The organism is Terrisporobacter glycolicus ATCC 14880 = DSM 1288 (assembly GCF_036812735.1).
Lineage (GTDB): Bacteria > Bacillota > Clostridia > Peptostreptococcales > Peptostreptococcaceae > Terrisporobacter > Terrisporobacter glycolicus.
In genome coordinates this window covers 2537542-2595212 of sequence record NZ_CP117523.1, presented here as the reverse complement: position 1 = coordinate 2595212, position 57671 = coordinate 2537542, and the positions used below count along the sequence as shown (strand labels likewise).

General features: G+C 28.3%; 61 protein-coding genes, 1 tRNA gene, 2 pseudogenes and 1 other annotated feature (2 of these 65 only partly in view). Of the genes and pseudogenes, 56 read left to right on the top strand and 8 right to left on the bottom strand.

The annotated features are described in order from the left end of the window. From TEGL_RS12905 to TEGL_RS12880, 7 genes and pseudogenes are all read left to right on the top strand, one after another. Positions 1 to 1161 carry the 3' portion of a homoserine dehydrogenase gene (locus TEGL_RS12905; protein ID WP_018592534.1) on the top strand. Its footprint begins 45 nt before the window's first position, so 1161 of the gene's 1206 nt are visible here — the last part of the coding sequence; the start codon falls outside the window, past its left edge; it ends in the stop codon at positions 1159 to 1161. Between the two features lie 184 nt (positions 1162 to 1345). Further along, positions 1346 to 1519: pseudogene (locus TEGL_RS19830) on the top strand (hypothetical protein); the annotation flags it as partial. 170 nt (positions 1520 to 1689) lie between these two features. Further along, positions 1690 to 1821, top strand: a complete 132-nt coding sequence (locus TEGL_RS12900) for a hypothetical protein (protein WP_018592535.1) — start codon at positions 1690 to 1692, stop codon at positions 1819 to 1821. 90 nt (positions 1822 to 1911) lie between these two features. Further along, a complete protein-coding gene (locus TEGL_RS12895) occupies positions 1912 to 3276 on the top strand; it encodes a cation:dicarboxylate symporter family transporter (protein WP_018592536.1) in 1365 nt (454 codons plus the stop codon). A 135-nt stretch (positions 3277 to 3411) separates the two neighbouring features. Then, entirely contained in the window at positions 3412 to 4320 is a 909-nt protein-coding gene (locus tag TEGL_RS12890) for a C40 family peptidase (protein ID WP_018592537.1), read from the top strand. A 37-nt stretch (positions 4321 to 4357) separates the two neighbouring features. Further along, positions 4358 to 5233: an NAD(P)/FAD-dependent oxidoreductase gene (locus tag TEGL_RS12885; RefSeq protein WP_018592538.1), complete on the top strand. Its 876-nt coding sequence runs from the start codon at positions 4358 to 4360 to the stop codon at positions 5231 to 5233. A 37-nt stretch (positions 5234 to 5270) separates the two neighbouring features. Further along, entirely contained in the window at positions 5271 to 6452 is a 1182-nt protein-coding gene (locus tag TEGL_RS12880; protein WP_018592539.1) for a cytochrome c biogenesis protein/redoxin, read from the top strand. A gap of 132 nt (positions 6453 to 6584) precedes the next feature. Here TEGL_RS12880 and TEGL_RS12875 read toward each other — a convergent pair whose 3' ends face one another. Continuing rightward, complete coding sequence (locus tag TEGL_RS12875) at positions 6585 to 6947, bottom strand: hypothetical protein (RefSeq protein ID WP_018592540.1); 363 nt, start codon at positions 6945 to 6947, stop codon at positions 6585 to 6587. A 215-nt stretch (positions 6948 to 7162) separates the two neighbouring features. Next, positions 7163 to 7382 (top strand) — a binding site (T-box leader). Between the two features lie 147 nt (positions 7383 to 7529). Between TEGL_RS12875 and leuA the strand changes: the two genes are divergently transcribed. The 5 genes from leuA to hisD all read left to right on the top strand — a co-directional run bounded on the left by leuA (position 7530) and on the right by hisD (position 13585). Continuing rightward, positions 7530 to 9239: a 2-isopropylmalate synthase gene (leuA, locus tag TEGL_RS12870; protein ID WP_018592541.1), complete on the top strand. Its 1710-nt coding sequence runs from the start codon at positions 7530 to 7532 to the stop codon at positions 9237 to 9239. A gap of 12 nt (positions 9240 to 9251) precedes the next feature. Next, positions 9252 to 10553, top strand: a complete 1302-nt coding sequence (gene leuC / locus TEGL_RS12865; protein ID WP_018592542.1) for a 3-isopropylmalate dehydratase large subunit — start codon at positions 9252 to 9254, stop codon at positions 10551 to 10553. Further along, positions 10547 to 11032, top strand: a complete 486-nt coding sequence (gene leuD / locus TEGL_RS12860; RefSeq protein WP_018592543.1) for a 3-isopropylmalate dehydratase small subunit — start codon at positions 10547 to 10549, stop codon at positions 11030 to 11032. Before leuC ends, leuD begins: the two co-directional genes overlap by 7 nt. Positions 11033 to 11043: 11 nt before the next feature. Further along, positions 11044 to 12114 (top strand): 3-isopropylmalate dehydrogenase, encoded by a 1071-nt coding sequence (gene leuB, locus TEGL_RS12855; RefSeq protein WP_018592544.1) that lies wholly within the window; start codon positions 11044 to 11046, stop codon positions 12112 to 12114. A gap of 208 nt (positions 12115 to 12322) precedes the next feature. After that, positions 12323 to 13585 (top strand): histidinol dehydrogenase, encoded by a 1263-nt coding sequence (hisD, locus tag TEGL_RS12850; RefSeq protein WP_018592545.1) that lies wholly within the window; start codon positions 12323 to 12325, stop codon positions 13583 to 13585. 182 nt (positions 13586 to 13767) lie between these two features. Here the strand turns inward: hisD and TEGL_RS12845 are convergent, their stop codons facing one another. Then, entirely contained in the window at positions 13768 to 14376 is a 609-nt protein-coding gene (locus tag TEGL_RS12845) for a DUF6143 family protein (protein WP_018592547.1), read from the bottom strand. Between the two features lie 335 nt (positions 14377 to 14711). On the opposite strand from TEGL_RS12845, the gene gap reads away from it, so the two are divergent. The 3 genes from gap (at position 14712) to TEGL_RS12830 (ending at position 16942) form a co-directional block, all read left to right on the top strand. After that, on the top strand, positions 14712 to 15746 hold the full coding sequence (gene gap / locus TEGL_RS12840) for a type I glyceraldehyde-3-phosphate dehydrogenase (protein WP_018592548.1): 1035 nt from the start codon (positions 14712 to 14714) through the stop codon (positions 15744 to 15746). A gap of 405 nt (positions 15747 to 16151) precedes the next feature. Next, a tRNA-Met gene (locus tag TEGL_RS12835) sits at positions 16152 to 16227 on the top strand. 58 nt (positions 16228 to 16285) lie between these two features. Beyond that, on the top strand, positions 16286 to 16942 hold the full coding sequence (locus TEGL_RS12830; protein ID WP_018592549.1) for a pentapeptide repeat-containing protein: 657 nt from the start codon (positions 16286 to 16288) through the stop codon (positions 16940 to 16942). 142 nt (positions 16943 to 17084) lie between these two features. On the opposite strand, the gene TEGL_RS12825 is transcribed toward TEGL_RS12830, so the two are convergent. Continuing rightward, positions 17085 to 17903 (bottom strand): MerR family transcriptional regulator, encoded by an 819-nt coding sequence (locus tag TEGL_RS12825; RefSeq protein ID WP_018592551.1) that lies wholly within the window; start codon positions 17901 to 17903, stop codon positions 17085 to 17087. A gap of 92 nt (positions 17904 to 17995) precedes the next feature. Here TEGL_RS12825 and TEGL_RS12820 point away from each other — a divergent pair, with 92 nt between their 5' ends. The 7 genes and pseudogenes from TEGL_RS12820 (at position 17996) to TEGL_RS12790 (ending at position 27939) form a co-directional block, all read left to right on the top strand. Further along, the gene (locus TEGL_RS12820; RefSeq protein WP_018592552.1) at positions 17996 to 19363 is read left to right on the top strand and encodes an MATE family efflux transporter; all 1368 of its coding nucleotides are present in this window, start codon (positions 17996 to 17998) and stop codon (positions 19361 to 19363) included. Positions 19364 to 19778: 415 nt separating this feature from the next. Continuing rightward, positions 19779 to 24113, top strand: a complete 4335-nt coding sequence (locus tag TEGL_RS12815) for a 2-hydroxyacyl-CoA dehydratase (RefSeq protein ID WP_018592553.1) — start codon at positions 19779 to 19781, stop codon at positions 24111 to 24113. A 121-nt stretch (positions 24114 to 24234) separates the two neighbouring features. Further along, entirely contained in the window at positions 24235 to 25554 is a 1320-nt protein-coding gene (locus tag TEGL_RS12810) for a hypothetical protein (protein ID WP_018592554.1), read from the top strand. A 43-nt stretch (positions 25555 to 25597) separates the two neighbouring features. Next, positions 25598 to 25909 (top strand): annotated as a pseudogene (locus TEGL_RS12805) (Spx/MgsR family RNA polymerase-binding regulatory protein); the annotation flags it as partial. A gap of 155 nt (positions 25910 to 26064) precedes the next feature. Continuing rightward, on the top strand, positions 26065 to 26439 hold the full coding sequence (locus TEGL_RS12800; protein ID WP_018592556.1) for a GntR family transcriptional regulator: 375 nt from the start codon (positions 26065 to 26067) through the stop codon (positions 26437 to 26439). A gap of 1 nt (position 26440) precedes the next feature. After that, the gene (locus tag TEGL_RS12795; RefSeq protein WP_018592557.1) at positions 26441 to 27298 is read left to right on the top strand and encodes an ABC transporter ATP-binding protein; all 858 of its coding nucleotides are present in this window, start codon (positions 26441 to 26443) and stop codon (positions 27296 to 27298) included. Beyond that, a complete protein-coding gene (locus TEGL_RS12790) occupies positions 27298 to 27939 on the top strand; it encodes an ABC-2 transporter permease (RefSeq protein ID WP_018592558.1) in 642 nt (213 codons plus the stop codon). Before TEGL_RS12795 ends, TEGL_RS12790 begins: the two co-directional genes overlap by 1 nt. Positions 27940 to 27991: 52 nt before the next feature. Here the strand turns inward: TEGL_RS12790 and TEGL_RS12785 are convergent, their stop codons facing one another. Together TEGL_RS12785 and TEGL_RS12780 are read right to left on the bottom strand one after the other, a co-directional pair. After that, the gene (locus TEGL_RS12785; protein WP_018592559.1) at positions 27992 to 29332 is read right to left on the bottom strand and encodes an amino acid permease; all 1341 of its coding nucleotides are present in this window, start codon (positions 29330 to 29332) and stop codon (positions 27992 to 27994) included. 226 nt (positions 29333 to 29558) lie between these two features. Continuing rightward, positions 29559 to 30920 (bottom strand): APC family permease, encoded by a 1362-nt coding sequence (locus TEGL_RS12780; RefSeq protein ID WP_018592560.1) that lies wholly within the window; start codon positions 30918 to 30920, stop codon positions 29559 to 29561. A 364-nt stretch (positions 30921 to 31284) separates the two neighbouring features. Between TEGL_RS12780 and alr the strand changes: the two genes are divergently transcribed. From alr to TEGL_RS12725, 11 genes are all read left to right on the top strand, one after another. Further along, positions 31285 to 32436, top strand: a complete 1152-nt coding sequence (gene alr / locus TEGL_RS12775; protein ID WP_018592561.1) for an alanine racemase — start codon at positions 31285 to 31287, stop codon at positions 32434 to 32436. A 95-nt stretch (positions 32437 to 32531) separates the two neighbouring features. Beyond that, complete coding sequence (gene larE, locus TEGL_RS12770; RefSeq protein WP_018592562.1) at positions 32532 to 33332, top strand: ATP-dependent sacrificial sulfur transferase LarE; 801 nt, start codon at positions 32532 to 32534, stop codon at positions 33330 to 33332. 15 nt (positions 33333 to 33347) lie between these two features. Beyond that, positions 33348 to 34499, top strand: a complete 1152-nt coding sequence (locus TEGL_RS12765) for a THUMP domain-containing class I SAM-dependent RNA methyltransferase (protein ID WP_018592563.1) — start codon at positions 33348 to 33350, stop codon at positions 34497 to 34499. A 72-nt stretch (positions 34500 to 34571) separates the two neighbouring features. Then, entirely contained in the window at positions 34572 to 35333 is a 762-nt protein-coding gene (locus TEGL_RS12760; RefSeq protein WP_018592564.1) for a hypothetical protein, read from the top strand. Between the two features lie 209 nt (positions 35334 to 35542). Next, positions 35543 to 36196, top strand: a complete 654-nt coding sequence (locus TEGL_RS12755) for an HD domain-containing protein (RefSeq protein ID WP_018592565.1) — start codon at positions 35543 to 35545, stop codon at positions 36194 to 36196. A gap of 10 nt (positions 36197 to 36206) precedes the next feature. Beyond that, a complete protein-coding gene (locus TEGL_RS12750; RefSeq protein WP_018592566.1) occupies positions 36207 to 37562 on the top strand; it encodes a hypothetical protein in 1356 nt (451 codons plus the stop codon). Positions 37563 to 37593: 31 nt separating this feature from the next. Then, the gene (gene walR, locus TEGL_RS12745; RefSeq protein ID WP_018592567.1) at positions 37594 to 38292 is read left to right on the top strand and encodes a cell wall metabolism DNA-binding response regulator WalR; all 699 of its coding nucleotides are present in this window, start codon (positions 37594 to 37596) and stop codon (positions 38290 to 38292) included. Between the two features lie 3 nt (positions 38293 to 38295). Beyond that, positions 38296 to 39726, top strand: coding sequence for an ATP-binding protein (locus TEGL_RS12740; RefSeq protein WP_018592568.1), 1431 nt, complete (start codon positions 38296 to 38298; stop codon positions 39724 to 39726). A gap of 143 nt (positions 39727 to 39869) precedes the next feature. Continuing rightward, the gene (locus TEGL_RS12735; protein WP_018592569.1) at positions 39870 to 40727 is read left to right on the top strand and encodes a hypothetical protein; all 858 of its coding nucleotides are present in this window, start codon (positions 39870 to 39872) and stop codon (positions 40725 to 40727) included. A gap of 15 nt (positions 40728 to 40742) precedes the next feature. Continuing rightward, the gene (locus TEGL_RS12730; RefSeq protein ID WP_018592570.1) at positions 40743 to 41960 is read left to right on the top strand and encodes a glycosyltransferase family 4 protein; all 1218 of its coding nucleotides are present in this window, start codon (positions 40743 to 40745) and stop codon (positions 41958 to 41960) included. 164 nt (positions 41961 to 42124) lie between these two features. After that, complete coding sequence (locus TEGL_RS12725; RefSeq protein ID WP_018592571.1) at positions 42125 to 42547, top strand: cytidine deaminase; 423 nt, start codon at positions 42125 to 42127, stop codon at positions 42545 to 42547. A 255-nt stretch (positions 42548 to 42802) separates the two neighbouring features. On the opposite strand, the gene TEGL_RS12720 is transcribed toward TEGL_RS12725, so the two are convergent. The 3 genes from TEGL_RS12720 to TEGL_RS12710 all read right to left on the bottom strand — a co-directional run bounded on the left by TEGL_RS12720 (position 42803) and on the right by TEGL_RS12710 (position 44906). After that, complete coding sequence (locus TEGL_RS12720) at positions 42803 to 43915, bottom strand: tyrosine-type recombinase/integrase (protein ID WP_018592572.1); 1113 nt, start codon at positions 43913 to 43915, stop codon at positions 42803 to 42805. Between the two features lie 17 nt (positions 43916 to 43932). After that, a complete protein-coding gene (locus TEGL_RS12715; protein WP_018592573.1) occupies positions 43933 to 44439 on the bottom strand; it encodes an ImmA/IrrE family metallo-endopeptidase in 507 nt (168 codons plus the stop codon). 116 nt (positions 44440 to 44555) lie between these two features. Beyond that, positions 44556 to 44906 (bottom strand): helix-turn-helix domain-containing protein, encoded by a 351-nt coding sequence (locus TEGL_RS12710; RefSeq protein ID WP_018592574.1) that lies wholly within the window; start codon positions 44904 to 44906, stop codon positions 44556 to 44558. Between the two features lie 154 nt (positions 44907 to 45060). On the opposite strand from TEGL_RS12710, the gene TEGL_RS12705 reads away from it, so the two are divergent. The 23 genes from TEGL_RS12705 to TEGL_RS12595 form a co-directional block, all read left to right on the top strand. Further along, entirely contained in the window at positions 45061 to 45255 is a 195-nt protein-coding gene (locus TEGL_RS12705) for a helix-turn-helix transcriptional regulator (RefSeq protein WP_018592575.1), read from the top strand. Between the two features lie 87 nt (positions 45256 to 45342). Further along, a complete protein-coding gene (locus TEGL_RS12700; RefSeq protein WP_018592576.1) occupies positions 45343 to 45654 on the top strand; it encodes a hypothetical protein in 312 nt (103 codons plus the stop codon). Between the two features lie 139 nt (positions 45655 to 45793). Then, positions 45794 to 45982, top strand: a complete 189-nt coding sequence (locus tag TEGL_RS12695) for a hypothetical protein (RefSeq protein ID WP_018592578.1) — start codon at positions 45794 to 45796, stop codon at positions 45980 to 45982. A 9-nt stretch (positions 45983 to 45991) separates the two neighbouring features. Further along, a complete protein-coding gene (locus TEGL_RS12690) occupies positions 45992 to 47101 on the top strand; it encodes a Rha family transcriptional regulator (RefSeq protein WP_018592579.1) in 1110 nt (369 codons plus the stop codon). Between the two features lie 160 nt (positions 47102 to 47261). Beyond that, positions 47262 to 47867, top strand: a complete 606-nt coding sequence (locus tag TEGL_RS12685) for a hypothetical protein (RefSeq protein ID WP_018592580.1) — start codon at positions 47262 to 47264, stop codon at positions 47865 to 47867. Beyond that, entirely contained in the window at positions 47860 to 48048 is a 189-nt protein-coding gene (locus TEGL_RS12680) for a hypothetical protein (RefSeq protein ID WP_018592581.1), read from the top strand. Before TEGL_RS12685 ends, TEGL_RS12680 begins: the two co-directional genes overlap by 8 nt. Beyond that, positions 48049 to 48282 (top strand): hypothetical protein, encoded by a 234-nt coding sequence (locus TEGL_RS12675; protein WP_018592582.1) that lies wholly within the window; start codon positions 48049 to 48051, stop codon positions 48280 to 48282. A gap of 1 nt (position 48283) precedes the next feature. After that, positions 48284 to 48586: a hypothetical protein gene (locus TEGL_RS12670; protein WP_018592583.1), complete on the top strand. Its 303-nt coding sequence runs from the start codon at positions 48284 to 48286 to the stop codon at positions 48584 to 48586. Positions 48587 to 48647: 61 nt separating this feature from the next. Beyond that, on the top strand, positions 48648 to 50618 hold the full coding sequence (locus tag TEGL_RS12665; RefSeq protein WP_018592584.1) for an AAA family ATPase: 1971 nt from the start codon (positions 48648 to 48650) through the stop codon (positions 50616 to 50618). A 2-nt stretch (positions 50619 to 50620) separates the two neighbouring features. Next, positions 50621 to 51574: a recombinase RecT gene (locus tag TEGL_RS12660; protein ID WP_018592585.1), complete on the top strand. Its 954-nt coding sequence runs from the start codon at positions 50621 to 50623 to the stop codon at positions 51572 to 51574. After that, complete coding sequence (locus TEGL_RS12655) at positions 51574 to 52299, top strand: MBL fold metallo-hydrolase (RefSeq protein ID WP_018592586.1); 726 nt, start codon at positions 51574 to 51576, stop codon at positions 52297 to 52299. Before TEGL_RS12660 ends, TEGL_RS12655 begins: the two co-directional genes overlap by 1 nt. Positions 52300 to 52327: 28 nt before the next feature. Then, positions 52328 to 53137: a DnaD domain protein gene (locus TEGL_RS12650; RefSeq protein WP_018592587.1), complete on the top strand. Its 810-nt coding sequence runs from the start codon at positions 52328 to 52330 to the stop codon at positions 53135 to 53137. A gap of 155 nt (positions 53138 to 53292) precedes the next feature. Continuing rightward, on the top strand, positions 53293 to 53724 hold the full coding sequence (locus TEGL_RS12645) for a YopX family protein (protein ID WP_018592588.1): 432 nt from the start codon (positions 53293 to 53295) through the stop codon (positions 53722 to 53724). 47 nt (positions 53725 to 53771) lie between these two features. Next, a complete protein-coding gene (locus tag TEGL_RS12640; protein ID WP_018592589.1) occupies positions 53772 to 54290 on the top strand; it encodes a hypothetical protein in 519 nt (172 codons plus the stop codon). 11 nt (positions 54291 to 54301) lie between these two features. Next, complete coding sequence (locus TEGL_RS12635; RefSeq protein ID WP_018592590.1) at positions 54302 to 54475, top strand: hypothetical protein; 174 nt, start codon at positions 54302 to 54304, stop codon at positions 54473 to 54475. Then, the gene (locus TEGL_RS12630) at positions 54475 to 54807 is read left to right on the top strand and encodes a hypothetical protein (protein ID WP_018592591.1); all 333 of its coding nucleotides are present in this window, start codon (positions 54475 to 54477) and stop codon (positions 54805 to 54807) included. Before TEGL_RS12635 ends, TEGL_RS12630 begins: the two co-directional genes overlap by 1 nt. Before the next feature lie 9 nt (positions 54808 to 54816). Next, positions 54817 to 55086: a hypothetical protein gene (locus TEGL_RS12625; protein ID WP_018592592.1), complete on the top strand. Its 270-nt coding sequence runs from the start codon at positions 54817 to 54819 to the stop codon at positions 55084 to 55086. Between the two features lie 11 nt (positions 55087 to 55097). Next, the gene (locus tag TEGL_RS12620) at positions 55098 to 55229 is read left to right on the top strand and encodes a hypothetical protein (RefSeq protein ID WP_018592593.1); all 132 of its coding nucleotides are present in this window, start codon (positions 55098 to 55100) and stop codon (positions 55227 to 55229) included. Continuing rightward, positions 55219 to 55617, top strand: coding sequence for a RusA family crossover junction endodeoxyribonuclease (locus TEGL_RS12615; protein WP_018592594.1), 399 nt, complete (start codon positions 55219 to 55221; stop codon positions 55615 to 55617). The genes TEGL_RS12620 and TEGL_RS12615 overlap by 11 nt, the downstream gene beginning before the upstream one ends. Positions 55618 to 55715: 98 nt before the next feature. Next, positions 55716 to 56489 (top strand): phosphoadenosine phosphosulfate reductase family protein, encoded by a 774-nt coding sequence (locus tag TEGL_RS12610; protein WP_018592595.1) that lies wholly within the window; start codon positions 55716 to 55718, stop codon positions 56487 to 56489. A gap of 86 nt (positions 56490 to 56575) precedes the next feature. After that, positions 56576 to 56692, top strand: coding sequence for a Spo0E family sporulation regulatory protein-aspartic acid phosphatase (locus TEGL_RS12605; protein ID WP_018592596.1), 117 nt, complete (start codon positions 56576 to 56578; stop codon positions 56690 to 56692). A 10-nt stretch (positions 56693 to 56702) separates the two neighbouring features. Continuing rightward, on the top strand, positions 56703 to 56879 hold the full coding sequence (locus TEGL_RS12600; protein ID WP_018592597.1) for a hypothetical protein: 177 nt from the start codon (positions 56703 to 56705) through the stop codon (positions 56877 to 56879). A gap of 16 nt (positions 56880 to 56895) precedes the next feature. Then, a protein-coding gene (locus tag TEGL_RS12595; RefSeq protein WP_018592598.1) for a nucleoid-associated protein crosses the window boundary here: on the top strand, positions 56896 to 57671 show its 5' portion. The gene runs 217 nt beyond the window's last position; the window shows 776 of its 993 coding nt (coding positions 1–776); its start codon is at positions 56896 to 56898; the stop codon falls past the right edge of the window.

The following is a 57671-nucleotide window of genomic DNA, read 5'->3' as shown; positions in this document are numbered from 1 at the left end:
GTACAAATGATTGAGGGAAATAAGAATAAAAGGAATATAGAAATAACAAGCATATTAGTAAGAGATAAAAATAAATATAAATCCTCTAAATATGCAAATATAATAACTGAAAATATTGAGGATGTATTTAAAGCAGATATTGATATTTTAGTTGAATTAATGGGAGGTTTACATCCTTCATATGAATATATAAAAAGAGCATTGGAAAGCAAAATTAATGTAGTTACAGCTAATAAGGATATGCTAGCAGAGTATGGGGATAAACTTGTTAAGCTAGCAAAAGAAAATAATGTAAGCCTTAAATTTGAAGCATCTGTCGGAGGTGGAATACCAGTTCTTAAACCTTTAACAGAGTCTTTAGAAGGTAATTCTATTGATAGTATGTATGCCATATTAAATGGAACAACAAACTTTATTTTAAGCAAAATGTACAATGAAGGTTTGTCTTATGATGAAGTATTAAAAGAAGCTCAAGAATTAGGTTTTGCAGAAGCTAATCCAGAAGCGGATGTGGAAGGATATGATGCAGCAAGAAAATTATCTATCTTATCAACTTTGGCTTACAATCGTAGAGTGTATTGGAAAGACTTTTATTTAGAAGGAATATCAAAAATTGATATGAAGGATATTAATTATGCGAAAAAAATGGGGTGCAAAATTAAGCTAGTTGGCCAAAGTAAGAAGAAGAATGAAAAGGTTAGTGGTTTTGTAAGACCTGTTCTTGTTGACAATGATAACTTATTATCTCAAATAGATAACGAATATAATATAGTTGTATTTAATGGAGATTCTGTTGGAGAATTATCTTTTGTGGGCAAAGGAGCAGGAAAAGAACCTACAGGTAGTGCCGTTTATGCAGATGTTATAGATATTTTTGACAATAGAATTGCTAATATAGATCAATTTACAAAAGATAAAATTGAAGTGGAAAAAACAATTAACAATAAGTGTCAAGTTTTATTAAGATTTAAATCTCCTAGAAAAGAAGAAATAATATCTCTAATTAATGCTTGTATAGATGAATATGACATAATTGACGATAATGATGAATTGGCAGTTATGGTTTATGCAGAATCTGAATATGAAATTAATAATATCTTATGTTTAATAAAAGACAAAGGATACTGTAAAGAAAGCAGAAAATTATTGAAAATTAGATAAATATAAATATTAAAAATGATCTAATGAAATTAAATATTCTTTATGGGGGATTTTTAACTTATTAATATTGAAAAATGTAATCGATGAGAAAAATGATTTGTATATTTAGGGAATAAGATATTTAAAAACATTATTTTTAAATATGTAATAATTATAAGCATAAAAAAGGGAAGATAAAGCAGATTTATATAAAGTTGATATTAATGAAAGTATAGAGTTAACAGAAAAATTTGTTGCATCAACCGCTCCAACAGTAATAGTATTTAAAGATGGTAAAGAAATGTATATACTAGAAGGGTTTATACATAAAGATAATTTAATTGATAAACAGAATCATATTTATAAGATAATTATTTAATGTAAAAAGAGTTATTTCACTAATTATTGGTGTTATAGCTCTTTTTTTAAAATCTATTATATGGATTTTGTTTAGAACTTTTATATTAATAATAAAATTGGTATAAAAATATTAAAAGAAAGTAATATTGGAACTTTAGGGTAATAAAATAAGATTTGGAGAATTATTGATTGTTATATAAAAAAGTAAGTAATAACACAATAGAATCTACTTATTATTTAAGTGAATCAGGATTAAATTTACCTCCTATTGTAGAAAATATGATTTCATGGAGTAATAATAATTTGTCTTGTGGAAAATAATATAGTTACAAAAAAGTGCCTAGTTGATACAAAAATCCTTTCTTAGTATAGTGTATACATAATAAAAATAAAAAGAAAGGAAGTATAAATATGAGTTCTACATTTTTTTCACAATTTTTGATGATAACTAATGTACTAACTTTAATTTCAATAGTAGCATTAATAATAATATTTTCTGTGCTTAAAAAATTAAGTAAAAAATTAGATTTTACTAAGTTAATGATATCATCAACAATAATAGGGGTATTCTTAGGTGTAGCAATACAATATATGGCTAAATTCCCTAGTGATCCTAGTAAAGTAATTTGGTTAACCGAGGTAGGCAAGTGGTATGGTCTATTTGGATATGGATTTATGGACTTGTTAAAAATGTTAGTAGTACCTATAGTGTTTTTATCCATAGTAAGAGTAATTATGAATTTAAAAAGTAGTGAAAATATAGGAAAGTTAACGTTTAGATCTGTTGGAATGTTACTTGGAACTACTGCCATAGCAGCAACAGTTGGAATAATAGTTGGTAATTTATTTAAACTAGGGGTATCAGATACAGTAATATCATCATCTGTAAATCAAATGAAAGAAATAACACCTGTTGTAGATACTTTAAGAAATTTACTACCATCAAATCCAGTACAAGCAATGGCAGAAGCTAATATAGTAGCTATAGTAGTGTTTGCGACTTTTATAGGTTTAGCAATAAAAAGATTAAACAACAAGCATGCTCAAGCTATTAAACCTTTTGTAGATTTTGTAGAAGCTTTTTATAAAATAATTATAAGTGTATCAATAACTGTAATTAAATTTATGCCATATGCAGTTGTAGCGATGATGGCTAATGCAATAGTAGGACGTGGTGTTTCTGCCATATTTGATGTAATAGACTTTATTATTGCTTTATATGTAAGTATATTAATAATGTTTATAATACACTTAATGATAATTACCTTAAGTGGAGTTAATCCTATTACTTACTTAAAAGGTGTATCTAAAGCTTTGGTGTTAGCACTTACATCCAGATCAAGTGTAGGTACATTACCTGTAACAGTTGAATCTTTAACAGAAAACTTAAAAATTGATGAAGGAATAGCAAGCTTTGTTACGAGTTTAGGTTCGAATATGGGTATGAATGGATGTGCAGGTATTTACCCAGCTTTAATGGCTGTAACTATTGCACATATGTCGGGTACACAGATGGATTTTAGCTTCTATGTAATGCTAATAATAGTAATTACCATAAGTTCTTTGGGAATAGCTGGAATACCAGGAACGGCAGCTATGGCTGTCTCTGTAGTAATTTCAGGTGTTGGTATGGGAGCTTTTTTCCCATATGCAGGCGGAATATTAGCAATAGATCCAATATTAGATATGGGACGTACAATGCTTAATGTAAATGGAAGTATGACATCTACAGTAGTAGTTGCAAAATCATTGAATAAAATTAATAAAAAAGAATAAATAAAAAGAAAGATTAATTTTGATTTTGTATGATAAGGTTACAAAAAAGTGCCTAATTGATGGTATTTTTCACTTTTGTTATATTATATATAAGATTTCATAATCTTATATATAATATAACATAGGAGAGAGATGATGATAAGAGGCACAAAAGTAATGACAGGATTAACAATAATGGGGACGGTAATATCCATATCAAGCGTATATGCTGATAATCAAGAAGGAATAGTAAATACTAGTGTTTTAAATATAAGAAATGGACCAAGCACTAGTTATACTATAATTACTCAAGTTAAATTAGGTAACAAGTTACAAATATTAGGCAAAAAAGATGGGTGGTATAAGGTAAAGTTATCTAATGGAACAACTGGTTATGGTAGTTCACAATATATAAATATAAATGAGAATAATGCAAGTTCAGACAATAGCATAAATATGGAAGGAAAAAAAGGACAAATAAAAGTAAATGGCAGTCTTAATGTAAGAAAAGGTCCTTCTACCGATTATGCAGTAGTTGCAAAATTAAGAAATAACGAGATAGTAAATTTATTAGAAAAAAGTAATGGATGGTACAAAGTAAAACTATCGAATGGAATTATTGGATGGACAAGTGGAGATTATATATCTATTTATACAGGATCTACTTCAAACCCTGAATCAAGTACTAATGTTCAAAAAGTACAGTCCATAGTAAAAATGGCTCATGAACAGTTAGGTAAGCCTTATGTATGGGGAGCAGAAGGTCCAAATAGTTTTGACTGTTCAGGTTTAGTACATTATATATTTGGAAAACATAAAATACAAACTCCAAGAGTATCTAGGGATCAGTACAAAATAGGTAAGACAGTAAGTAAATCCAATTTACAGCCAGGAGATTTGATATTTTCAAGTACAGCTTCAGATGGACAAGTAACACATGTAGGAATTTATGTAGGAAATGGTCAAATGATACATGCCCCAAATTCTAAGAGTGTTGTAAAAAAAGTTGATATAAACAATAGCTACTGGAAGAGCGTTTATGTTGGAGCTAAAAGGATATTATAATAACAGAATTAATAACAAAATTATTAGGAGGAAAAAAATGAGATACGATATAGCAATAGTAGGAAGTGGACCAGCTGGATTAGCAGCATCAATAAATGCAAAAATTAGAAATAAAAATATAATATTATTTGGGAATGATAATGCGAGTGTAAAAATAACAAAAGCACCCTCAATAGAAAATTATTTAGGATTTGAAGAAATAACGGGTGTTCAGCTAAAGGATAAATTTATTTCGCATGTGAAAAGTATGGGTGTAAAAATAACAGAAAAAAGAATAAATAATATTTACAGCATGGGGGATTATTTTACTTTAGTTAGTGGAGAGGATATGTATGAAGCAACGACTGTTGTACTAGCTACTGGTGTGGAATATGGAAAAATGATTAGAGGTGAAGAAAAGTACTTAGGTAAAGGTGTAGGATACTGTGCTACTTGTGATGCAGCGCTTTATAGAAATAAAAAGGTTGCAATTATAGGTAGCAATCATGAAGGAGAAGAAGATGCTAATTTTTTAAGCGAAATAGCAAGTGAAGTGTATTATATACCAACATACAAAATGACAAATAATCTTAATGAAAGTATAAAAATAATAGAAGATAGACCTGTTGAAATAAAAGGTGACAAACTAGCAAATAAATTAGTACTTAGAAATCAAGAATTAGACATAGATGGTATTTTTGTAATAAAAGATAGCGTATCGCCTAAATATATGGTTCCAGGAGTGGAAGTAGATGGACCACACATAAAATGTGATAAGGATATGAAAACAAATATTGCCGGTTTGTATGCTGCAGGAGATTGTGCGGGTAAGCCATATCAATATTTAAAATCAGCAGGACAAGGACAAACAGCTGTATTAAGTGCAATTTCATATTTAGACAAGAAAAGGATAGAAGAAAGAAACAAAGAATAGATAGAAATATAAAAAACAAAATTTAGGGGGATTATTAATGGAGAAGTTAAATTTAGTAGTGGTGTTTATAGAAGGATTATTATCCTTCTTATCACCGTGTATATTACCAATATTACCAATATATTTAAGTATGCTATCAAATAGCAGCATTGAAAATATGAAAAAAGGAAGTTTTGTTACAAGTTCCTTATTTAGAAATACCCTGTTCTTTACACTCGGAATTTCAACAACATTTTTTATATTAGGATCATCAGTAAATGTGCTTAGTTCATTCTTTAGTGCAAATAAAAATTTAATTACAATGATAGGTGGAGCTATTATAGTTTTTATGGGTCTATTCTACATGAATATAATAAAAGTGAACTTTTTAAATAAAGAAAAAAGATTCCAAATGAAAGCTAAAAAAATGAATCCAATATCATCATTTTTACTAGGCTTTACTTTTAGTTTTGGATGGACTCCATGTATAGGACCGATACTTGCCTCTGTGCTGATTATGTCTTCTAGTTCAAATAGCAGTTCATTCTCTTACTTATTAATAGGAATATATACTATAGGATTTATTTCACCGTTTATCTTAATGTCTTTATTCTACAATAAACTTATAAATAAAATAGATAAAGTAAAAAATCATATGGACACGATAAAAAAATTTGGTGGGTTAATACTTATTATATCAGGATTAGTAATGTTTTCAGGTGGATTTACTAATAACTTAAATACTTCTAAAATGGAAAATCAAAATAAATCAGAAAGTAGTCAAAGTACAACTGCGCAAGAAGATGCTAAAAAGGTAGAAGCTTTAGATTTTACTTTATATGATCAATATGGAAAAGAGCATAAACTTAGTGATTATAAAGGTAAGACTGTATTCTTAAACTTTTGGGCAACATGGTGTCCTCCGTGTAGAGGAGAGATGCCATATATAGAAGAATTATACAAAGAATACAATAAAAATAAGGATGATGTAGTAATACTTGGTGTAGCATCACCGAATGTTGGTAGTGAAGGTAGCCAAGAGGAAATAGAAAAGTTTTTAGATGAAGAAGGCCATACTTTCCCTACGTTATTTGATGAAGGTGGAAGTCAAATATATCAATATGGAATAAGTTCATTTCCATCTACGTTTATAATAGATAAAAATGGTTATATAATTCAATATGTTCCAGGGGCAATGAATAAAGAGACTATGAAAGCTCTCATTGAGTCTGGAAAGTAAAGTTCTTAAGAAGAAATAATAGAGCTGCATTACAAGTGATTAAAAGTTTGTATTGCAGTTTTTTGTATTATTTAGTATATTTCAAAATAAAAAAGTGTATCGCACTATTTTTAGTACGATATCACCTTTTTATTAGAATTTCTTAACTTCTTTTCTATCAAATAATTTGTGGCTTATCAAGTCTACATATGGCTTACCTATAATGTATGATGCAGATAAATAGACTCTTCTTTTATCTTGTCTTTGCCAAAGTCTAAACTTAAGGTTTTCGTTACTTTTGAAAAAATTTTTATAGTAAAATTCAACTTTTTCTAATATTCTTGCTTCTTCTTCGTTTATTTTTACTTCGGCTAAAATTTCTTGGATTCTCTCATTAATTTTTTTATCAGAAAGGTAAGACAAACATAATTGAAATTGGAGTTTGTAATCTACGTCTTTGTACTCCTCATAAATAGATTTTGCCATTTTATGAGCATCTTTGTATATGTCATCCATTTCATAATCTCCTTCCATGATAATTTACTATTCTACAACCCTTTATATATATTATTAAACAGAAAGAATATTAATTCCCCTAAATATAAATAAATACAATAATTGAAAATTTTTTTGAAGCTGTAATCTTAATAAAATTAAAAATTTAGAAAATTCTAAAAAATATATTAACGTTAGTTTGACTCTAGTATATTATTACTAATAAGTTAAATAATTAAAAAGCTAAGAATAGGAGTAGTAAGAATACTGAAGCTTATAGAGAGCCAAAGGTTGGTGGAATTTGGTAGTGGATTGTTATGAACTTGTCTAGGAGCTGTTTACGAAAAGTAAACCGTAGATCTACGTTATAGGATGAATAATCTTTAGGATTATTGTAAAGTGAACTTATTTAAGTTAACTAGAGTGGTACCGCGAGAGTTAAACCTCGTCTCTAAATATTTAGAGACGAGGTTTTTTATTTCTAGAAATATTTAAAAATTTATGAGAAGTATATTTATATTTTGGATACAATGTACAAGAATTAAATTTTAAAGTAATTAAAAAGTAGTGAAGTTTTATTTAAAAATAAGGGGGGGATTTGATATGAACTTTGATTGTAAAAAGTATAAAAGACCTAATTTTCAGCCAAAAAACTTTAAAAATAGAGAGTGGCCTGATAATGAAATAGTTAGTGCACCAATTTGGTGTAGTGTAGATTTAAGAGATGGTAATCAATCTTTACCAATTCCCATGAGTGTAGATGAAAAAATAGAAATGTTTAATATGTTATTGGAAGTTGGATTTAAGGAAGTTGAAATAGGTTTTCCATCAGCATCACAAACTGAATATGATTTTCTAAGAAAATTAATAGATGAAAATTTAATACCAGATGATGTAACAGTTCAAGTATTAACACAGTCAAGGGAACACCTAATAGTAAAAACTTTTGAAGCATTAAAAGGATGTAAAAAAGCAATTGTTCATTTATATAATTCTACATCCATACTTCAAAGAGATGTGGTGTTTAATAAAAGTAAAGAAGAAATTATAGATATTGCAGTTGAAGGAGCTGAAATTTTTAATAGAGAAGCAAAAAAATATGCTGAAATTAACTTTCAATATGAATATTCCCCAGAAAGCTTTACAGGAACAGAAATGGATTATGCATTAGAAATTTGTGAAGCTGTCATGGATGTTTGGAAGCCAACACCAGAAAATAAAATGATTATAAATTTACCTTCAACTGTGGAGATGACAACACCGAACCTTTATGCAGATCAAATTGAATGGTTTAGTAATACTGTGAAAAATAGAGAATGTGTAATCATAAGTTTACATCCACATAATGATAGAGGAACTTCTGTGGCAGCTTGTGAGTTGGGGCTTTTAGCTGGAGCTGACAGAATAGAAGGAACATTATTTGGAAATGGGGAGAGAACAGGTAACCTGGATATAATTACAACTGCAATGAATATGTATTCTAATGGTATAAACCCTGAACTTGATTTTAGTAATATTAGTGATATAACAGATATTTATAAAAAATGTACAAAACTTGATGTTCATGTTCGTCATCCTTATGCTGGAGGCTTGGTATTTTGTGCTTTTTCTGGTTCTCATCAAGATGCCATAAGAAAAGGCATGAAAGCAAGAGATGAAAGAAAAGAATATGAGTGGAAAGTGCCTTATTTGCCAATTGATCCTCATGATTTAGGAAGAGAATACACAGAAATTATAAGAATTAATTCTCAATCAGGGAAAGGTGGGGCAATCTACATTATGGAAAATGAATTTGGTTTCAATATTCCTAAAAATATGCATAAATACTTTGGTAGAGTAGTTAAGCAATCGTCAGATAAAAGGGGTAAGGAATTGTCACCTAAGGAAATTTATGACTTATTTAATGAGTGGTATATAGATATAGCCACACCATACAAACTTAAAAAATACAGAATTAACTCTGTAAACTCAGATGTATATGATATTAAAAACTGTGCTGAAAATAATATATTGGAGTTAGAAGCCATAATAAATTTTGAAGGTGGAGACTATGTAATTAAAGGTGAAGGAAACGGACCAATAGATGCCTTTAACAATGCACTAAAACAAAAAGAACTTAAAAATTACAAATTTAAAAATTACTATGAGCATGCTTTAAGTGATGGATCCCATGCAAAAGGTGTGGCTTATGTGGAAATAGAAGAAGGTAATGAACCATACTTTGGTGTGGGAATTTCAGAAAATATAAATACAGCAGCAATTAATGCACTAATGAATGCAATTAATAAAAGTTATATGAAAATGATAATATAGGGGGAAGAATTCATGGGAGTGACGATGACACAAAAAATATTAGCATCTCATGCTAATTTGAAAGAAGTGAAAAAGGGGCAATTAATAGAAGTTAATTTAGACTTAGTTCTTGGAAATGATATAACAACTCCTGTTGCCGTAAGTGAGTTTGAAAAATTAAATACAAAAAAAGTCTTTGATGACAGTAAAGTAGCCATAGTACTTGATCATTTTACACCAAATAAAGATATAAAAAGTGCTCAACAATGTAGAGTGGCAAGAAATTTTGCTAACAATAAAAATATAAAAAATTACTTTGATGTTGGAGATATGGGAATTGAACATTGTTTGCTTCCTGAAAAAGGATTGGTGACAGCAGGAGATGTAGTCATAGGAGCAGATTCACATACTTGCACTTATGGAGCACTGGGGGCATTTTCCACAGGAATAGGCTCCACAGACATGGCAGCAGGAATGGCAAGTGGCAAAGCTTGGTTCAAAGTTCCCGGAGCTATGAAATTTGTTTTGAAAAATAAATTAGAAAAATATATAAGTGGAAAAGATATTATTTTACATATTATAGGAAAGATAGGCGTGGATGGAGCAAGATATATGTCTATGGAATTTGTGGGAGATGGTGTAGCACACTTAACTATGGATGATAGATTTACTATTTGTAATATGGCAATAGAAGCAGGGGCGAAAAACGGAATATTTCCAGTAGATGAAAAAACAATGGAATATATAAAAGCTCATCCTTGTGAAAGTACAAAAAAAAGTCCAAAGTTTTTTAGTGCAGATGAAGATGCTGACTATGATGAAGTCATAGAAATAGATTTAAGTGAATTAAAGCCAATAGTAGCCTTTCCTCATTTACCAGAAAATACAAAAACTATAGATGAAATTACAGAAAATATAAAAATAGACCAAGTAGTAATAGGCTCTTGTACAAATGGTAGAATAAATGATTTGAAAATAGCATCAGAAATAATGAAGGGCAAAAAAGTAGCAAAAGACGTGAGATGTATAGTATTCCCAGGTACTCAAAACATTTATTTGGAAGCCATAGAAAAAGGATATATTTCTGATTTAGTAAAAGCTGGAGCTGCCATATCCACACCAACTTGTGGACCGTGTTTAGGTGGACATATGGGAATATTAGCAGAAGGTGAAAGAGCAGTATCTACTACAAATAGAAATTTCGTAGGAAGAATGGGTCATGTGGATTCAGAAATTTATTTAGCAAGTCCAGCAGTGGCAGCTGCATCTTCCATAACAGGGAAAATATCATCACCAGAGGAAGTATTTGAAGCAAAGGAGGAAGTAACATGTTAGCAAATGGAAAAGTTTTTAAATATGGAGATAATATAGACACGGATGTAATAATACCAGCAAGATATTTAAACACACCTGATATGAAGGAGTTAGCATCACATTGTATGGAAGATATAGATAAAAATTTTGCGAAAAAAGTTAATGAAGGAGATATAATTGTTGCAAATAAAAATTTTGGGTGTGGATCTTCAAGAGAACATGCTCCAATAGCTATAAAGGAAAGTGGAATATCTTGTGTAATAGCTTTTACTTTTGCAAGAATTTTTTATAGAAATGCCATAAATATAGGACTTCCAATTTTGGAATGTGAAGAAGCAGCTAGAAAAATTGAAGAAGGAGATAAACTAGAAATAGATTTTAATAGTGGGATTATAAAAAACATAAGTAAAAATGAAAAATATAAGGCTGAGCCTTTTCCAGAGTTTATGCAAAATATAATTTCCAATGGTGGGTTGATTAAGTCAATTGAGAAAAATTAGGGGAGAAAATAATGGACTATAAAATAGCAGTAATAAAAGGTGATGGTGTAGGACCAGAAATTATAAATGAAGGAATAAAAATTTTAAATAAAATAGGTAAAAAATATAATCATAATTTTAAACTTACGGACGTATTGGGAGGGGGAACAGCCGTGGATAAAATGGGAAATCCACTTCCAAAAGAAACCTTAGATGAGTGTAAAAAAAGTGATGCAGTGTTGCTTGGTGCTGTGGGAGGAGCCAAATGGGATAATATAGACTCTTCTATAAGACCAGAAAGAGGACTTTTAACTTTAAGGTCAGAACTTAATTTATTTGTAAACCTAAGACCAGTAACTATGCATGAAAGTATAAAAGAAGCATCACCACTAAGAAGTGATATAGTTGAAAAGGGAATAGATTTTGTAGTGGTCAGGGAACTTACTGGTGGGATTTATTTTGGTGAGAGAAAAACAGAAGAAATAGACAATGTTGAAGTGGCTTATGATGTGGAAAAATACGATGAAAATGAAATAAGAAGAATAGGGAAAAAAGCTTTTGAAACGGCTAGAATTAGAAATAAAAAATTAACTTGTGTAGATAAAGCAAATGTTCTTGATAGTTCTAAACTTTGGAGAAAAATAATGAAGGAAACAAGTAAAGAATATAAAGACGTTGAACTTGATTTTATGTATGTAGACAATGCTGCCATGCAGTTAATAAAAAATCCTAGCCAGTTTGATACAATAGTTACTAATAATATATTTGGAGATATTATTTCAGATGAAGCTTCAATGTTAACGGGTTCTATTGGAATGCTTCCATCTGCATCTCTTAGAGATGATAAGTTTGGAATGTATGAGCCAATTCATGGAAGTGCTCCAGATATTGCTGGTAAAGATATAGTAAATCCCATAGCTACAATTTTATCTGTTGCTATGATGCTTAGATATTCATTTGATTTGGAAAAAGAAGCTAAAGAAATAGAAGATGCAGTTACAAAAGTTCTTAGTAAAGGATATAGAACGATAGATATATACAATGGAAAAGGAAATATTATAGGTACAAAAGAAATGGGATGTTTAATAGCTAATAAAATATAAATAATCTACAAATAAAGCGCCTTTTAACTTATTAATATTAAATAAGTATGATAGGTGTTTTATTTATATTTAATCATGTATAAAATAAAAGAATATATTGATACATTATTGTTGACATCTAGTATGTAAATAGATAGGATTATTTTTGTATAGAATAAAATAGGGGAATATTTGATCTATTGTATAGTTATCATGGGAGGAGTAAATTATGGAAGTCTTAAAAAAATCTCAGTTTAAAAATGTGGAAACTGAAAAAACGGTAAAAATACAAGTAAGAGAAATATTAAATGATATAAAATTTAATAAAGATATTGGGGTAAGAAAATATAACTTTCAATTTGATAAAAATTCAAGGTTAAATTATAGAGTAACTAGAGATGAAATAGTAAAAGCGTACAAACAAGTAGATATTAAATTTATTGAAGATATTAAAATTGCAGTGAAAAATATTGAAGAGTTTGCTAAAGCCCAAAAAGAAAGCTTTGAACATAACTTTGAACGAGAAATTTATCCTGGTGTAATACTTGGTCAAAAACATATACCTATAGAATCAGCCTTAGCTTATGTGCCAGGTGGAGGATATCCGCTTTTCTCTACTGCACTAATGTTAATTATTCCAGCTAAAATTGCAGGAGTTAAAAGGGTTTGTGCTTGTTCACCCACTATGAGAAATAGTAAAAATATAAATCCAAAAACTTTAGTTGCAATGGATATAGCAGGGGCAGATGAAATATATGCTGTAGGAGGTGTTCAAGCAATAGGGGCATTTACATATGGAACAGAAAGCATTAAGCCAGTGGATATTATTGTTGGTCCAGGAAATAAATATGTAACTGAAGCTAAAAGACAATGTTATGGAAATGTTGGCATAGATTTTGTGGCAGGACCAAGTGAAGTTTTAATTATAGCAGATGAAACTGCCAATGCTGATTATATTGCAGCAGACGTTTTAGCACAATGTGAACATGATTATAGTGCTAGAGGTGTTTTAATTACTACAGATAAAAAATTGGGAGAAGTAGTTTCTAAAAAAGTAGATGAAATTTTAAAAGATCTTCCTACAAGAGATATAGCAGTATCATCATGGAGAAATAATGGAGAAATAATATATGTTGATACTTTAGATGAAGCAGTTAAACTTAGTAATAAATATGCGCCAGAACATTTAGAAATAAGCTTGAAAAATGAAAATGAAATAATAGATAAGCTAATAAATTATGGTTCTTTATTTGTAGGAGGCCTGTCCGCTGAAGTTTTTGGTGATTATGTGTCAGGAACAAATCATACATTACCAACCCTTAGAGCGTCTAGATATACAGGTGGAGTATGGGTTGGAACATTTATAAAAACATGTACTACTCAAAGATTAAGTCAAAAAGCAGTAGATTTATTAGCACCAGTAGCTCATGATTTAGCTGTTGAAGAAGGATTATATGCCCATGCAAATGCTGCTAAAGTAAGGATTAAATAATATATAAGATGAATATAAAGCCAAATAGAGATGAAATTATATGTATAACTGAAAATGTAGATGGATTATTTGATTTTTCAAAAGTAAAATATAGCCTATAATTAAAACTCCTTTCTTTACAATGATTTTATTGTAAAGAAAGGAGTTTTTTTATTTGATTAATAATATAATTGTAAAGTTGATTAATCCAAGAAGGAGGACAAGGGCTCTTCCCACCATGAAAATGACATGACAAAGTTTGAAGTTATTTCTTCTTTAACAGGACTAATTTCAAATAAGTAACTAAATCCAGGAGAAATAACCACGCCACCATTTTCATTGGAAATATGCGTATTATAGGGAGGTATAATTAAGTTTTGACCATAAATACCATAAATTTTTTCAATATCATTACCGAAAAATATTTTACCAGTAGGCATGCTACCACAAGAATTTGAATTTGTTATAGTTGTATTACTAGAACTTTCTAAATTACCAATGACATCTTCCACGCAGTAATATATTTTAGACATAACAGGGCTTGATGATAAATTGGAAATTACAGAATTTTTAACATAAATATTTACATTTGATTTTTTAGGGTTAGATAATAACAAATAAGCACAATCAAAGGTACTATTTCCACCACAATCTATTTCTTCACTAACGCCATTAAATAATGATAAGTTTTTAGTTTGAATATATCCATTAGAAATATCACAAGAGTAATTAATCGTTGATGGTATTTCCGAGTTATTCATATTTTTTGATGACTTAGATCTATTTATATATTGATTTTGAGTTATTTTCATTTTTATCACTCCTATTACTATCTTAAAAGAGTATATGAATTAATATAAAAAACTATGAATCTTTATAAATGATGACATTTTGTAATATTTATTGTATACAAATAATCAAAAAAATATTGAAATTGTATATAAAATAGTGTACTATAAAAATGTAGTGTACACTATATATTGTAAATATAACACACTAAATAAACTATTTATCGAAAAATAACATATTTAATATACATTATATTAATGATGATTTTATATTTCTTTAGAAAGCTAAAGAAAAAGAGATGAAAATAAATATATAGTGTACTCTAAATAATTATAAATGATATGTGGGAGGAATAGACTTGAAAATAAAAGTAGGAATTAACGGTTTTGGAAGAATAGGTAGAAATGTGCTTAGAATAGTAGAGGAAATGCCAAAAGATAGCTTCGAAATAGTAGCTATAAATGCAAGAGCAGAAGCAGATACTTTAGCACATTTATTTAAATATGATTCTTGTTATGGAATATTTAAAGGTGATGTAGAAGTTAAAGATGAAGAAACAATTCTTATAAATAATAATGAGGTAAAAATACTTAGATATGGTGATCCAAGTCAAATTCCATGGAAAAAATTAGGAGTAGACTTAGTAATAGAATCTACAGGTAAGTTTGTAAAAAGAGAAGATTGTATGAAGCACATTCAAGCTGGAGCAAAAAAAGTTATAATAAGTGCACCTGGAAAAAATGAAGACAAGACTATTGTTATGGGTGTAAATGAAAATGAATATGATGAAAATATTCATAATATAATATCAAATGCTTCTTGTACAACTAACTGTTTAGCACCATTTGCAAAAGTATTAGACCAAGAATTTGGAATAGAAGAAGGACTAATGACTACTATACATGCCTACACAAATGACCAAAGAATTTTAGACAAAACACATAAGGATTTAAGAAGAGCAAGAGCTGCTGGAGAATCAATGATACCTACGACAACAGGAGCTGCAAAAGCAGTTGCCAAAGTTTTACCACAATTAAAAGGAAAATTAAATGGATTTGCTGTAAGAGTTCCAACACCAACTGTTTCACTTGTAGACTTAGTTTGTGTATTAAAAAAAGATGCCACTGTTGAAGAAATAAATGCAGCATTTAAAAAAGCATCAGAAAATGAAATGAAGGGAATTTTAGGATATAGCGAAGAACCATTAGTTTCAATAGATTATAGAGGAGATGCACGTTCATCAATAATTGATGGGTTATCAACTATGGCAATGGGAAGTAGAATGTTTAAAGTTGTTTCATGGTATGATAATGAGTGGGGATACTCTTCAAGAACAGTAGACTTAGCTGATTTTATTGCTAATAAAATGAAAGTTTTAGAAAGTAATAATTAAGTAAAATGAAAAAGATATCTGTATACAGGTGTCTTTTTTTTATAAAAATATTGAAAATAAAAAAATCCTTACTTTAACCGATCAAGTAAGGATTCTAAAATATATTATAAAAAGGGGTTTATTAGGGAATATATTTTATTTGGGGAGTAATCAGTTATTGGGGAAATAACTGCCTATTTATAATAACAAAATTCGACAAATATTGCAAGCTTTTTTTGAAAAAACTTAAAAATTTAATATTAAGCAAGATATATACAAAATAATGGTTATAAAATATCTACTTTATGTTCATACTTATTAAGGTAGGTATCTATGATTTAATAAATAAAAAGTTTTGTACATAATAAATAGGGTTGTTATATTGTGTTTATTATGTTATTCTAATAATAGAACAGGAAATAATGACGCGGAGTGGAGCAGTTGGCAGCTCGTTGGGCTCATAACCCAAAGGTCATAGGTTCAAGTCCTATCTCCGCAACCAATATACAAATATAAAACTCTTATATCTTTTGGTATAAGAGTTTTTTTATGGAGGAAATATGAATAACAATAAAAAATTAGATACATCTCTTAAGTATAACAAAACATCGAAAATGAATAAGAATTTTATGTATCAAGATTTAAAAAGAAGCAATTGCTACAATTGTGATTTTTCAAAATCAAACTTCAACTTCACAAGTTTAAGAGGGGCTCATTTTAAATCTTGCAACTTTTATGGGTGTACATTTAAGTCTTCAGAGTTTGTAGGAAGTAATTTAAAAGGAAGTAAATTTACAAAAGCTAAATTTGAAGACACTATATTTGAAGGTTCAAAATTAGAAAGCGTTGATTTTTCTGGAGCAACTTTTAAAAATGTTATATTTGTAAATTCTGATTTAAGCAAAGTAAAAAATCTTAATTACAAAGAAGATGAAGTAAAAATATATAACGAAATGCCAGAATTAGAAATAAGTGATGATTTAAAAAAAGCTATAGAAAAAGCTATGGAAAATAAGTGTGTGAAAAAATCAAGAACTCTTGATACAAAAGATGGAAATATCAATACAATAAGTGTAATGATACTACTAGAAAAGTTTAGAGAAAAAAGACTTATAGAAGGTTTAGGAATCTTGAGAGAAAAAGTTGATAGAGATTTCTGGACTTTAAGTTATATTATAAAAAGTTTACAAAGCTATAAAGATCAAGGAATTTTATAAATTTGTGTAATCAAAAATAGCCTTAGATTGAGAAAAATTCAAGGCTATTTTTGATTTATTTGATTTTATGACTTCATTACAAATAGTTATACTTTCTATTTCATCCATATCTAGCATTCTATTGAAATAATAAATACTGATTTTATTCAGATAATTCTATAGATATTTTTAATAGATGCATATTTTTACTAGGTGTAGTAAGTCCATCTATTAAATTTTTAACATAGGAATAATGACCCATTTTTAAATTGTTATCATATATATACGTAATCATTTTATCATAAGTAGATTCTATATTATAGTAAGAGCCCTTGTGATATGTAACCAAATACTTACCGGATTTTTTTATAAATAATCTTGATGCAGGTATTTCGCCTTCACTTTCGAATAAAAAATTTTCTGGTGTGAAATTAAAACTGTCATTTATTTTTTCAATACTTATTAAAGTTGACAAAGAATCTTTTAAACTATAATTGTTAATAAACTGATTAAAGTTATTTTTTACCATATAGAGTAAGTTTTTATCCACATCGTTTTTTAAGGACTTGCTTAGGAATAATTTTTCTTCTTTTTTATACTCTACTTTTATTTCTTCACTATCTACGGAAGAAGCATAATCTATTTTTTCTATTCTTGACTTTAACATATCTTGTAACTCTCTAATTCTAATTATTTCTTCATCTAATTCTTTAATTCTATTTTCAAATAAACTTTTTACTTTTTCTGGTGTTCTATTATTTAAAAATAAATTGATCTCATTTAAGGACATATTCATTTCTTTCATAACAGTAATAAAGTAAAAAAGATTTAGTTGATCATAGGTATACATTCTGTAGCCATTCTCATCACAAGAGTCTGGTTTAAGTATTCCTACTTCATTGTAATGATATAATGTGTGTTTTGTAACATTACAAATCTTTGCAAACTCTCCAGTAGTTAATTTTTTTAAATTCATTTTCATTTTTTCTTAACCTCCTATTGACTGTCGGGTTACTCTATACTATATTATAGCAATATGATAAAGAATATGTAATAAAAATAAGGAGCAATATTATGAGTAATAAAAGTATTGATTTAGGAAAGGGAAGTATTAGTAAATTACTTTTTACATTGGCTGTCCCAACTATAATAGGTCAATTAGTAAATCTATTATATAACGTTATTGATAGAATATTTATAGGTAGGATGGCTAACGGTGATATAGCGATGGCAGGTGTTGGTGTTGCCATGCCAATAATACTATTGGTATCAGCCTTTGCAATGTTATTTGCAGCTGGAGGTGCACCACTAAGTGCTATTGAAATGGGAAAACAAGATAATGATAAAGCAGAAGAAATAATGAGTAACTGTTTCTCCATGCTTATATCTGGGGGTATTATTTTAACAATACTATTCCTTGTATTCAAAGAACCTATACTTTGGGCATTTGGAGCGAGTAATGCTACAATAGCGTATGGTTTAGATTATTTATCTATATATTTAATAGGAACTATATTTGTACAAATATCTTTGGGAATGAATTTATTTATAAATACTCAAGGATTTACAAAAATAGGTATGTTTACTGTTATTATAGGCGCTGTTATAAATATAGTTTTAGATCCAATCTTAATATTTGGATTTGGTATGGGTGTTAAAGGCGCCGCTTTAGCAACTATAATATCACAAGGTATATCTGCTATATTTGTATTAAAGTTTTTATTTGGCAAAAAGAGTATTCTTAAAATTAGAAAAAAATATTTAAAACTTAATAAAAAATTAGCACTTTCAATAGTGGCTTTAGGTGTAGCACCATTTATAATGCAAGCTACAGAGTCTTTAGTACTAGTGAGTTTAAATAATCAATTATTAAAATATGGCGGAGACTTAGCTGTAGGTGCTATGACAATAATGAGTAGTATAATGCAAGTAATAATGATGCCTTTGATGGGACTTACTCAAGGAGCTCAGCCTATAATTAGTTATAACTTTGGGGCAAAAGAAATGGACAGAGTTAAAAATGCATTTAAATTATTATTTATAATATGTGTATCATATTCGGCACTTATGGTATCGTTAATAATGATATTCCCAGAATTTTTCGTAAGTATATTTAATAATAAACCAGAACTTGTTGAGATAACATCGTGGGCAATGAGAATATATTTTGTAGGTATGTGTTTATTTGGAGCTCAAATAGCTTGTCAACAAACTTTCTTAGCTTTAGGTCAAGCAAAGACATCTCTGATTATTGCAATGCTTAGAAAAATTGTATTGTTAGTTCCGCTAATATTTATTTTACCTATGTTTATTGAAGACGGTCTAACGGCTGTTTTATTAGCAGAACCAATAGCAGATATTATAGCGATAATAAGTACTGTAATAATATTTGGAGTATTCTATAAGAAAACTTTTAATAATATAGATGCAAAAAACAATTAATAATATAAACTAATAAAAAGAGCAATGATAAAGTTAATTATCATTGTTCTTTTTTAGTTCTTTTCAATTTCCTTCATATTTATATGCTTCTTAATCATAATTAATTAGTAAGGTATATTTAAATAAATTCAAAGACACAAAACAGAAGGTAATAAAGGTAAAAGTTCTTTCAAGTAGAATTTTAAATATGCATTACAATAAAGCATTTAAGAGTTAGAATATATATAAGGGTTAAAATTAAATATTTTCAATTTTATAATATGAATTCTAAATATTATATTGATATTATATTAAAATTTAATTAACATTATTAAGTATGTACAGTGTTGCCTTATAATTTATACTATAGAATCGTAATAAAAATTTTAGTATACATGAAATATGAGCAGGATTTATATGTCATGGGGGGATAGTTATGATAAAGACATACAATATGGGAATAGATGTAGGATCAACAACAGTAAAAACTGTGATTTTATATGATGATATGCCTATTTATAAGGAATATAGAAGACATTTTTCAGATGTTAAAAAAGCTGTTAAAGAAATACTACAAAATGTTTATGATAAATTAGGGGATATTTGCGTATCCGTGGTAGTAACAGGATCTGGAGGAATAGACATATCAAATTATTTAAATTTAAAATTTATTCAAGAGGTTATTTCATCTACAAAGGCAATAGAAACATTTCACCCAGAAACAGATGTAGTAATAGAACTAGGTGGAGAAGATGCCAAAATAACGTATTTAAGTGGTGGTATTGATCAAAGAATGAATGGAATATGCGCTGGTGGAACAGGAGCTTTTATAGACCAAATGGCTACGCTTCTAAAAACAGATGCAAAAGGTTTAAATGAAATGGCAAAGGATTATAATGTTATTTATCCAATTGCTTCAAGATGTGGTGTATTTGCTAAAACAGATATACAGCCACTTATAAATGATGGTGCAAAAAAATCAGATATAGCTATGAGTATTTTTAATGCTGTTGTAGTTCAAACAGTAAGTGTTTTATCTTGTGGAAGAAAAATAGAAGGTAAGGTTGCTTTTTTAGGAGGACCATTATACTTTTTATCTCATCTTAGAAAAGCATTTCAAAATGTGTTAAAACTTAAAGATGAAGATGTGATTTTTCCAGAAGATGCTCAACTATATATAGCTATGGGTGCCAGTATACTATCAAAAAATGAAGATTTTTTAATATTACATGATTTATTAGATAGATTAGATGAAATTAATAATATTGATATTAGCGGGAATAAGGGTTTAGAACCTTTGTTTAAAGATTTTAATGAGTATGAGGAATTCACACATAAACATGAAAAAAACTCAGTTGAAAAAGTAAATATTAATAAAGTTAAAGGCAATGTATATTTAGGTATTGATGCAGGCTCAACTACTACAAAGGCTACATTAATAGATGAAGATGGAAATTTAGTATATTCTTATTATAGTAGCAATGAAGGAAGTCCTTTAGAAACTTCAATAAGAGTTTTAAAAGACATATACAAGAGCTTGCCTAAGGATATGAAAATTCTTTCTTCTTGTGTGACAGGATATGGTGAAGCATTACTTAAAAAGGCATTAAAAGTTGATTATGGAGAAATAGAAACCATAGCCCACTATAAAGCTGCAAAATATTTTAATAAAGATGTGGATTTTATTTTAGATATTGGTGGTCAAGATATGAAATGTCTAGAAATAAAAAATGGAGTAATTGACAGCATAATATTAAATGAAGCTTGTTCTTCAGGGTGTGGCTCATTTTTAGAAACTTTTGCAAAATCTTTATCTATGAGTATAGAAGATTTTGCCAGAGTAGGTATAAATTCAAAAAAACCTGTTGACTTAGGATCTAGATGTACAGTATTTATGAATTCCAAGGTTAAACAAGCACAAAAAGAAGGAGCTACAGTAGCAGATATTTCTTCTGGACTTTCTTATTCGGTAATAAAAAATGCTTTATTTAAAGTTATTAAAATAAGAGATTTTAGTAGATTGGGCGATAATATAGTTGTTCAAGGTGGAACTTTTTACAATGACTTAGTTCTTAGGGCTTTTGAAAAATTAACAGGTAGGGAAGTTGTTAGACCCAACATTGCTGGATTAATGGGAGCTTTTGGTTGTGCTTTAATTGCAAAATCTCAGTATAAAGAAGGTTATGAAAGTCAATTGTTAGATTATAATGGCCTAAATAATATTAAACTAGATACTACAGTCAAAAGGTGTAAGGGTTGTTCTAACAAGTGTTTACTTACTATAAATAAATTTTCTGAAGATGAAGTTTTTATATCTGGAAATAGGTGTGAAAATGGAGCTTTTTTAAATGGAGATAAAAGTGTAAAAAAACATAAAGAAAATCCGATTAATTTATTTAAGTTTAAGTACGATAGGTTATTTAAATATTATAAATCATTAAGCAAGGAAGAAGCAAAAAGAGGTGAAATTGGAATACCTAGAGTTCTAAATATGTATGAAGATTACCCATTTTGGTATACGTTTTTCACATCCCTAGGATTTAGAGTGTTGTTATCAGAAAGATCATCAAAACAATTATACCAAAAAGGTATAGACTCAATAGCATCAGAAACAGTATGTTACCCAGGAAAAATGGTTCATGGACATATTCAAAGTTTAATTGATAGAGGAATAAAAACTATTTTTTATCCTGCTGTTACCCATGAATACAAAGAAGATAAAAGTGCAGATAATAACTATAATTGCCCAGTGGTAATATCTTATTCTGAAGTTATAAAAAATAACTTGGAAGATTTAAGAAGAAAAAATATTAAATATATTAATCCTTTTTTAAGCCTAAATAATAAAGAAAGATTAAAGCATAGATTATATGAGGTAATTAAAGATAACTTTAGTGGCATCACAAAGTCAGAGGTATTTAATGCAGTTGACGAAGCAACAAAAGAAGAGAATAATTTTAAAAATGAAGTAAGAAAAGCAGGAGAAGATGCCCTAAAGTATATAAATGAAAATAACTTAAAAGGAATTGTTTTAGCAGGTAGACCTTATCATTTAGATCCAGAAATTAATCATGGAATACCTGAATTAATAAACTCTTTAGATATGGCAGTGCTTACAGAAGATAGCATTTGTCATCTTGCTAATTTGGATAGACCTCTTCGTGTTGTAGATCAATGGGTATATCATTCAAGGTTATATAAGTCTGCATCTTTTGTAAGAGATTTTGATAATTTAGAGTTAGTTCAGCTAAACTCTTTTGGATGTGGATTAGATGCAGTAACTACAGAACAAGTTGAAGAGATTTTAAGTGAAAAATCTAAAATTTATACTGTTATAAAAATAGATGAAGGTAATAATTTGGGAGCAGCAAAAATAAGACTTAGATCTTTAAAAGCTGCAATGAAAGAAAGAGAAGAAAATAACATAAGAGCGGAAAATATAGAGATTAAGAAGATACCTTATGTTAAAAATACAAAGCTTAATATGAAACATACTCTACTTGCACCTCAAATGTCTCCTGTACATTTTCAATTTTTACAAGAAGCTTTTAATTCTTGTGGATGGAATTTAGTAATACTTCAAGATACCAATAGAGAAGTAATAGAAGAAGGGCTAAAATATGTACATAATGATGCTTGTTATCCAGCGATAATTGTAATAGGTCAATTAATAAAGGCTTTAAAATCGGGTGAATATGATTTAAATAATACGTCTGTAGCTATTACTCAAACAGGTGGAGGATGTAGGGCAACTAATTATATTGGTTTCTTAAGAAAGGGATTATATGAGGCAGGTTTTAAGGATATACCAGTTATATCACTAAGTGTAAATAATATAGAGGATAATGGTGTAATGGATAACATATCATTAAAACTAATTCACCGAACTATTATGAGTTCCATTTATGGAGATTTATTAATGAAGGTAGTATACAGGGTAAGGCCTTATGAAGCTATAAAGGGAAGTACTAATAAGCTTTATGATAAATGGGTAATTAAATGCAAAGAATCTGTAAAAAATGGTAGATTTTCAGAGTTTAAAAATAATATAAGAAATATAGTAAAAGACTTTGATAACTTAGAAATAATAAATATCACTAAACCACGTGTAGGATTAGTAGGTGAAATTTTGGTTAAATTTCATCCAACAGCAAATAATAATGTTGTAGATATATTGGAAAAAGAAGGTGCAGAAGCGGTAATGCCAGAACTTATTAATTTCTTTACTGCTTGGTCTGTAAATACACTTTTCAAAAGTAAATATTTAGAAGGAAGTAAGAAATCAACAATAGGAGCTAAAGTATTTATTAAAATTGCTAACTTTTATCAAAAAACTTATATGAAATCATTAAAAGAAAGTAAAAGATTTTCCACTCCAAAAGATATTAGAGATTTGGCAAAGAAAGCCTCTGAAGTAGTATCTCTTGGGAATCAAACAGGAGAAGGATGGTTATTAACAGGTGAAATGATAGAACTTATAGAAGATGATGTGAAAAATGTTATCTGTATGCAACCTTTTGGATGTTTACCAAATCATATAATTGGAAAAGGATCTATTAAGGAATTAAAGAGAAGATATAAAGATGCAAATATAATTCCAATAGATTATGACCCATCGGCAAGTGAGGTAAATCAAATAAATAGAATAAAATTAATGTTATCAAAGGCATTTAATACAATGAATAAAAATGAAATGACTAAAATAGATATTAATGATTACAAAGCTAAAGAGCCAGAGGAAAATAAAAAGGAATGTTTAGCTAAATGCTAAGTATCTAGAACAGATTAGAGTTATTTCTAATCTGTTCTTGTATATAATAGAATTTTATCAACAATGAATATATTTATTATGATATAATAAAATTTAATATATTAGAAAAGGTGGAGTAGTTATGAAATCACTTAAAGATGCTATATCTTTAGATTATTTAGATTATGATGTAAGCGAAGATATTAGTATCCATGAAGGAAGATTTTGTGTTTACTTATATAATAAAAAATATAAATGCTACGGAAAAGTATTTTATAAAATGACCACTCCCATGTCTATAAACTTTAAAGGAAAAGTTTTATCAAGAAAAGATTATGATGTAGATATAACTCTAGATTATGATAACGCTATATTAGAAGTTTATGGTTATAAACCGATAAACGTAACTGTAACAGTATCCAGTGATTTATTCTTAGAAGGTTACATTAATGATGGATATATTAAGTCAAAGAACTATTTCGTAGATAGTATAGATTTTTATATAGTAAATCTTGATAGATATTCAGGCAAACTCATAATGCACGAAGATAAGTTATTTGCTGGGAGGATGGAATTTAATATAGGTGATTTAGAAGTAACCATTGATAAAAGATATGATTTTACTAAGGAACTAAATCGTGAACTAAAAGATAAATCTGGAACTATAATTACCCACATCGGAAGAATGAAAAAGAAAGACAACAGTTTATTTAAGACCAATAATATAAACGATGTGTTGGATAACATATCTATGGCACTTAGCTTTATGTGTGGAAGATATGTTGATATATGCATAGTTAAAGGGTATGAGCTAAACAATAACATATTTAGACTATGTAGAGAATGTATAGTAAGCCCTTTTAGATTTGTACCTAATTGGAAGGATACCATAGCTAATAACCATAATATAGAAAAATATATGACGTTAATGTGTAAAAGATTAAATGATATATATTATGGACATGCTATTAAACAAGTTATTGATTGGTACATAGAAACATTGGGTAATACTACAATTGAAAACAATATTATTTCCATGCAAATTGCACTTGAAACTTTATCCTATGTGGTTTTAGTTGAGCAACAAAAGATTTTAAGTGATGAAGAGTTTGATGAAAATTTATCATCCACAAATATTAGAATGTTGCTTAATAATTGTAAAATTCCTACAGGAAAGGAAGAACTTTATTTATTTGATGAATATATTCAAAGTAAATTTTTAGATGGAGTAGATTTAATTACTTATTTTAGGAATAAAATAGTTCATCCAAGTAGAAAAAGAAATAGAGCAACTCTTCATGTGGAAGATATGTGGAATATAATTCAAATTGCCATAAGATATGTGGAATTGGTTACACTACATTTAATAAACTATAAAGGTGAGTACTCCAATAGATTAAAAGAAAGATCTTATGGAGAAGTTGAATTGGTGCCGTGGAATTTTTATGACAGAAAGGAATAATAATATGAAGCTTTATGGATACAAGAAATGATCTACAGCAAGAAAAGCCAAGAATTGGCTTAAGGAAAATAATATAAACTTTGAAGAAATAGATTTAGTAGATACACCACCCACAAAAGAAGAAATGAAAAAAATTTATGAAGAAAGTGGATATGAATTAAAAAAATTCTTTAATACAAGTGGGGTAAAATATAGAGAATTAGGACTTAAAGAAGTATTAAAGACTGCAAGCGAAGATGAAATGCTTGATATACTTGTAAGTGATGGAAAGCTTATAAAAAGACCTTTATTAGTAGATAATAAAAAAGTTTTAATTGGTTTTAAAGAAAATGAATATAAAGAAAACTTATTATAATTAGAAATCTCCTTTGATTAATTTCAAAGGAGATTTTTTTATAGTTGACAAGGTATAACAAAACAGTTACTATATGTATATAATAAATATATACAGTTATAAACTGATATAAACACTTATATACATATCTTATGTATGAAAGGAGGCAATAGTAGTTGAATATAATTATAAGTAACTCTTCAGCAGTTCCACTTTATGAACAAATTCAAAATCAAATTAAGTCACAGATTTTAAGTGGAGACTTAAATAGTGAGGAATTGCTACCATCCATAAGATCTTTGGCTAAAGAATTAAAGGTAAGTATAATTACAACAAAAAGGGCTTATGAAGAATTAGAAAAAGAAGGATATATACAAACCGTTGCAGGCAAAGGTAGTTATGTATGTAGTCAAAGCACAGAAAGATTAAAAGAAGCAGCAATATTTGAGATGGAAAGTAAGTTAGAAGAAATAATTCTAAGTGCAAAAAAAATGGGAATAAATGAAAAAGATTTTATGGAAATTATTAAAAGTATTTATGAGGAGGTTTAAAATGAATGCAATTGAAATTAACAATTTAAGAAAAAATTTTGATAATTTTTCTTTAACAATAGAAGATTTAAAAATACCAGAAGGCTTTGTTACAGGATTTATTGGTCCGAATGGATCTGGAAAAACAACTACAATTAAACTAATACTTAATATGTTAAAAAGAGACGGTGGAAGTGTTAAGTTGTTTAATCAAGAATATAAAGGGGATGATTTATCTTTAAAAGAGCATATAGGATATGTGGGTGAATTTAATGGATATTTACAAGAATCAAAATTAAGTAGGATAAAAAAATCTCTTTGTTTATTTTATGAAAACTGGGATGAAAAACTTTATAATAGATATATGAAAGAATTTCAATTAGATGAAAATAAGATTTATAAAGAACTATCTAAAGGTCAACAAAAAAAATTTGAAATAGTAATGACTTTATCCCATCGTCCTAAAATAATTATAATGGATGAGCCTACAGCTAATTTGGATCCTTTAGTTAGAAATGAAGTACTAGAAATGTTACAAGAAAGAATAGATGAGGATAATGCTACAGTATTTTTCTCAACTCACATAACTAGTGACTTAGATAAAATAGGAGATTACTTAGTATTCATTTATAAGGGAAGAATTTTCTTAGCTGATGATAAAGATAGCATTTTACAAAATCATATTATAGTAAAAGGAAATAATGAGTTATTACAAAAAGAAACAAAAGATATATTTATATCAGTTAATAAAAATAGCTTTGGATTCGAAGGATTAGTAAAAAATAAAGAAAAAGCATATGAGCTATTTGGTGAAGAGGCAGTTTATGACAAGCCTAACTTGGAAGACATATTAACTTATTATACAAGGGGGAAAAAGTAATGAGAAACGTAATGAATTTAGTGAATTTAAGCTTCAATAATTTTCTTTCAGTAAAAAAAATGGCTTTATTTGTATTGGTTGCATTTGGTGCTGCATCTTTAATTAATCCTAGCTTTTCAACGATGCTAATGGGAATGATTACTTATGTTATAGCATATCAAACTATGGCATATGAAGATTCCTATGGAATAGATTATATGATTTCTCACTTACCTGTTACAAAGAATGAATATGTTATTTCTAGATATGTTTTCTGTATATTTACTATTGTTGGGGCTAGTATACTATGTTCTTTCATATTTTTTATATCTAATAAAGTAAATTTAGTTGATTTAAGCGGAATTGATTATAAAATAATTTTATATATTGGCATAATAAGTGCTGTTACTTTAATATCAGTATTAATTCCGGTTTTGTTATATTTTGGAATGAAAAAGGGTAGAATGGCAATGATATTTATATTTATGATTATTGTGATGATACCATCTTTAGCTGTTGATGATATGCAAACAGTTATGAAAATACTTAACAAATTAAGTGAAATAAACGTTAATCTTTTTAGTGGAATACTAACAATATTAATACTACTTATTTCATACTTTATTACTAGGTTTTTATATGAGAAAAAAGAAGTGATCTAATGTAAAATAGCATGATAAATATGTATTTATCATGCTATTTTATGTTTTTAATTTAAGCAGCTTTATCATCATTATTTACTTGTTTTTGCGCTAAAGAGTAAAGAGGGAGTCCTATTAAAGTAACAATTACTCCTCCTAAAGATATTAGGGTGTTTTCCATGCCGGCAAATAATAATTGATTTACGACAACAAATAAACCTCCAGCAATAGCTATTATTGGTATTACCGGATATAAAGGAACTTTATATGGTCTATCTAATTCAGGTTGTCTTTGGCGAAGCAGAATTACACCTATAAATGTTAATACGTAAAAAGACCAAATTGCAAACATTGATAAGTCAGTTAATAAGTTAAATTGACCAGACAAAGCATAAAGAGCTGATAAAATACCCATTATTATAGTTGCATTTCCAGGTACACCACTTTTATTTAATGAACCATAATATTTATAACCTGGGATAGATTTTTGTTGACCTAAAGTGTAGAGAACTCTAGGAGCAGTTAATAAATAACCATTAATACAACCAAACACAGAAATCAAAATACCTGTAGTTATAAGTTTTCCACCAATAGGTCCAAATATTACTTCTGCTACTGCAGAAGCTGGTGAATCAAAGCGTGCTAGCTCACTTGCTGGCAAAACCCATAAATAAGCAACATTTATTATTATATAAACAACCATAACAAAAGCTAAACCACCAACGATAGCTTTTGGGAGATCTTTACCAGGGTTTTTCATTTCTCCTGCTATGGCACCAACGTTAATCCACCCATCATATGCAAATAATATGGCAATTAATAACTGACCTATAATAGATCCAGTAGATACACCCGAGCCTACTAAAGGAGAAGTTATAGGGTTATTTCCATTACCTTTTATAAAACCAAATATTATTATTAAAACAAGAGGAATTAATTTACAAACTGTAGCTATTATTTGTATAAGTCCCGTTGTCTTAGAACTTAGAGTATTTAAAACACTGATAAGCAAAATAACACCTAAGGTTATGGGAACTATTAAATTCTTGTTTCCTATTAGTGTTGCACTTTGATTACCAAACATAACTGCCAGTGCAGCTACAGTAGCAGGGAAAAATAAAGCGCATTGCATCCAACCTGTTAGAACACCAAGCTTCTTACCATAAACCTCTTCAATATAAACCATCATGCCACCTGTTTTTGGAATTGCAGCAGAAATTTCTGCTGCAGTAAGACCAGCAGCTATTGTTATAACTCCAGCTACTACCCAAGCTATCATACCAAGTCCAGGCTCTCCACCAGTTAAAGCGTAAACTGCTTGGGGTTTGAAAAATACTCCACCACCAATAACCATACCAATAACTGTAGATAAAGCTGCAGTAAGACCTAAATTTTTTTGTAATTTTTGACTCATAATCTAAATTTCCTTTCAAACATATTTTCTAAATGAAAACTATAAATTCAACAAAAAATGTTAATTTGTAAAATATTAAAATTTAATTGTAGGTGATTTAATTCCCTAAATTATATATTAATATTTGTAAAAGGATATTTTTTATGTATTTATGAAAAATTAAAGTTTGTTTCTTATATTAAAAAAACCTTCTTCAATAAGTATGAAGAAAGCTCTTTTATTTTTATTATGCAACTTTATTTAAGTCATTACTGTTATTTTCTTTAGCAACTTGCTTTTGAGCTATGTTGTAAAGAGGTAAACCAGCTAGCGTGACTAAAACTCCACCAAGTGAAATTATAGTATTTGTAATACCAGCAAATAATAATTGATTTAATACAACAAATAATCCACCAGCTATAGCTATCATTGGTATAAATGGATACATAGGAACTTTATATGGTCTGTGTAAATCTGGTTGTTTTTTTCTTAGGATTATAACACCTATGAAAGTTAATACATAGAATGACCATACAGCGAACATTGATAAGTCACTTAATAAATTAAATTGTCCAGATAATGCATATAATGATGATAAAACACCCATTATTAATGTTGCTTTAGCAGGAACATTATTTTTATTTAAAGCACCAACAATTTTGTATCCTGGTAATGATTTTTGTGATCCTAAAGTATAAAGAACTCTTGGACCAGTTAATAAATATCCGTTCATACATCCAAATACTGAAATTAATATACCAGCAGTAACAACTTTGCCACCTATTTCTCCGAATAATACTTGAGCAACAGCAGAAGCTGGGTTAGCAAATTGAGCTATTTGATCAGCTGGTAATACCCATAAATAAGCTATGTTTATTACAATATAAACAGCCATAGTTACTGATAAACCACCAACGATGGCTTTTGGTAAATCTTTTCCCGGGTTTTTCATTTCGCCAGCTATAGCACCAACATTAATCCATCCATCATAAGCAAATAATATAGCTATTAATACTTGCCCTATTACTGATGCAGGAGATACACCTTCAGCAACTAGCGGAGTAGCTATAGGATTACCTCCACCACCTTTAATGAAACCGAATACTATTATTATAGCAAGTGGAACTAGTTTTGCTATAGTTGCAACCGTTTGTATAATACCAGAAGTCTTACTTCCAAATGTGTTTAATATACTTATTAATAATACCGTAGCAATTGATATTGGGATAGCAATGCTTTCATTTAATCCAAGTAATATACAAGTTTGGTTACCAAACATAACTGCTAATGCAGCAATTGTAGCAGGGAAGAATAATGCTGATTGCATCCAACCTGTTAACATTCCTAATTTTTTACCATAAATTTCTTCAATGTAAACCATCATACCACCAGTTCTAGGAATAGCAGCAGAAACCTCAGCAGCAGTTAAACCAGCAGTAATTGTAAGTATACCAGCTAAAAACCAAGCTAATACTCCAAGCCCTGGTGCCCCTCCTGTTAAAGTGTAAACCGCTTGTGGTTTAAAGAATACTCCACCACCAATAACCATACCTACAACTGTAGATAATGCAGCAGCAAGTCCTAAGTTTTTTTGTAATTTTTGACTCATTATTACATTTTCCTTTCAATATTCATTTTTTAAGTAAGTTTATTATTTTGCTTTTACTTGAAAAGCATTTCTTCAAATAATCCTGTATCATTATATAATTTTCTTTTAAATATAACAATACTTTTTTATATAAAATTCGATAAAATTTTCGAAAGTATAATTGTTATATTTTAAAGTGTAAAATGCCATATAAATATAAGAAAATTTAAATAAATCAAAAAATATTTTTGTTTTAAAAAATAGATAGAATAATAAATTTTTATATAAGATATAATACTGTTGGATTAAAAAATATTATATTTATTGTAAAAAAAAATATGAAATTATATAATAAAATAATATCAAAAGATTTGAGGAGGTAAAGATGATAATCAAATCAGGAACATGGGCTGAAATTAACCTAAATAGCATAGGCTACAATTTAAAAGAAATAAAGAATAGTTTGAAAGAAAATATGAAAATATGTTGTGTTGTAAAAGCAAATGCATATGGATGTGGTTCTGTGAAGGTTTCTAAATACTTAGAAGATAAGAATATAGATTTTTTTGCAGTGGCTAGAATAGAAGAAGGATTGGAACTTAGAAATAATGATATTAATTTACCTATTTTGTGTTTAGGATACACAGATATACATATGATAAAAGAAGCAATAGAAAAAGATATCTCTATTACAGTATACAACTTGGAATATGCTAAAAAAATAGATGAAATAGGAAAAAAATTAAATAAAAGAGCTAAGGTACATATAAAGGTTGATACAGGAATGAGTAGATTAGGATTTTTAGCTAAAGAAGCTACAAAATATATTAAAGAGATAAATAATTTTAAAAATATATATATTGAAGGTATTTTTACTCATTTCGCAAAGGCAGACGAAAAAGATAAAACAACTACATTAATTCAGTTAAAGAGATATGAAAAGGTAATTGAGGAATTAACTAATTTAAATATTAATATACCAATAAAACATGTTGCAAATAGTGCAGCAATAATTGATTTAAATAAAGATTTATTTAATATGGTTAGAATAGGTATCATATTATATGGATATTATCCATCAGACGAAGTAAATAGGGATATAGAGTTAAAACCATGTCTAAAATTAAAATCAGCTGTAACTAATGTCAAAATACTAGATGAAAATGTGGGCATTAGTTACGGTCATATTTATAAAACAAGTGAAAAGAGTAAGATAGTTACAATTTCGATAGGATATGCAGATGGATTTAATAGAATTCAACGTAATCCTAAGGTTTCTATAAAAGGAGAAATATTAGAGGTAGTGGGAAGAGTGTGCATGGACCAATGTATGGTTAAAGCCCCTTTAGACATGAATATAGAAATAGGTGATGAAGTTACAATTATAGATAATGATATAAGAGAGATTAGTGCAGAAGAAAATGCAAAAAGGAACGATACTATTAATTATGAAGTTTTATGCATGATTAATAGAAGAGTTACGAGAGTATATAAAGAAAATGAAAAAGTTTATAGTGTAAATTATTTATTACAGTAAAAGACCAATCAAAGCAAAATTTAAAGTTTGATTTATTAAAAATCTTTATATATACTAGAGAAGATAAATTATTTCAAGTGGGTGGGATAAAACATATGGATAAAATATTAAATGATAAATTAAATTTATTGACTAATAATTTAAAAGAAATGAAAAAAGTAGCAATAGCATATTCAGGAGGCGTAGATAGTAATTTTTTATTAAAAGTTGCAAAGGATGTACTAGGGGAAAATGTTATGGCTATTACTATTAGTGCTATGATGCATTCAAGTAGAGAAATTGAAGAATCTGTAAATTATGCGAAAGAATATGGGGTTAACCATGTTCTTTGCAACATTGATAATCTGGACTCACAAGAATTTATAGAAAATGGACCTTTAAGATGTTATCATTGTAAGAAATTTGTATTTAGTAAAATAAAAGAAATAGCAAGTGAACATAATATTAAATATATACTTGATGGAACTAATTTAAGTGACTTAGATGACTATAGACCTGGATTAAAGGCCTTAGATGAATTAAACATAATAAGTCCTTTAAAAAATGCTAAATTAAGCAAAGAAGAAATTAGAATTTTATCAAAAGAATTAAATGTTGCCACATATAAAAAACCTTCCTTTTCTTGCTTGGCTACTAGAATACCAGTAGGGGATAAAATAACTAAAGAAAAGCTTAGGATGATAGAAGAAGGGGAAAATTTTTTACAAGATAATAATTTTAGTCAGTATAGAGTAAGAGTTCATGACAATATTGCAAGAATAGAAGTTGATAAAAAGGAAATTTGCAAATTTTACGATGATGATATGATAAATAAAGTAAATCTAAAGTTTAAAGAAATAGGTTTTAAATACGTTACCTTAGATTTAAATGGTTACAAAATGGGAAGCATGAATTAAGAACAGGAGGAACAGATGAAAAAAGAATATACTTTAGTAGCACCATGTTTTTTTGGTGTGGAAAAAATGTTAAACAGAGAAATACAAAATTTAGGTTATGAAATAATTAAAACAGAAGATGGAAGGGTTACATATAAAACTGATGAAGCAGGTATTGCTAAATCAAATATTTACTTAAGATGTGCAGAAAGAGTTCATCTTAAAGTAGCGGAATTTGAAGCTAAAAGCTTTGACGAACTATTTGAAGGAACAAAGAGAATAAACTGGTCCAAGTATATACCTTTTGGTGCACAGTTTCCTATTTCAAAGGCATCTTCAATAAAATCAAAGCTATATTCAACACCAGATATACAATCTATAGTAAAAAAAGCTATAGTTGAAAGTTTAAAGAAAAGCTATTTAGAAACAGGATTATTAAAAGAAGATAAAGAAAAATATCCTATATTTGTATTTATACACAAGGACAAAGTAACATTAACAATAGATACATCAGGAACTGCTCTTCATAAAAGAGGATATAGAGAAAGAGCTAATAAGGCACCAATTAGAGAAACTTTAGCTGCTGCCATAATGGAACTTGTTCCATGGAGACCAGGAAGAACTTTAGTTGATCCAATGTGTGGCTCAGGAACTCTTTTAATAGAAGCTGCTATGAAGGGAATAAATATGGCACCAGGTATGAATAGAGAGTTTATTTCTGAGTCATGGAGAACTATGGACAAAAAAATTTGGTGGGATGTAAGACGAGAAGCCTATGCCAAAGTAGATGAAAATATAGAGTTTAAAATATATGGTTACGATATTGACGAAGAAGCTTTAGAAATAGCTAGAGAAAATGCAGAAATAGCCGGTGTTGCAGATTATATAGAATTTAACTATGGCGATGCTACTGAGTTTACTAGTGATGAAGAATACGGATTTATAGTAACAAATCCGCCTTACGGAGAAAGACTAGAAGATGCAGATACAGTTAAAATGCTTTATAAACAACTGGGATATACATTTAGAAAGCTTAAAAATTGGTCATATTACTTAATTACTTCTTACGAAGACTTTGAAAATGAGTTTGGAGAAGAAGCAAGTAGAAGAAGAAAGTTATATAATGGTATGTTAAAGAGTAATTTATATCAGTATATAGGACCAAGACCACCTAAAAATAATAAATAATTCTTAAAAAGTTAAATATATTCCCTTAAACTGAATATATATTATAATAAGTAAGTTTAAGGGGGTGTAAACTTGTTTAATACAAAAAATAACCTGAGAAGAAATGCAAAACACAAAGAACCAAGAAATAATAAGAAAAACTCTTCATATGTAGAAGATTATAATGAAGTAATATTAAATGATTTAGTAGATGAAAATAAATCAAATAATGAAGATATTGTACAAGAAGAACCAACAAGAAAGAGAAAGAAAGCAATTAAACTTAATTTAGGAGCTAAGAAAAAATCTACTTCTAATGAAGATGAAAATAAAAAAGGAAAAACTTCAAATAAAAAACATAAAAGTGATAATGATGAGCCAAAAGAAATTATAGATGTGGAAAGTAAAAAAGATAAAACAGAAGTTGAAGCTCAACCTAAAGATAGCAAATCATCAAAATCAACAAAATCTAAAAAAACGAAAAAAGAATCAAATAAATCATCCAAAAAGAATTCTAAGAAACAACCAAGTGAAGATAGCAAAAACAAATCAAACAAAACAAATAAGAAGACATCGAAAAAAGATAGTAAGCCTACGAAAGAAGACAAAGGTAAAAAATCATCTAAAAAGTCAAGAAAAGAAGATGATATAAAAACAAAATCCTTAGAAACTATTGAAGTAGAAGAAGTTAAAAATGATGAAGAGGAAATTGTAGAAGGCAACATTTTTAGAAATATGAAGGAATATGAAAATCCTATTGACGAAAATACTCATATAGAAGTTGATGAAGATGAATTAAGTGAACATAAATTTGAAGATATAATTTGGTCAGACGATAAATTTCCTAAAAACTAAATAAAATACTATAAAAGCTGAATCTTAAAGGTATATTTTTATTTTATTATATATCTTTAGATTTAGCTTTATATTTTTTTTGTATAAATACATAATAGATAATAATAAGAAATCTTAAGAAAAAAAGAAAATATAAATAAAAGAACAATCTTATGATAGAATATAATAAGATTTACTTAAGGAAGTAATCTTTTATTTTGAAAAATTTCATGTATAATAAAATAGAAAGAGTGATTATTATGACTTGTAAAGAACTATTTTTAAAAGTGGATGATATATTGCAAAGTAGTGATAAACCATCAGTGGAAATTAGAAAGTTAATTGATGAAGGAGCGTTTGAACAAAAACCATTTATTAAAATTAAAAACTTGGAAGATATAGAACAAAACTTAACTCATCATCCTGAAGGAAATGTGTTAAACCATACTTTATTAGTAATTGATAAAGCTAGTGATTTGAAAGAAAAATCTAAAAATAAAAGAGTATTTATGTGGTCTGCATTATTGCATGATTTAGGTAAATTAACAACTACAAAAAAAAGAAAAAATAAAATAACTGCTTATGGACATGATTTACAAGGAGAAATACTATCTAGACAATTTTTGCATCAAGTAACAGAAGATGAAAAATTTATTAATGAGGTATGTATTTTAGTAAAGTACCACATGCAACCACTATTCTACGATAAAAAGCTACCATATTTTAAAGAAAAAGAAATAATTAATGATTCTGATTATGAAGAAATAAGCTTACTTTCGCTGGCTGATAGACTAGGAAGGTCTGGTTTATGTGAAGAAAAAATAAAACAAGAAGAAAAAAGGATAAATAATTTTAAGAACTTCTTTGCTGACAAATATAAATAGGAGGGAATATATGAAGTTACTAAAAATAGCAGCCTTAGTATTTGTTATGTGTATAATGACAACAGGCTGTGATACAAGTAGTGATTTACCTGAAAACCTACTTGATGATAATATTATTTACGATAAAGGAAATAACGAATTATACACCTTTATAAACAAATCCCTAGATGGAACCACGTTAGTCTTACCGGATAACTCAGGTGAGGTTGGGCAAATAAATGAAGTAGACTCAAATATAATTGCATTTCAAAAAAGACAAGATGTAAATTTGAAAATAAATAAGGTTGGTTTTGTACTTATTTCTAAAAATGATAAAGGATATACATTAGAAGATAGTTACCTTGAAGAAGGTGAGGAAATAGAGTACGCAAGCTTCTATGACTTAAACAATGATGGAAGTGATGAAGTTATATTACTTATAAACAACAAGTCAGTAACCACTATGAATGTATATAGTATAAAAGACAATAAAGTCACTAGGATTTCTAAAATAAAACCAACTTGGTTAGATGATTATAAAAAATATACTCAGATGAAAATAAAAGTAGGGTTTATAGACAATGACTTAAAACTAGATATTTTAATGATGAACTACGATAGTAGTAGTGGCGAAATGTATACAACAATGTTAAATTACTCAAATGATAATGAATTATTTACAACTGATGCCATTAAAATACCTAATGTGAAAAACTTAAATGATTTGTACTTAGTAATAGGCAAAGTCTACAATAATAAAAAAGGTGTAATTCTAAGCATGCCTACATTAAAAAAAGAAAATGGTTATGCAACTCAAATATTATTTATGAAAGATAATAAACTTAAAAAAGTATTTAATGATGACAATCTTATATTTAATTCTTACTATGTGCCTGTAAGAGATGAAAATCGTGATGGAATTTTAGACATACCAGTACTAAATAATAACATGATTGAAAATTTTGCATCAAATAGTAAGCCATCGGCTCTTGTGAGTTGGAGAAAGTGGAATAATAAAACTGGTAAAGACGCAGATACAATATTTATAAGCCAAGTTTATTATAACTATAAGAATAATTTTAAATTTTTAGTACCTGACAATCTTGCAAATAAACTATATATTCAAAAGAGCATAGAAGGGGAAACACCATATTATATTTTCTATTACTATGACAAGAGTAGTAAAGAGCCTTTAGAATTGTTCGAAATAGGTATATCTGCCAAAAACTTAGTTGAGGATACTAAGGCAAGTCCTAAAATGGATAGTATCTTGGCTGAGACAGATAATAACTATTATCAACTAGTAGTTAAGAATAAAGATAATTTTAAAAAATATGACTTAACATTAGAAAATATGAAGGAATATTTTTCTATAATTTATGAATAGAAATAGAAATTTTGGGAGGAATTATTAAAAAATGAAGGAAAAAATATTAGTCTTAGAAGATGAAATAGGTATAAGAAGTTTTGTAAGTATAAATTTAAAAAGAGAAGGGTATGAAATAATTGAAGCTGGAAGTGGGTCAGAAGCTATTGAGCAACTTTCAAATCACTCAGACATATCAATAGCCTTACTTGATGTGATGTTACCAGATATGAGTGGAATAGATGTATGTAAATTTATAAGACAACAATTTGATCAAATTGGAGTTATAATGTTAACTGCAAAAGGTCAAGAAGAAGACAAATTAGAAGGATTTATATCTGGGGCTGATGATTATATTGTAAAACCATTTAGCATAAAAGAATTGTTAGTAAGGGTATCAGCTCTTATAAGAAGAGTTAAAAAAGACGATAGTAAGCTTAAGAGTAATGAAATAATATCTGATCCTTTTGTATTAAACATAGATAAAAGAAAATTATATAAAAATGGATTAGAAATAGAATTAACACCTACAGAATTTTCTATAGTAAAATACTTAATGGTAAATGCTAAAAAATCATTAAGTAGAGATCAAATATTAAATGAGGTATGGGGAAGTAATTACTTATACGATTTTAAAATAGTAGATGTTAACATTAGAAGAATTAGAAATAAAATAGAAGATGATCCATCAAAACCTAAGTACATCCAAACAGTTTGGGGTTATGGATATTGTTTTAGAAAGGATGAATAATAGGTGCTACATTTAGAAGGTCTGAGAAAAAGAGTCATAAAGTATTATTTTATAATGATAATTATAACAGTAGCATTATTTGAAGGGCTATTTATGTTTTATCTTCAAAACTATTATTACAACTCAGCTAAACAATCTTTGATTTCTCAAGCAAACTATACTACGGACATATACGATGGTGTAGGAATGGAGTCCACTAGTTTTGAAAATAAAGTTTCTAATATTTTTGAAAAGGGAAAAGTAAATAGTAATACAAATTTTTCTATTGAATTTATAGATAAAAATAAAAATGTAATATTAGATAAGTATGGAATAAAAACTAATGAAAAGTATGAATATGAAGATGTAAATAAGGCATTAAAAGGAAGCAGTAACTTAACGCCTTATACATATAATATTGTAGGAACAAATGAACATGTTATGAGTATATCTGTACCGCTTAAAGTTAATAACCAAATAGAAGGTGTTGTTAGGTATAGCTTGTCTTTAAGAAAAATTGATAATACCATAATTAAACTTGTTTTCTTCTTCATTATTGCAGGTGTAATTATTTTGCTTATTGCATTTTTACTTAGTTTGAGATTTGCAGAATCTTTAATTAAACCACTTAAAAACTTAAAACAATTTGCAAATGAATTGGCTCAAGGAAATTACAATATCAAATTGAAAAAAGAGCAACTGCATGATGATGAAATAGCAGATCTTGTTCAAACATTTGAGCATATGGCTGTGGAAATTGATAAAAGTAGAAAACTAAAAGAAGAATTTATATCTTCTGTATCTCATGAGCTTAGAACTCCGTTAACATCCATAAAAGGATGGAGTGAAACTTTGGCCTACGAAGGGATTGGAAAAGAAGAGCTAGATTTGGGTCTTGGAATAATACAAGATGAAACAGAAAGAATGATATCTTTAGTAGAAGATTTGCTAGATTTTTCTCGTTTATCTTCAGATAGAATAAGACTTCAAATTGATATGGTAGATGTAACTAAACTGGCAAAAGGTGTAGTAACTCAGTTGGCTGTTAAGGCAAATGAAAAAAATATTACGCTTCTTACAGAATTTAAAACAGATGAAATTTTGGATATCCAAGGTGATAAAAATAGACTTAGACAAGTTTTAATTAACTTGGTCCAAAATGCTATTAAGTTTACTGCAGAAGGTGGATATGTTGTTGTAGTTGTATCACAAGGAGAAGAATTTACCACATTTACTGTTACTGATAATGGGGTTGGTATTAATAAAGAAAACTTAACTAAAGTTTTAGATAAGTTCTTCCAAGAAGATTTCAATAAATCAGGTAGTGGACTTGGACTTGCCATAAGTAATGAAATTGTAAAACTACACGGTGGTAAAATGATAATAGACAGTGAAAAAGGTGTTGGTACCAACATAACTTTCACATTAAAAAATAAAATTATTGAATCTATATAATAAAAAGCTGTATTACCAAATAGGTAATACAGCTTTCTTTAAGAGTAATGAATTTTGCTTGCTAAGAAATGGTTGTAATAATTTATATTTACTATACAATAATATTTACAGATAAATATTTATATCATAATTTGGAGGAGACTATGGAAATAGATATTAAGGAATTTGAACTACTTTGTGATAAAGGTAGTGGAATTTACAATGAAGATATGGTGGGATTATGTAAAAAAGGTGCGTGGGTATTAGATGGAGCCACAGGATTAAATAATAAAAACTTAATATCTAAAGAAAGTGATGCTAAGTGGTATGTATCTTGGTGGAATAAATACTTACAAGAGAATATAGATAAAGATAAATCGCTAAAAGAAATAGTATTAGAGGGATTAGAAAAGATAAAAAAAGAATATTTATTAAAATTAAATGGGTTAAAAATCGAAAATTTAGATTTACCTTCAGCATCTGTAGTAATAATAAAATTTTACACGGATAAATTAGAGTATATTCTTCTTGGAGATTGTACTTTATTATTAAATAAATTAAATGAAGATATAATAATAAAAGACGAACGCGTTTGTAAATTGGATGAAAAAGTATTCTCTAAGATGGAGAATCTAAATAAAAGATGTAATTTAACTATATTTGAAAAAAAGAATATTTTACTTCCTCTCATAATAGAAAATAGACTTAAAAAAAATAGTGATAAAGGATATTGGATATTGGAATTTAACAAGGAAGCTGTTGAAAAATCTATACATGGTTATATTGATGTGGAAGGCGAAGTGAGAATTATGATGAGTAGCGATGGATTTTCTTGTGCATGGGATAGGTATAATATTTTTAAAGAAAATGAAATGATAGAAGTAGGGAAGAATAAAGGTATTGAGTATATTAATAATAAAATTAGAAAATTGGAAAAAGAAGATTATAATGGCATAATCTTTCCAAGATTTAAAGAAAGTGATGATTCATCCTGCGTCTACTTACATATTACAAAAAAATAAAAAAGGGTGGATAATATGAGAATACTACACATTACAGCTCAAAAGCCAAATAGTACAGGTAGCGGAGTGTATATGAATGGGGTAATTGAAAGTTTACATAAGTTAGGTCATAAGCAAGGTATAATAGCAGGAATTGACATAAAAGATGAAAAAACTTATTTTAATGATAACATAAAGTTTTATCCTATGATTTATAATACTTCTCAATTACCTTTTCCAGTAGTTGGTATGAGTGATATTATGCCCTATGAAAGTACAAAATATAAAGAACTTACTGAAGAGATGGTAATTGAAATTAAAGAGGAGTTTTTAAGTATTTTAAATATGGCAATAAAGGACTTTAAACCAGATATTATTATATGTAATCACTTATATTTAATTACAAGCTTTGTAAGAGAAAAAGTAAATGATATTAAGGTAATTGGAATTTGTCATGGAACATGTCTTAGACAATTGAAAAATATTGACTTAAAAAAGGACTATATTATTTCAAATATAAATAAGTTGGATCATATTTTTGCTTTACATAAGGCGCAAAAAGAAGATATAATTAAAACTTTTAATTTTGAAAACAATAGGGTTACTGTTATAGGTAGTGGTTATGACGATAAAGTTTTTTATAATAAAAACTATAAAACAGGCAATGAAATTAATATAACTTATGCAGGTAAAATTTGTGAGAGTAAAGGTATAAAGTCTTTTATGAATAGCCTTAACCTTCTAAATTATGATAAAGATGACATTATAGTAAATATAGCAGGTAGTGGAAGTGATAAAGAAGAAATTAATCAAATAATAGAACTATCAAAAAAATCTATATATAAAGTTAATTTTAATGGCAGGCTAAATCATATAGAATTATCAGAGTTATTTAATAAAAGTCATATTTTTATTTTGCCTTCTTTTTACGAAGGACTTCCTATAGTAGTACTTGAAGCTTTATCATGTGGATGTAAAGTAATAGTTAGTAAAATTAATGGATTAGAAGATTTTATTGGAGAGGAAATAAATAATTCTAATCACATATTGTATTTACCAATGCCTAGGATGATAAATGGAACTACTCCATTAAAAGATGATTTACCAAAGTTTGAAGAAAATATTGCTAAAAGCATAGAAAAATTAATAAATACAATTAGAAAAGACGAAAAAAGACCTGAGATAAATATGGCGAATAAAACTTGGTATGGCCTTGGGAAAAAAATAGATAAAATCATAAAATTAATCGTATAAAATAATGAATAGATATATATTATAATTAGTAGATAAGAGTTATAAATAAATTTAAAAAATATATACTTTTTCATTTATAGATGTTATAATGATTATCCTCTATATATTTGTATGTACACATCAAATATATTAAAGTATTAAATTGGAAGGGATATTAAAAATTTATGAATAATATACAACTATTAATAAAAAATGCCTTTGAAGCACAAGAAATGAGCTATGCACCATATTCTAATTTTAATGTGGGAGCAGCTTTACTTGGAAAGAATGGAAAAATATATCAAGGTTGTAATATTGAAAATGCATCATACACTCCAACAAACTGTGCTGAAAGAACAGCTTTCTTTAAGGCAGTATCAGAGGGACAAAAAGAGTTTGAAGCAATTGCTATAGTAGGAAGTAAAGCAGGTGAAGTAGGAGAATATTGTTCTCCATGTGGAGTTTGTAGACAGGTAATGATGGAATTTTGCAAACCAAAAGAATTTAAAATTTACTTAGCGAAAGATAGAGATAATCTTGATGATTATATAGAATATACCCTAGAAGAAATATTACCACTAGGATTTGGACCAGCAAACCTAAAATAAATAATTTTATTGATAAGAAAAAGAAAGGGTTTATACCTTTCTTTTTTTATGTTATAATATTGCCCGTATTAAAATATAATATTAAAAACTCTAGGAATTTCCTGGGACTTGTTCGAGAAGTTTCATCTGAGTATTTTATATTATACTGAAATAACTTAACATATTGAAAACACCCAACTATATTATTATAGTTGGGTATTATTTTTACTAGACATTGACTAGACAAAAACGAAAACTAGACAAAAACTAGACGTTTTATAGCAGTATTTTTTCTATATTATCGGATGCTTTTTTATCCATTTCTTTTAAAACATGAGAATAAATATTCATTGTTATATTTATCTCAGTATGGCCTAGTCTTTCAGAGACAGTTTTCATATCAGTTCCAGCTAATAATAACATAGTAGCATGTGCATGTCTTAATGAATGTATATGAATATATCTTAAATTAATAGATTTAAGATATGTTATATATGCAGATCTAAATGATTCATTATTCCAGTATCTATATCTACTGTTTATACAGACAACATCCCATTCATTTTGTAGCAAGCCTTGTAGCTTTAATTTGTTCTGTCTTAATTTTTCTTTTTTTAATAAATCAATAATAATATCTGGGACAATAAGTTCTCTGTTACTGCCATCAGTTTTGGTTCTTCTAAGATAGTATACTACTAAGTTATGTTGTATCTTTAAAACTTTATTTTCAAAATCAACATCTTCCCACAATAATCCAGCCATTTCACCAAATCTAAGTCCTGCTAATAGAAAAAGATGCAGTGGTATTTGCAAAGTAGGTTTATTAAAGGATTCTGATAATATTTTTTTTGACTCTTCAACTGTATACACATCGATATTCGAAGATTCTTTTCGTTGTTTAGGAACAGTTATGAATTCTGGTATATTTTCATTAATCTCACGAAGTCTATAACATTCACGTAATACAGCATTTGTTTTCATTAATATTTCTTTTATAGTTGTTGATTTTAGATTTTTAGTTGTAAACATATAATTTATGAAGTTTTGGTATCGGCTTATATTCATATCACTAAGCTTAGTATCTTTGAAAAAATCACTAACGTGGCTATTTATTACGCCTTTGTATCTTTTCATTGTTGTTGGAGAATAATTTTTAGCCTTATCTGTATAATATTGTGTGCATCTATCAACAAAAGTTATTGAAGAAGGCAATATATATTTATTATTATTTATTTGAGATTTTATATCTATAAGATATTTATCTGCATCTTTTTTCTTATCAAATTTCTTTAATAATTTTTGTTTTAATTTACCGTTATCATAGTAATCCATGGCAACATAAAAATATCCTCGTTTTTTAGTTACAAAAGTAGATTTTATATTATTCACGAAATAATACCCCCTTTTTATAGATCTTCATAAGTGTGTAGATTAGGAAGATTCGTTAATACTAAATATTTATTATTTTCTAGTTTTATCATTTGCTTTAGTAAGGCTAAATATTCTAATCTTTTCATAAGAAATTCTAGTCTTACATCGAAATATTCAGCAAGTTCTTGCATATCTGTTATACCCTTTTTTATAGCCACTACTAGATCTTTTTCGGGAATAAGATAATTATATGCCCATCTATCAGCTTTATTTTCAACTTTATTTTTATATAACTCATCTCTATAAGTAGATGAGTTATTCAAATTATTGCCTATAGTAGTATAAAAATGCCCTATCTCATGAGCTAATACTTCCGCATGAATTTTATTATTATTTTTTAAACTGTTATCTAGAAATATCACATGTCCTAGCTCATTTTTTTCCACATTTAATCCTAAACACCCAATAGCTTTTAAATCAAAAAAGAATATATTGATAGTAAGGTCAAAAGCTAAATTATATAGTTGTTCCAATTTATTCATCTTTGAAGTATTCCCCCTTTTTATACATCTCATAGAACAAATGAGAACAAAAACGAATATTTGTTCTATGAGAAGGTAAAACAAAAGAGCAGTTTTACTGCTCATTAAAATGCAATTTATTTTTTATTCTGTTGCATTCTTACAAATTCAATGTACTCATTTATTTTAGCGATAGCATCATCTGATAAATCATCATGAGGATTTAATTTATGTGCTGCTATTGTTGTTATACTTTCGTCTAATTTGGTTATTTTTTTATATACATTTTTATCATTCGTTCTCCCTAAAAGATAATCAACTGATACATCAAAATAATCAGCTAGTTTATTAAGTATATCTTTATCTGGAAATCGCTGTTCTCTTTCATACATTCCGACAGTACTAGGAGATATTCCTATGATTTTACCTAAATCAGACTGTTTAATATCTTTTTCTATTCTTAATTCTCTTAATCTACTTCCAAACATTGCAATACCTCCCTTCTATAGTAATATAGTAACACAAAATGTGCAATAAAATTTAAAATAATACAAAAAGTGTTAAAAAGGTGTTGACAACACAATTCGTGTCGTATATTATTATATTATAAATAACACAAAACGTGCTAAGGAGGTGGGATTGATGAATGAGACTTTGGTAAACTTCAGAAATAAAAAAGGTATGAGCCAAGTTCAATTTGCTAGAAAAATAGGGGTTTCTACCTCGTATTTATCTAAAATAGAGTTAGGAGATAGACAACCTAGCTTTGGATTTATGCGAAAGTTTAAAAAAGCCTTTAATGAAGCTGATATAGATAAAATTTTTTTTGATAATTAGAAGCACAAAATGTGTTGTAAAGTGTAAATTGATTAAATTATAATTCCCAATGTAAAAAAATAAATACATAGAAAAGAGGTGATATTTATGGCTACCGAAATGCAAAAGACAATAGTTAGAAATATAGATATAGATTCACTCTTGAATGCAATATCAGAAAGAGAGGACATTGTTGAACTAATGCAAATGTTTAGGGAAAATAACGATTTTACGATAAGAGAATACATGACTACAAAAGAATTTAGGGAGTATATAAAGGCATCTGACAGTTATGTAAGAGCATTACTTAAATATAATGATATTCATAACTTATTTGTAACAACTAGAGTTGGACGAGAATATAGAATCGATAGAATAAGTTATGAAAAATGGGTAATGCGAAGTGGAGGTAAGTTTTAAAAAAGGGGTGAAACAAATGAAATTATTAATAACAAAAGATGAACTTGAAAGACTTGCAAAAGAAATGCCAAAAACAACAGTAAAAGAATTTATAGAAGCAACATTAATAAAAAGATAAAGGAAAAGGGGAGATAAATAAATGAAAAGTATGTTAGTAAAAATCAAATCAAACAGCACTAAAGAGGTAACTAGATATAAGACAGATAGGAACATTCATTCAGAGTTAAAACATCTTGAAAACTTAGGTATTAATGTAATCCAAATGAGATATTTCAATGAAACTCAAAGTTTTGGTAATTGTAAAAAGCTAATTGTTATTAGTGAGTAGGGGGTAATTATGAAAAGATTTAAAGCTAAAGTAACAATAGAAAAAGAGTTTGAAATAGAAATAGATGAAAGCATCGCTACAGAAGAAGAATTAACAAACTGGGAAAGTGTATTTTACGATTTGGATTCAGAAGATACTAAAATAGCTTCTTATGTAAAACTTTATTGTGAATTAAGAGCTACACGAGGGCAAGATGATTTTGAAGGATTTGGAATGGTTGTTCCTAAAGAAAAATATTTAAAAGCTAAAAAGTCATTTGGTGATTTAATTTGTGACTATATGAAAACTATTAAAGCCGATGATGATGGATATACAGATGTTTATTTAGAAGAGTTGAAAAGGGGAATAGAGATGGGAAACAGTGATTTATACAATAGTTACAAAGTTATGGAGAACAATGAAGGACAAGCAGTTCAAACAATACCTAGTTATGAAGTAGCAGTAATGATGGAAAAAGAACATAAAGAAGTAATGTGGATGATAGAAGGTAATGAAAAACGAGGAATAGTAGGCATCAAGCCAACTTTAGAGCAAAGTGCAGAACTGCACCTTGGTGATTATTTTATAGAAAATACTTATGACGATAGAGGTAGACAATTAAGATGCTATGAATGTACCAAATTAGGTTGTGATTTACTGGCTAATAAGATGACTGGTGAAAAAGGGATATTATTTACAGCTAAGTATGTAAAGAAATTCAATCAAATGGTAGAAAATCCACTAGAAAATGCTTCAAAGGAATTACAAGCAATATTTATGATAGACAGAAAGCAGCAAGTAATTGAAAGCAGGGTTGGAGCAATAGAAGAAAAGATGACTGTTGATTACGAACTAGCAGAAAACTTAAGAACGGCAGTAAATATAAGGGCAGTGCATTTATTAGAAGGTAAATATTCAGAAGCTTACAAGAAGTTAAGCAAGAAGTTATTTTCAGAACTTTATAGAGATATAAAAGGAGCATTTAAGGTAAATAGCTACAAAAATATATCTCTTAAAAATTATGACAAGGCACTTAATTATATAGAGAAATGGAAACCTAGTCTAATGCTTCAATATGCAATTCAAGGGGCAAATGGACAAGTTAAATTAGACGAAATGGAGTGTGCTACTAATGAGTAAAAATATTATGACTTACCAAGTTCAAGATTAGTATGTGAAATTGATTGGGAAAAAGGTTATGGAACTTTAGAAGAAGCAAAGAAAGTTTTAAGAAATGACATAAGAGAAATATCAAAATCAGAGTTTAAAAAATTAGGTGATATGTACACAGGAGGAAGCGATGAGTAAAGGTTATGAAAGTTTAATAGAAGCAGTAAAAAGCGACTGCAATAATGGACAAGGGTGTTTTAATACTAATGGATGTGATCATGAGTTTAATAGATATGAACCAGCAAAAGGGCACGAGAAAAGATTTGGCAATACAGTTTGTAGACGTGTTTCAAAATGCACACACAAATATTGTGATACATTCAAGTGGATTATTGATAGAGCAAAACACTATGAAGATAAATTAGGTATTGGTTGGGAAGATATACTTGATTCTTGGGAAGAGAATAGAAACTACTGGTATATGAACTATTATCAAGAAGCTAATCAACCTAAAATAGATGGCGATAAAGTTAGAGTATTTGATACTATTAAAGATTTTCATGAATCTGTTGGTGATAAAGGATTCAGATGCCCTTCATGTGGAGGCATTACTACAAATCCTTATGAATGCAATAGTGGTATGGAAATGTCAAAGGATAAAATATGCAACTGGAAAGTATATGGCTTCTTTGGAGGCTTAGGAAAAGAAGTATTTGTATACGTTAAAGAAAAAGTTCGTGGTGAAAAAATATTCATGCCAATTGAATGGGAAAAGGCAGGTGCAACTAATGAGTAAATATCAAGATGACAACAGAGAAATAGAAATACAAATGGTTATGAATTTGATACAAGCTATGTGTGAGAAAAACAATATAGGAATTGTAGTTTATAAACATGAAAAGTTAGGCCCTATATTATCAGTGAAAGATATTAATACTGGCAAACATTATGCAATTCAAACAAACAAGGAGGTTTAAATGAAAAAGTTTAAGATTGAGGTTTGTGAAAAAATAGAATTAAACCATACTTATGAAATAGAATTACCGAATGATATTTACGAAGATGGTGTTTGGGATAATATTGATATGTTAGATCATGGCAAAGATGACATTAAAATTATAATTGAAAATTTTGGTGGTTCAATAATTAAATTTATTGAAGATGGTAGTGGCGAAGTTGAGTTAGAAGTTACAGATGTAGAGGAGGTTTAACATGAACTGGATACTTGATGAAGCAGTAAACAACATGAAAAATTCAACAAATACATTAAAAAAAGAAATTGACGAAGCAAAAGCAAAAACGAAGATATTAAGAAATCATTTTAGCACGAAAGATATTTATGAAGCTGCTGCACATGAATACTGGAAAGGTTATGAAGCGGCATTAAAAGTAGGAAGGAAAATGTTTGAAGAACAGTTGCAAGAAATAGAAGATATGAAAAAAGAAGATATAAAAGAAACTGAACTAGCAGAAGAAAATCTACAAGAAAATAAGAAAAGAGCCTACTGCGAATAGACTCAATTCTAGTAAAAAAATTTTGATTGACGGTATTATTATACCACGAATTGGAGGAAAAATGAAAACAATAACTTTAAATAAATTAGAAATAAATAACTTCAAAGGAATATCTAATCTAAGCATAGATTTTGCTAAGGTTACAAATATAAAAGGTGAAAATGCACTAGGAAAAACAAGTATATTTGATGCATTCACATGGTTGTTATTTGATAAGGACTCTAAGGATAGAAAGGACTTTGATGTAAGACCTTTAGATGCTAACAACAACATCATAAGAGGGCTTAATCCTCATGTAGTAGCTTATCTAAGTATAGATAGCAAAGAAATAAAGCTAACTAAAACTTTAAAAGAAAAATGGTCCAGAGCTAAAAGTGAAAGTGAAAGAAAGTTTACTGGAAATGAAACTTTGTATGAAATAAATGATGTTCCGGTTAAAAAGAGTGAGTACACTAAGAAAATTTCAGAAATAGTTGATGAAAAGCAATTTAAGTTACTTACTAATCCTTACTTATTTTCTAATCTTAACTGGAAAGAAGCTAGAGCAATAATACTTGAAATTGCTGGTGATGTGAGCATAGATCAAGTCTTTGCGATAAATAAAGATTTAAAAGCAATAGAAGATGATCTAAAGAAAGATGATGTTGAAAACATATTAAAAAGTAAAAATGCTTCTATTAAAAAACTTAAAGAAGAAAAGAAATCAATTCCTTACAAAATAGAAGAAGCCAATAACTCAATACAAGAAATTGATTTTGCAGAAATAGAATCAGAAATAGAATCTAAGGAAAATCAAGTAAAAGATATAGACAAACAGTTATCAGATGTAACGGAAGCTAGTAAGCAGCAACTTATCAAAAATAAAGAAATAATGGCTGAAATTCAACTTAACAATACTAAGATACAAAACTATAAAAATGATGCATACAAGATAACAGAGCAAAAGAAACAGGAGTTGTATAGCAAGAAAGAATCATTAAGAAAAAAATTATATAGTCTAGAAAGCATTAAAAATAAAGAATCTTATGAAGTTGATAATCTTAGAAAAACTTATGACAGACTAGAAAAAGAAATAAAAGCAGCAAAACAAGAGTGGAAAGATGAAAAATCAAAAGACATATGTCTAGACGGAATATTAACAGAGTGTCCTACTTGTAAAAGACCTTTTGAAAGTGCTGCTATAGAAAATAAAAAACAAGAAATGCTAGAAAACTTCAATAGTAATAAAGCTAAGAAAATGAAGGAAATTGGTGAATTAGGAAAATCAAAGACTAAGGAACTTGAAGAAATTAATAAGACAATAGGGGATAAGCTTAGTTGCATTGAGAATTGTTCAACTGAAATAGTTAAATTTAAAAATGATATTGAAGAAGTTGAAAAGGAAATAGAAGATATAAAACCTTCTATACCGATTATCACACAAGAAAATATTGAAAAATTGGAAGTTAAAAATATAGAACTAGAAAACTTATTAAATAACACTAGCAGCAATAACAACGTAACTAACTACACAGAAGAAAAAGACAAGCTTAATTCAGAACTTAAGGCTTTATATTCAAAGCTAGCAGTAAAAGAATTAAATGCTAAAACATTAGCAAGAGTCGAGGATTTAAAAGAACAAGAAAAAGAACTTGGGACAGAAATAGCTAGACAAGAAAAGATAGTAATGCTTTGTGAAGAGTTCATAAAAACTAGAGTTGATTTACTAGAAGCTAATACAAATTGTAAATTTAAAAAAGTTAAGTTTAAATTTACAAAGGAAAATATAAACGGAAATGTAGAAGAGACTTGTCAGCCTACAATTGATGGTGTGCCATTTAAAAATGCAAATACTGCAAGTCAAATAAATGCAGGCTTAGATATTATAAACACTCTGAGTGAGTTTTATGAAGCTAGTGTACCAGTATTTATAGATAATAGAGAATCAATAAATCAGTTAATAGATATAAGCAGTCAAGTAATTAACTTAATAGTAACTCAAGATAATCCAATGATTATAGAAGCTTTAGAAGAAGCTAAAGGAGAGAATTAATAATGGCCAATAATCAAGTTCAAAAAGTAGAAGAAAAACAAAAAAGTATAACAGATGTAGTACTAGGAAGAGTGAATGCTTTAAAAGATAATAAAGAGCTTATAACACCACCTAATTATTCACCTGAAAATGCTTTGAAATCAGCTTATTTAAAGTTACTTGAAACAAAAGATAAAAATAAAAAGAGTGCTTTAGAAGTTTGTACAACACATAGTATTTCAAATGCTTTACTAGATATGGTAATACAAGGCTTAAGCCCAGCTAAAAATCAATGTTACTTTGTTGTTTATGGTAATCAGCTGCAACTAATGAAATCTTATTTAGGGACAATTGCAGTGGCTAAAAGATTGAACGGTATTAAGGATATTAAAGCACATTGCATCTATGAAGATGATGAATTTGAACTTGGATATGATTATAAAACTGGTAACATATCAATTGAAAAATTTAAACCCAATTTTGATAAAATGGATTTTGCAAAAATGAGAGGTGCGTTTGCAGTAATAACTGGTGAAAATGGTGTTATCCATACAGAAGCTATGAATATGATTCAAATTGAAAATGCATGGACACAAAGATTTAGCGGGAAGTTAACTGATACTCATATTAAATTTAAAGATGAAATGGCTAAAAAGACAGTTATAAATAGAGCTTGCAAAAGATATGTAAATACATCAGATGATAGCGATTTATTAGTAGGAGCATTTAATAATACATTGGAAGTTAATGAAGAAGACATTATAGAGTCTAATGATTATCAAGTAGAAGAAGAAATACAGGAAAAAGCAAACAAAACTACTTTAAGTATTGAAGAACCAGCTCCTACACCTGAATATCAATATAAAGAAAAGTCACCTTCAAAAGCAAAGGAAAAAGAACCAGTACCAATGCAAGTTCCTGTAGATGAAATAATAGAGCAGTCAACATTTGCAGAAGATGAAGAGTGTCCATTCTAATGAACAAGATAACAGTTGTATCTAGTGGGAGCAAAGCAAATTGTTATTTGCTCTCACTAGAAAATGAAATATTAATATTAGAGTGCGGAGTTAACTACAAAGAGATTCTTAAAAATTTAGATTATGACTTAAGCAAAGTAATGGGCTGCTTAGTAACTCATGAGCATAAGGACCATAGCAAAAGCATTAAAGAACTAACTGAAAATGGAATAGATGTATATTCAAGCTTAGGGACTTTTGAAGCAGTAGGAATACAAAATCACAGGACAAGAGTTATAAAAGCTAAGAGCCTTATTAAAATCGGTAATTTCACTATATTACCTTTTGAAGCTAATCATGATGCAGCTGAACCTTTAGGATTTTTAATAAATCATAAAGCTATAGGAAATATGTTATTTCTAACAGATAGTTACTACTGTGAATATACTTTTGAAAATCTAAATCACATATTAGTTGAGTGTAACTATAAGAAAAGTTTACTTGATGAAAACATTGAAAATAAAATAATTCCTTTAAGCTTAAGAAATAGGATTACTAAAAGTCATTTTGAATTAGAGAATGTTATTGAATTTTTAAAAGCTAATGATCTAAGCAAGATTAAAAATATAATGATACTTCATATATCTGGTCAAAATGGTGATGGTGAAATTTTCAAAAGTGAAATTGAAAAGAATATAGGTTTACCAGTTGATATAGCTAGAAAAGGAACGGATTTATTACTTTAGACAAAAGATAAAAGGCAGGTGAGATTGATTGGAAAGAGCCTTTAAAGGTATATGGATACCAGCAGAAATATGGCTTAATAAAGATTTAAAATTAATTGAAAAACTGTTTTTAGTTGAAATAGATAGTTTGGACAATAAAGACGGTTGTTTTGCATCAAATGATTATTTTTCGGATTTTTTCGGACTATCAAAAAATAGATGTTCTGAAATAATAAAATCATTAGAAAATAAGGGGTATATAACAGCAAGCTACTTATATAAAAAGAATACAAAATATATAGAAAAAAGAGTTTTGAGAGTCATGTATAAGTATATTCGAAAAACCGAATATATAGTCGATAAACCGACAGACATATTCGAAAAACCGACAACACCTTCGGAAAACTGTGAAGATAATAATACAAGTAATAATATAACTAATAATAGTAAGTATGTATGTAACGAAAAACTATCAGAAATAAGTAAACTCTATCAAGAAAATATAGGAGTTGCTAATGGAATAGTAGCAGAGTATTTAATAGAAACATCTACAAAAATTGATATTAAACTTTTTAAAAGAGCAATAGAGATTTGCGCTGAAAAAGGAAACAATACTTTTGGATATTTAAAAGGCATAATAAATAACTGGTTACAAAAGAATGTAACCAGCTATGAAGAACTCAAAGCACTTGAGTTACAAAATAGGTTTTCTAATAATAGTGTTAGCAAAAATAACAATAATATACAAAAACCATATAAAAAGGGTGCAGGAGCAAATGTAAATAATGCATTCGCTGGGTACACTCCAGATGAATTAGAAAAAATCTTATTAGAAAGTCAGAAAGGCAAATTTGATTAGGTATACTGTGCAACTATGAGAACAGGAATTCCTAGAAAAACCAAATAACCCTATCGTTTCCGATAAGGTTAAATATTATAGATTCAAATGTGGCCAGGAAAATTAAGCCGTTAATAGTATGTGTAGATTAAAAAGAATTATTCAAGGAGGATATTATGAGGGAAATAAAATTTAGAGCGTGGGATAAAGAAGAAGAAATTATGTTTAATGTAGGAGCAATAGCATGGAGTCATAATGCATTTAATACATCGAACTATGTATTTGGTACTAGCCCTCATTGTTATGAAAATAAATGCCAAAGCCCCAAACATTTAAACGAAGAATGCAAATTTATGCAATATACAGGATTAAAAGATAAGAACGGCAAGGAAATATATGAAGGAGATATAGTTGAAACCTGTGACAATAAAAAACAACTTGTAGTATGGCATAATAATGGATTTAAACTTAAATTCACTTATAGTAGAACATACCAAGGTGAACTATATACAGAAACCGCACACCTAGAAATAGGTGATACTTCTAGCAGAAGATGGGGAGATGAAATAATAGGCAATATATACGAAAATCCAGAGTTATTAAAATAAATTATTCCAGGGGAATTTTTCTCCTGGACCAAAGAGGGGAGATTATTATGAGTGGTAAAACTAGGCAATTAGTCAGAATGTCAAATCTTTTAGAGAAATCAAAGCACGTCAATATAGAAGCAATAGAAGATACAACACTTATAAATTATCTTAGATTAGCAGAATGTATATTAGATACAAATAGTAATCACAAAATGAGTTACTATCTCACAGATTTAGAAAATAGCGAAGAAGCAGACAAGGCAATGCAGCGAATAGATGAAGATAGGGAAAAAGGCATATTAACAGAAGCACAGATGATAAAAGTCAATGAAGTGAATAACAAATATGATGATATAGTGCGAAGAAAAATCGAACAGTACAAAAATAAAAATAACAATCATACTTCTAACTTACATCCAATTAAAGTTGTAAATAAATATGCAGGCACAACAGAAGTATATTCATGTATTAAAGAGTTTTGTGAAGAACATGGATATAAAGCACAAAACATAGTAAATCATTTCAGATATTATAATTCTAACGAAATACAGTACAAAGGTTTAACGATACAAAGAATAAAATAGGAGTGAAACTTATGAAGAAGATATTAGGAGGGAAAGAACATAGCTGCATTAACTGCGGAGGAACTATGATATATATCCATGTACCTAGAATTGGAGTAGTAAGTCAATGTCGAGAATGTGGAAATTGTGTATCTGGAAGAGTTAGAGAAGAAGTAAAAATATATAGTTATGAGGAGAAGAGATAATGAAAGATACTTATAGATTAGGACAAATTATCAAGACTGATACAGAACAAAAGATGAAAAGAATGGTTAGTGGAGACATAGAAATATTACCTAAAGGAAGTAAGTTGTTAGTTACTAGAACTGGATTTAAGGTTCTTAACGGAGAATGTAAGGATCTTATAGTACCTCTTAATGGTAAGACAATAAAAGGTACTGATTATACAAATATAGCAAGAATGATTTATAACAGATTAAATGCAGTATATGGACTAGAAATGTATTTAGACGATGAAGAAATTGAGATGGATAGGTTCTTAGAAGAAATAGAAGATATTTTAATGGATATTTTATAGGGAGGACAGATGAAAAATAAATTAAATGTAATTAGATATTTAACAAATAGTACTTACGAAGAGTTAAATACAATCGAAGAATATAATAATTTCAAAAGAGTAGTAGAACCAGAAAGAAAAGATCAAACACTAGAAATAGGTGAACAACTAGCAGATAGAAAATACTTTGATACTCTATGGAGATACAAAAGTAAATATGGAGAAGGGAACAAACAAAAAGTAAAAGACAACTTGAAGATGATTAGAAGAATAACCTTAGAAATTGAAAAAAGTTTGTAAGGGTGAAATAAATGAGCGAAGATACAGAAAAAGTAGTAGAACTTGCGAAAGTTTATGTAAAAGCAGGTGAAACTTACATAAATTCTATTAAAAAAGCACAAAAGGAAGTTAGAAAACAGGAGATTGAGAAGTATGAAAGTTAAATTCACAATATTAACAAAACCATTACCAAAAGAAAGACCAAGATTAGGCAAGAACGGAAAAACATATACACCTAGCAGTACTAAGGTATTTGAACAGATATGCAGGTTAGCATATGGTAATAGATACTATTTTAATGGATATATAAAAGTAAAAATAGTATTTAAGTTAAAGGTACCAAAGAATTATTCTCAGAAAAAACGTGTACAAGCTTTAGAAGGAAAAATAAGACCTACAAAAGCAGATATTGATAATTACATCAAAAGTGTACTAGATGGATTAAATAAAAAAGCATGGACAGATGATAGATACATAGCAAAGATAGAAGCTGAAAAAATATTTGCAGAAAAAGATTGTATAGAAGTGGAAATAGAAAGCATTGGTGATTAAATGAAAATATTAATCTACACAGTAATAGCGATATTGATATTAGATATAGTTATCATACTTGCAAGAATTAGAATTGCTAATAATAAGTAGGTGATAATATGACTACAACATATATTGCTAGCTTTAGCGGGGGAAAAGATAGTGTAGCCATGGTATTAAAACTCATAGAAGAAGGTTGGCCGTTAGATAGAGTTGCATATATAGATATTGGTTTAGAGTTTGGAGAACAACGTAATATTATAAAAATTTGTGAAAGGAGATTTAAAGAACTTAAACCAGATCTAATATTTGACAGGATAAAACCTAAAAAGAGTTTTGAAGAATACTTCTACACAGTTAAGAAAAAAGGCAAGTTTAAAGGTCAGATTTATGGATGGCCATTTACAGCAGGCTTTAATAGTTGGTGTAACGATAGGCTAAAGCAAAGGCCTTTTAGAGAATATCAAAAGCAGTTTGAGGATACAATCATTTATTTGGGAATAGCAGCAGATGAACCTAAAAGACTTAAGAAGCTAGAAAGTAATAGAAAAGCACCTTTAGCAGAATGGGGAATGACAGAAGCTGATTGTCTTAAATATATAAAAGAAAAAGGATTTTGGAATCCAATGTATTGGAAATTTGAAAGGCAAGGTTGTTATTTATGTCCTAAACAAAACAATAGAAGCTTAAAGGTAGTAAGAAGAAGATATCCATTTTTATGGCAACATATGTTAGATATGGACAAGGATAGTCCGATACCTTTTAGAGCAGATGGAACGACATTAAGAGAATTGGATGATAGATTCAGATATGAAGAAAGTCAACGTATATTAGAGCCACTACCTCTTGTGGAGAGAGAATTGTTTTACAAGAGTGAACAAATAGAATTTTAACAATAGAATATGAGGTTAGTATGTTACTGTATTAATCTTATATTCTCAAATAATAATCAATTAATAATAAAAATAGAGGTGATTAAATGTTAGAGGATTTAAAAGAAATACTTAGCAACTTATATACACAGTATGGCTTAACAGACGACACTCTAAGATTAAGCCAATTACTAGATAAACTTATATATCAAGAAATGAAATAGGTGATGAAATATGAAGATAACAGAAATTGATTACGATTTCACAAGAATTTGTGATGAATGTGGAGATTTTATTAATCAAGGATTTGAGATAGAGATAACACAAATGGAAAATCCAATTGCATTATGCAATTATTGTGCGATTGAATTAAGTAAGTACTTACTACAAGAAACTTATTTGAATGATTAGAGGGAGGGAATAATAAATGATAATAAACAAATACATAGTTCATGTTCTAGATAGAAATAGCGAGAATCCAATTTTAAATGATTTTGAAGGAAAGGTTAGTTTAGAAATAGGTAACTTCTTTCGAAAGACAATCAAGGGAATAATAAAAGATACAGATCTAAGAAAAGCAGCATTCAACAATTATGAGGAAAACATAGTAAGACAGTGTAGTGAACAAATAATCTACGATGAAAAAAGTTTCATACAAAATTCAAAAGAAATAGCAAGTTACTTATTTGAAGCAATGAAAAATAATGATGAAATAACATCTTGTGACTTAGCAATAGTGATGTACACAAATAAAGACCAAAGAGGGGTTGCAATAGTCAAATTAGATTATAAAGGCTTAATACATCATGATATTGCATTAGTTGATGATAAGTTCAATGTTAGCATAAACAAAAATGAATCTGCTTTAAGCAATTCTAAACCTAAACAAGCAGCACTTATAGAGTCACATGGACTTAATGATGAATATCAACTAAGAGTACTGGACAAGCAGTATGAAAATATGGGGGTAGAATCTAAGTTTATTAAGAAATTTCTAGATGTAGAAAAAATAGTAGATGATAGTTACAAAACAAAAGAGTTTATAAAAGTTACAAATAAAGTGCTTGAGGTATGCTGCGGAAATGAACCTAAAAAGTTAGAAGATATAAAATCTCTAATGAATTATATGTTAAAAGAAAATAGTGTATTTGATATGGATAGATTTACAGGAAATATGGACAAAGATAAACGAGAGGGGCTTAA

Coding starts and splice junctions, on each gene's coding strand:
- TEGL_RS12895 (WP_018592536.1), top strand. CDS start 1,912: ATGAGTTCTACATTTTTTTCACAATTTTTGATGATAACTAATGTACTA.
- TEGL_RS12890 (WP_018592537.1), top strand. CDS start 3,412: ATGATAAGAGGCACAAAAGTAATGACAGGATTAACAATAATGGGGACG.
- TEGL_RS12885 (WP_018592538.1), top strand. CDS start 4,358: ATGAGATACGATATAGCAATAGTAGGAAGTGGACCAGCTGGATTAGCA.
- TEGL_RS12880 (WP_018592539.1), top strand. CDS start 5,271: ATGGAGAAGTTAAATTTAGTAGTGGTGTTTATAGAAGGATTATTATCC.
- TEGL_RS12875 (WP_018592540.1), bottom strand. CDS start 6,947: ATGGATGACATATACAAAGATGCTCATAAAATGGCAAAATCTATTTAT.
- leuA (WP_018592541.1), top strand. CDS start 7,530: ATGAACTTTGATTGTAAAAAGTATAAAAGACCTAATTTTCAGCCAAAA.
- leuC (WP_018592542.1), top strand. CDS start 9,252: ATGGGAGTGACGATGACACAAAAAATATTAGCATCTCATGCTAATTTG.
- leuD (WP_018592543.1), top strand. CDS start 10,547: ATGTTAGCAAATGGAAAAGTTTTTAAATATGGAGATAATATAGACACG.
- leuB (WP_018592544.1), top strand. CDS start 11,044: ATGGACTATAAAATAGCAGTAATAAAAGGTGATGGTGTAGGACCAGAA.
- hisD (WP_018592545.1), top strand. CDS start 12,323: ATGGAAGTCTTAAAAAAATCTCAGTTTAAAAATGTGGAAACTGAAAAA.
- TEGL_RS12845 (WP_018592547.1), bottom strand. CDS start 14,376: ATGAAAATAACTCAAAATCAATATATAAATAGATCTAAGTCATCAAAA.
- TEGL_RS12830 (WP_018592549.1), top strand. CDS start 16,286: ATGAATAACAATAAAAAATTAGATACATCTCTTAAGTATAACAAAACA.
- TEGL_RS12825 (WP_018592551.1), bottom strand. CDS start 17,903: ATGAAAATGAATTTAAAAAAATTAACTACTGGAGAGTTTGCAAAGATT.
- TEGL_RS12820 (WP_018592552.1), top strand. CDS start 17,996: ATGAGTAATAAAAGTATTGATTTAGGAAAGGGAAGTATTAGTAAATTA.
- TEGL_RS12815 (WP_018592553.1), top strand. CDS start 19,779: ATGATAAAGACATACAATATGGGAATAGATGTAGGATCAACAACAGTA.
- TEGL_RS12810 (WP_018592554.1), top strand. CDS start 24,235: ATGAAATCACTTAAAGATGCTATATCTTTAGATTATTTAGATTATGAT.
- TEGL_RS12795 (WP_018592557.1), top strand. CDS start 26,441: ATGAATGCAATTGAAATTAACAATTTAAGAAAAAATTTTGATAATTTT.
- TEGL_RS12790 (WP_018592558.1), top strand. CDS start 27,298: ATGAGAAACGTAATGAATTTAGTGAATTTAAGCTTCAATAATTTTCTT.
- TEGL_RS12785 (WP_018592559.1), bottom strand. CDS start 29,332: ATGAGTCAAAAATTACAAAAAAATTTAGGTCTTACTGCAGCTTTATCT.
- TEGL_RS12780 (WP_018592560.1), bottom strand. CDS start 30,920: ATGAGTCAAAAATTACAAAAAAACTTAGGACTTGCTGCTGCATTATCT.
- alr (WP_018592561.1), top strand. CDS start 31,285: ATGATAATCAAATCAGGAACATGGGCTGAAATTAACCTAAATAGCATA.
- larE (WP_018592562.1), top strand. CDS start 32,532: ATGGATAAAATATTAAATGATAAATTAAATTTATTGACTAATAATTTA.
- TEGL_RS12765 (WP_018592563.1), top strand. CDS start 33,348: ATGAAAAAAGAATATACTTTAGTAGCACCATGTTTTTTTGGTGTGGAA.
- TEGL_RS12755 (WP_018592565.1), top strand. CDS start 35,543: ATGTATAATAAAATAGAAAGAGTGATTATTATGACTTGTAAAGAACTA.
- TEGL_RS12750 (WP_018592566.1), top strand. CDS start 36,207: ATGAAGTTACTAAAAATAGCAGCCTTAGTATTTGTTATGTGTATAATG.
- walR (WP_018592567.1), top strand. CDS start 37,594: ATGAAGGAAAAAATATTAGTCTTAGAAGATGAAATAGGTATAAGAAGT.
- TEGL_RS12735 (WP_018592569.1), top strand. CDS start 39,870: ATGGAAATAGATATTAAGGAATTTGAACTACTTTGTGATAAAGGTAGT.
- TEGL_RS12730 (WP_018592570.1), top strand. CDS start 40,743: ATGAGAATACTACACATTACAGCTCAAAAGCCAAATAGTACAGGTAGC.
- TEGL_RS12725 (WP_018592571.1), top strand. CDS start 42,125: ATGAATAATATACAACTATTAATAAAAAATGCCTTTGAAGCACAAGAA.
- TEGL_RS12715 (WP_018592573.1), bottom strand. CDS start 44,439: ATGAATAAATTGGAACAACTATATAATTTAGCTTTTGACCTTACTATC.
- TEGL_RS12710 (WP_018592574.1), bottom strand. CDS start 44,906: ATGTTTGGAAGTAGATTAAGAGAATTAAGAATAGAAAAAGATATTAAA.
- TEGL_RS12705 (WP_018592575.1), top strand. CDS start 45,061: ATGAATGAGACTTTGGTAAACTTCAGAAATAAAAAAGGTATGAGCCAA.
- TEGL_RS12700 (WP_018592576.1), top strand. CDS start 45,343: ATGGCTACCGAAATGCAAAAGACAATAGTTAGAAATATAGATATAGAT.
- TEGL_RS12695 (WP_018592578.1), top strand. CDS start 45,794: ATGAAAAGTATGTTAGTAAAAATCAAATCAAACAGCACTAAAGAGGTA.
- TEGL_RS12690 (WP_018592579.1), top strand. CDS start 45,992: ATGAAAAGATTTAAAGCTAAAGTAACAATAGAAAAAGAGTTTGAAATA.
- TEGL_RS12685 (WP_018592580.1), top strand. CDS start 47,262: ATGAGTAAAGGTTATGAAAGTTTAATAGAAGCAGTAAAAAGCGACTGC.
- TEGL_RS12680 (WP_018592581.1), top strand. CDS start 47,860: ATGAGTAAATATCAAGATGACAACAGAGAAATAGAAATACAAATGGTT.
- TEGL_RS12675 (WP_018592582.1), top strand. CDS start 48,049: ATGAAAAAGTTTAAGATTGAGGTTTGTGAAAAAATAGAATTAAACCAT.
- TEGL_RS12670 (WP_018592583.1), top strand. CDS start 48,284: ATGAACTGGATACTTGATGAAGCAGTAAACAACATGAAAAATTCAACA.
- TEGL_RS12665 (WP_018592584.1), top strand. CDS start 48,648: ATGAAAACAATAACTTTAAATAAATTAGAAATAAATAACTTCAAAGGA.
- TEGL_RS12660 (WP_018592585.1), top strand. CDS start 50,621: ATGGCCAATAATCAAGTTCAAAAAGTAGAAGAAAAACAAAAAAGTATA.
- TEGL_RS12655 (WP_018592586.1), top strand. CDS start 51,574: ATGAACAAGATAACAGTTGTATCTAGTGGGAGCAAAGCAAATTGTTAT.
- TEGL_RS12645 (WP_018592588.1), top strand. CDS start 53,293: ATGAGGGAAATAAAATTTAGAGCGTGGGATAAAGAAGAAGAAATTATG.
- TEGL_RS12640 (WP_018592589.1), top strand. CDS start 53,772: ATGAGTGGTAAAACTAGGCAATTAGTCAGAATGTCAAATCTTTTAGAG.
- TEGL_RS12635 (WP_018592590.1), top strand. CDS start 54,302: ATGAAGAAGATATTAGGAGGGAAAGAACATAGCTGCATTAACTGCGGA.
- TEGL_RS12630 (WP_018592591.1), top strand. CDS start 54,475: ATGAAAGATACTTATAGATTAGGACAAATTATCAAGACTGATACAGAA.
- TEGL_RS12625 (WP_018592592.1), top strand. CDS start 54,817: ATGAAAAATAAATTAAATGTAATTAGATATTTAACAAATAGTACTTAC.
- TEGL_RS12620 (WP_018592593.1), top strand. CDS start 55,098: ATGAGCGAAGATACAGAAAAAGTAGTAGAACTTGCGAAAGTTTATGTA.
- TEGL_RS12615 (WP_018592594.1), top strand. CDS start 55,219: ATGAAAGTTAAATTCACAATATTAACAAAACCATTACCAAAAGAAAGA.
- TEGL_RS12610 (WP_018592595.1), top strand. CDS start 55,716: ATGACTACAACATATATTGCTAGCTTTAGCGGGGGAAAAGATAGTGTA.
- TEGL_RS12605 (WP_018592596.1), top strand. CDS start 56,576: ATGTTAGAGGATTTAAAAGAAATACTTAGCAACTTATATACACAGTAT.
- TEGL_RS12600 (WP_018592597.1), top strand. CDS start 56,703: ATGAAGATAACAGAAATTGATTACGATTTCACAAGAATTTGTGATGAA.